The organism is Pseudomonas lalucatii (assembly GCF_018398425.1).
Taxonomy (GTDB): Bacteria; Pseudomonadota; Gammaproteobacteria; order Pseudomonadales; family Pseudomonadaceae; genus Aquipseudomonas; species Aquipseudomonas lalucatii.
In genome coordinates, this window is record NZ_JADPMV010000001.1 from 683,656 (window position 1) to 741,326 (window position 57,671).

General features: G+C 61.4%; 39 protein-coding genes and 1 pseudogene (1 of these 40 running past the window's edge). 5 read left to right on the top strand and 35 right to left on the bottom strand.

Features of this window, described 5'->3' with window-relative positions:
- The 33 genes and pseudogenes from I0D00_RS03020 to mtnA form a co-directional block, all read right to left on the bottom strand.
- Positions 1-356, bottom strand: the 5' portion of a protein-coding gene (locus tag I0D00_RS03020; protein ID WP_213638284.1) for a hypothetical protein. 73 nt of this gene lie to the left of the window's left edge; the window shows 356 of its 429 coding nt (coding positions 1-356); it begins with the start codon at positions 354-356; its stop codon lies off the left edge, out of view.
- Between the two features lie 104 nt (positions 357-460).
- Positions 461-1,624: an MFS transporter gene (locus tag I0D00_RS03025; protein ID WP_338050380.1), complete on the bottom strand. Its 1,164-nt coding sequence runs from the start codon at positions 1,622-1,624 to the stop codon at positions 461-463.
- Between the two features lie 101 nt (positions 1,625-1,725).
- The gene (locus I0D00_RS03030) at positions 1,726-2,535 is read right to left on the bottom strand and encodes an SDR family oxidoreductase (RefSeq protein WP_213638285.1); all 810 of its coding nucleotides are present in this window, start codon (positions 2,533-2,535) and stop codon (positions 1,726-1,728) included.
- Between the two features lie 148 nt (positions 2,536-2,683).
- Complete coding sequence (locus I0D00_RS03035; protein WP_213638286.1) at positions 2,684-3,052, bottom strand: DUF2784 domain-containing protein; 369 nt, start codon at positions 3,050-3,052, stop codon at positions 2,684-2,686.
- A 107-nt stretch (positions 3,053-3,159) separates the two neighbouring features.
- Positions 3,160-5,169 (bottom strand): polysaccharide biosynthesis protein, encoded by a 2,010-nt coding sequence (locus I0D00_RS03040; protein ID WP_213638287.1) that lies wholly within the window; start codon positions 5,167-5,169, stop codon positions 3,160-3,162.
- Positions 5,170-5,316: 147 nt separating this feature from the next.
- Positions 5,317-6,391 (bottom strand): annotated as a pseudogene (locus tag I0D00_RS03045) (MraY family glycosyltransferase).
- Positions 6,388-7,350 carry a UDP-glucose 4-epimerase family protein gene (locus I0D00_RS03050; RefSeq protein WP_213638288.1) on the bottom strand — a complete coding sequence of 321 codons (963 nt, stop codon included), beginning with the start codon at positions 7,348-7,350 and terminating at the stop codon, positions 6,388-6,390. The pseudogene I0D00_RS03045 and the gene I0D00_RS03050 overlap by 4 nt, the downstream one beginning before the upstream one ends.
- A 19-nt stretch (positions 7,351-7,369) precedes the next feature.
- The gene (wecB, locus tag I0D00_RS03055) at positions 7,370-8,497 is read right to left on the bottom strand and encodes a non-hydrolyzing UDP-N-acetylglucosamine 2-epimerase (protein WP_213638289.1); all 1,128 of its coding nucleotides are present in this window, start codon (positions 8,495-8,497) and stop codon (positions 7,370-7,372) included.
- Positions 8,490-9,500: a polysaccharide biosynthesis protein gene (locus I0D00_RS03060; protein WP_213638290.1), complete on the bottom strand. Its 1,011-nt coding sequence runs from the start codon at positions 9,498-9,500 to the stop codon at positions 8,490-8,492. The genes wecB and I0D00_RS03060 overlap by 8 nt, the downstream gene beginning before the upstream one ends.
- Before the next feature lie 30 nt (positions 9,501-9,530).
- Positions 9,531-10,388 (bottom strand): dTDP-4-dehydrorhamnose reductase family protein, encoded by an 858-nt coding sequence (locus tag I0D00_RS03065; RefSeq protein WP_213638291.1) that lies wholly within the window; start codon positions 10,386-10,388, stop codon positions 9,531-9,533.
- Positions 10,385-11,632 (bottom strand): glycosyltransferase family 4 protein, encoded by a 1,248-nt coding sequence (locus I0D00_RS03070; RefSeq protein ID WP_213638292.1) that lies wholly within the window; start codon positions 11,630-11,632, stop codon positions 10,385-10,387. The genes I0D00_RS03065 and I0D00_RS03070 overlap by 4 nt, the downstream gene beginning before the upstream one ends.
- Positions 11,633-11,647: 15 nt before the next feature.
- Positions 11,648-12,523 carry a glycosyltransferase family 2 protein gene (locus tag I0D00_RS03075; protein WP_213638293.1) on the bottom strand — a complete coding sequence of 292 codons (876 nt, stop codon included), beginning with the start codon at positions 12,521-12,523 and terminating at the stop codon, positions 11,648-11,650.
- Between the two features lies 1 nt (position 12,524).
- A complete protein-coding gene (locus I0D00_RS03080; protein ID WP_213638294.1) occupies positions 12,525-13,814 on the bottom strand; it encodes a hypothetical protein in 1,290 nt (429 codons plus the stop codon).
- A gap of 43 nt (positions 13,815-13,857) precedes the next feature.
- Positions 13,858-14,145 carry a hypothetical protein gene (locus I0D00_RS03085; protein WP_213638295.1) on the bottom strand — a complete coding sequence of 96 codons (288 nt, stop codon included), beginning with the start codon at positions 14,143-14,145 and terminating at the stop codon, positions 13,858-13,860.
- Positions 14,146-14,183: 38 nt separating this feature from the next.
- Positions 14,184-15,140 (bottom strand): oligosaccharide flippase family protein, encoded by a 957-nt coding sequence (locus tag I0D00_RS03090; protein ID WP_213638296.1) that lies wholly within the window; start codon positions 15,138-15,140, stop codon positions 14,184-14,186.
- On the bottom strand, positions 15,140-16,228 hold the full coding sequence (locus I0D00_RS03095) for a DegT/DnrJ/EryC1/StrS family aminotransferase (protein WP_213638297.1): 1,089 nt from the start codon (positions 16,226-16,228) through the stop codon (positions 15,140-15,142). Before I0D00_RS03095 ends, I0D00_RS03090 begins: the two co-directional genes overlap by 1 nt.
- Positions 16,229-16,813 (bottom strand): acyltransferase, encoded by a 585-nt coding sequence (gene wbpD, locus I0D00_RS03100; protein ID WP_213638298.1) that lies wholly within the window; start codon positions 16,811-16,813, stop codon positions 16,229-16,231.
- 64 nt (positions 16,814-16,877) lie between these two features.
- Positions 16,878-18,755, bottom strand: coding sequence for an acyltransferase family protein (locus I0D00_RS03105; protein ID WP_213638299.1), 1,878 nt, complete (start codon positions 18,753-18,755; stop codon positions 16,878-16,880).
- A gap of 127 nt (positions 18,756-18,882) precedes the next feature.
- Positions 18,883-19,821, bottom strand: coding sequence for a Gfo/Idh/MocA family oxidoreductase (wbpB, locus tag I0D00_RS03110; protein WP_213638300.1), 939 nt, complete (start codon positions 19,819-19,821; stop codon positions 18,883-18,885).
- 74 nt (positions 19,822-19,895) lie between these two features.
- Positions 19,896-21,200: a nucleotide sugar dehydrogenase gene (wbpA, locus tag I0D00_RS03115; RefSeq protein WP_213640203.1), complete on the bottom strand. Its 1,305-nt coding sequence runs from the start codon at positions 21,198-21,200 to the stop codon at positions 19,896-19,898.
- A gap of 55 nt (positions 21,201-21,255) precedes the next feature.
- Positions 21,256-22,794: an MBL fold metallo-hydrolase RNA specificity domain-containing protein gene (locus I0D00_RS03120; RefSeq protein WP_213638301.1), complete on the bottom strand. Its 1,539-nt coding sequence runs from the start codon at positions 22,792-22,794 to the stop codon at positions 21,256-21,258.
- Positions 22,795-23,010: 216 nt separating this feature from the next.
- Positions 23,011-24,315 carry a Wzz/FepE/Etk N-terminal domain-containing protein gene (locus I0D00_RS03125; RefSeq protein WP_213638302.1) on the bottom strand — a complete coding sequence of 435 codons (1,305 nt, stop codon included), beginning with the start codon at positions 24,313-24,315 and terminating at the stop codon, positions 23,011-23,013.
- Between the two features lie 312 nt (positions 24,316-24,627).
- Entirely contained in the window at positions 24,628-25,899 is a 1,272-nt protein-coding gene (locus I0D00_RS03130) for a Wzz/FepE/Etk N-terminal domain-containing protein (RefSeq protein ID WP_213638303.1), read from the bottom strand.
- Positions 25,900-26,317: 418 nt separating this feature from the next.
- Positions 26,318-37,426, bottom strand: a complete 11,109-nt coding sequence (locus tag I0D00_RS03135; RefSeq protein ID WP_213638304.1) for a peroxidase family protein — start codon at positions 37,424-37,426, stop codon at positions 26,318-26,320.
- Between the two features lie 871 nt (positions 37,427-38,297).
- A complete protein-coding gene (gene ihfB / locus I0D00_RS03140; RefSeq protein ID WP_003243558.1) occupies positions 38,298-38,582 on the bottom strand; it encodes an integration host factor subunit beta in 285 nt (94 codons plus the stop codon).
- Positions 38,583-38,875: 293 nt separating this feature from the next.
- Positions 38,876-40,558 carry a 30S ribosomal protein S1 gene (rpsA, locus tag I0D00_RS03145; RefSeq protein WP_213638305.1) on the bottom strand — a complete coding sequence of 561 codons (1,683 nt, stop codon included), beginning with the start codon at positions 40,556-40,558 and terminating at the stop codon, positions 38,876-38,878.
- Positions 40,559-40,707: 149 nt separating this feature from the next.
- On the bottom strand, positions 40,708-41,397 hold the full coding sequence (gene cmk / locus I0D00_RS03150) for a (d)CMP kinase (protein ID WP_213638306.1): 690 nt from the start codon (positions 41,395-41,397) through the stop codon (positions 40,708-40,710).
- Positions 41,394-43,652 carry a bifunctional prephenate dehydrogenase/3-phosphoshikimate 1-carboxyvinyltransferase gene (locus I0D00_RS03155; RefSeq protein ID WP_338050382.1) on the bottom strand — a complete coding sequence of 753 codons (2,259 nt, stop codon included), beginning with the start codon at positions 43,650-43,652 and terminating at the stop codon, positions 41,394-41,396. The genes cmk and I0D00_RS03155 overlap by 4 nt, the downstream gene beginning before the upstream one ends.
- Positions 43,649-44,758: a histidinol-phosphate transaminase gene (gene hisC, locus I0D00_RS03160; RefSeq protein ID WP_213638307.1), complete on the bottom strand. Its 1,110-nt coding sequence runs from the start codon at positions 44,756-44,758 to the stop codon at positions 43,649-43,651. The genes I0D00_RS03155 and hisC overlap by 4 nt, the downstream gene beginning before the upstream one ends.
- A 91-nt stretch (positions 44,759-44,849) precedes the next feature.
- Positions 44,850-45,944, bottom strand: a complete 1,095-nt coding sequence (gene pheA, locus I0D00_RS03165) for a prephenate dehydratase (protein ID WP_420850760.1) — start codon at positions 45,942-45,944, stop codon at positions 44,850-44,852.
- Complete coding sequence (serC, locus tag I0D00_RS03170; protein WP_213638308.1) at positions 45,944-47,029, bottom strand: 3-phosphoserine/phosphohydroxythreonine transaminase; 1,086 nt, start codon at positions 47,027-47,029, stop codon at positions 45,944-45,946. The genes pheA and serC overlap by 1 nt, the downstream gene beginning before the upstream one ends.
- A 93-nt stretch (positions 47,030-47,122) precedes the next feature.
- Entirely contained in the window at positions 47,123-49,885 is a 2,763-nt protein-coding gene (gene gyrA, locus I0D00_RS03175) for a DNA gyrase subunit A (RefSeq protein WP_213638309.1), read from the bottom strand.
- A gap of 245 nt (positions 49,886-50,130) precedes the next feature.
- Positions 50,131-51,207, bottom strand: a complete 1,077-nt coding sequence (gene mtnA / locus I0D00_RS03180; protein WP_213638310.1) for an S-methyl-5-thioribose-1-phosphate isomerase — start codon at positions 51,205-51,207, stop codon at positions 50,131-50,133.
- A gap of 202 nt (positions 51,208-51,409) precedes the next feature.
- Between mtnA and I0D00_RS03185 the strand changes: the two genes are divergently transcribed.
- Both I0D00_RS03185 and ubiG read left to right on the top strand, forming a co-directional pair.
- On the top strand, positions 51,410-52,732 hold the full coding sequence (locus I0D00_RS03185) for a TRZ/ATZ family hydrolase (protein WP_213638311.1): 1,323 nt from the start codon (positions 51,410-51,412) through the stop codon (positions 52,730-52,732).
- A gap of 119 nt (positions 52,733-52,851) precedes the next feature.
- Positions 52,852-53,550 (top strand): bifunctional 2-polyprenyl-6-hydroxyphenol methylase/3-demethylubiquinol 3-O-methyltransferase UbiG, encoded by a 699-nt coding sequence (ubiG, locus tag I0D00_RS03190; RefSeq protein WP_213638312.1) that lies wholly within the window; start codon positions 52,852-52,854, stop codon positions 53,548-53,550.
- A gap of 52 nt (positions 53,551-53,602) precedes the next feature.
- Here the strand turns inward: ubiG and I0D00_RS21645 are convergent, their stop codons facing one another.
- Complete coding sequence (locus I0D00_RS21645; RefSeq protein ID WP_255838042.1) at positions 53,603-53,728, bottom strand: hypothetical protein; 126 nt, start codon at positions 53,726-53,728, stop codon at positions 53,603-53,605.
- Positions 53,729-53,816: 88 nt separating this feature from the next.
- Here I0D00_RS21645 and mupP point away from each other — a divergent pair, with 88 nt between their 5' ends.
- The 3 genes from mupP to I0D00_RS03210 all read left to right on the top strand — a co-directional run bounded on the left by mupP (position 53,817) and on the right by I0D00_RS03210 (position 56,467).
- Positions 53,817-54,488, top strand: a complete 672-nt coding sequence (gene mupP, locus I0D00_RS03200) for an N-acetylmuramic acid 6-phosphate phosphatase MupP (RefSeq protein ID WP_213640206.1) — start codon at positions 53,817-53,819, stop codon at positions 54,486-54,488.
- Between the two features lie 87 nt (positions 54,489-54,575).
- Positions 54,576-55,316, top strand: a complete 741-nt coding sequence (locus I0D00_RS03205) for a YciK family oxidoreductase (RefSeq protein ID WP_213638313.1) — start codon at positions 54,576-54,578, stop codon at positions 55,314-55,316.
- A gap of 224 nt (positions 55,317-55,540) precedes the next feature.
- Positions 55,541-56,467, top strand: coding sequence for a GGDEF domain-containing protein (locus I0D00_RS03210; RefSeq protein ID WP_213638314.1), 927 nt, complete (start codon positions 55,541-55,543; stop codon positions 56,465-56,467).
- Positions 56,468-56,535: 68 nt separating this feature from the next.
- Here I0D00_RS03210 and rluB read toward each other — a convergent pair whose 3' ends face one another.
- The gene (rluB, locus tag I0D00_RS03215; RefSeq protein WP_213638315.1) at positions 56,536-57,654 is read right to left on the bottom strand and encodes a 23S rRNA pseudouridine(2605) synthase RluB; all 1,119 of its coding nucleotides are present in this window, start codon (positions 57,652-57,654) and stop codon (positions 56,536-56,538) included.
- Positions 57,655-57,671 lie beyond the last annotated feature (17 nt).

Sequence of the window (57,671 nt, forward strand, 5' to 3'; positions counted from 1 at the left end):
CCACTCTCCGACTCCCAGCGGAAGGTGTGGGTGCCGTTGAGCTCGGTGTCCAGATGCACCACTGCGCTGGCCCAGTACAGGCGCTTGAGCAGCGCCTCGAACTGCTCGACCCAGAGACTCCACTCGTATTCCACGGCCCGGTAGCTGGCGCCGAAGTGGATCACCTGGGTCTGGTACAGGTCATCGCCCGGCGGCTCGCAGCAGGCGAACATCTCGCGGCCGAGCAGCGACCAGGCGTCGGCGCTCGGCAGTTCGCCCAGCGCCTGCCGATTGAGCTCGCGCCGCAGGCGGCTCTGCTCCGCACTGTCCGCCGGCCAGTCGCGGATGCAGCCATAGACGATGGATTCTGACTCCACAGCGGTACTCCAGGAAATCGAGGCTGCCTTCTATCACAGCATCGGCGCGCAAGGAAGGAACTGCGGCGGAACTCCGCCGCTGCGGGCGCCACGGCCCAGACCGCTCAGTCGCGCCGGACGCCCTTGCCCAAGCGCCATGCCAGCAGCGACATCAGCGACGCCAGCCCGGTCAGCACGGCGAAGGCCGGCTGGTAGCTGCCGGCCAGGTCGCGGGCCAGACCGGTCAGGACAGGTGCCAGGGAGGCCATGCAATAACCGGCGCAGAGCATCATCGAGGTCCAGCGGCTGACCGCCAGCGGCGTATGCGCCTCGTACAGCGGCAGCACCAGGGACAGCGCGAAGGCCCCGCCCAGACTCAGGCCGATGACCACCGCCCAGAGTTCCGGCAGCAGCGTCGGCGCGAAGGTGATCATTGCCAGGCTGAGGCAGGCCAGCAGTCCGCAGGCCTGCAGCAGGCCATAGCGATGGCCGAAGCGCTGGGCCAACCAGGGAAACAGGAAGGAGCTGGGCAGCCCCGTCAGCATCGACAGGCTGAACAGGCCATTGCTGCGCAACAGGCTCAGGCCGGCCTCGTGGTAGCGGGCCACCACCCAGGTGGCCAGGGCGTAGAACAGGCCCGCCTGGATCGCGAAGAACGTGCTGATCAGCCAGGCGCGCGGCTGGTCCCAAGGCAGGCAGGCCCTGGCCTCCTCGCGATCGCTCGGCTCGCCCCGATTGGGCACGCACAGCCACGCCCCCATGGCCAGCAGCGCCGGCAGCGCCCAGAGCGCCAGGCCGTGGGTCCAGCGCTCGCCGAACCAGTGCGTGGCCGAGGCCGTCAGCACCGCCCCCGCCGCGCCGCCCACGGCCATGCCCAGGGAATACCAGGCCACCACCCGGCCCATCTGCTCGACGAAATAGCGCTTGATAAAGCCCGAAAGCAGCGGGCCGGCCACGGCGATCCCGGCGCCGAGCAGCACCGCGCTGGCGATCAGCACCGCGCTGGCATCGCCGCCGAGGCGCAGCAGCAGGGCGGCGGCGATAGCGCCCATGCACAGGGTAATGGTGCGTTCCAGGCCCAGCAGCACCGCCAAGCGCGGCGCGAGCGGCGCCAGCAGGCCCATGCACAGCACCGGCAATGCGGTGGTCAGGCTGATCAGGCCACGGCTCAGGGCGAGCTCGGCGGCGATCCGCTCGATCAGCGGCGCCAGCGAGGTGATGCCGGGCCGCAGATTGACCGCCGCCAGCAGCAGCGCCAGCAACAGGGCGGTTCCAGATAGGGCTTTCACGAGACGTCCTAGGCGCTGACGGAGCAGCGGACAAAGCCGGTTACCCTAACCGCGGACCCGCCCCACGGCAAGTCCGCGCCCGGCATAAGCTGACCGTTCGATCAGCCCTGCGCGGCCTTGGCGCGCATCCGTTCGGCCATGAGGGCCATCTCGTCGTAGAGCGCCTGCGGGTTCTGCCGCTTCAGCGCCCAGGCCATGCGCCCCTGCTCGTGGGGCAGGATCATGAACTCGCCCGCGGCGATCTGCCGGTAGATGTAGTCGGCGATATCCGCCGCACTGATCGGCGAGCTCTCCAGCAGCTTGCCGACCTGGGCCTTCATCGCCGGGGTGGGGCCGCGGAAGGAGTCCAGCAGGTTGGTCTGGAAGAACGACGGACAGACCACGTGCACCCCGACCTCCTGCGCCCGCAGCTCCGCCAGCAGGCTCTCCGACAGCGCCACCACGCCGGCCTTGGCGACGTTGTAGTTGCTCATGGCCGGCCCCTGCATCAGCGCCGCCATCGAGGCGATGTTGACGATCTTGCCCTTGCTGCGCTCGAGCAACGGCAGGAAGGCCTTGCACCCCTTGACCACGCCCATCAGGTTGATCGCGATCTGCCAGTCCCAGTCCTCCAGCGACAGCTCGCCGAAGAAGCCGCCGGACGCCACCCCGGCGTTGTTGACGATCACGTCGACGCCGCCGAACTGTTCCTCGCAGGCCTGGGCCAGGGCGGTCAGCTGGCTGTAGTCGCGCACATCGCACAAGCGGGTGAAGCCATCGCCCCCGGCCGCCCGCACCAGCTGCAGGGTCTCCGCCAGACCGGCCTCCCTGACGTCGGCCAGGGCCAGGCGCCAGCCCTCTCGGGCCCAACGCAGGGCGATCTCGCGCCCCAGACCCGAACCCGCGCCGGTAATCATCATGCGATTTTGCATACAGAGGCCGCCTTACGCTGCTGTGATAGATGCTCCGCAGTGTAGCGAAGGACATCCCCTGCCCCACTCACCATCAGGCTGCTGAATGAGCCAGGCAAACGCCCGGCAGGCCTGCCGGCGATCCGCTATCCCGACAGGCCGTCGCGGCCTATCGGCCGCCCCGTCTCCGCAGCAGCAGGTAGCCATAGATGGCTGCGTTGACCGCCAGCACCAGCCCCCCCAGCAGCAACTGGATAGCCGGCGTGAGCCCGGCCGGATAGACGATCGGCAGCAGGTAGTGTTCGACGAAGCCACCGCTGTAGCCGCGCTCACCGGCCGCACGGCGCAGGGCGTTCTCCAGCGGGGTCAACGGGCACTGCAACCGGAATAGCTCGACCACCGCGCCCCACAAGGCCGCCGGCAGGTGCAGCCAGGCCAGAGCGGGCCAGCGCAGCACCAGCAAGCCACCGAGCAGCACGAACAGGATGAACAGCAGATGCAGCACGAGCACGGCGTCGGCGGCGAAGCGGTCGAGCATGCTGGCAACCTCCGGCGGTACTGCCCCTTCATAGAGCCGCTATCACCCTACCTATAGCCCGGCTATGCCGGCACCCGTGATTGAGCCCCACGGTGCCAGCACCTTGCCTAGCGGGGCTTGCTGCGGCGCTTCAGGTGAATCCAGTCGACGATCTCGCCTTCCGGCGCATAGCCGCTCACGGTTTCGCGCAGCAGCTGGCGCACCCGATCATAGTCGTCCCGCTCCACGGCCCCCTGCAGCTCGGCCAGCACCTTCTTGAAGGTCTCCCAGGGCAGGTGCTCCTCGTTGGCGCGCATGATCATCGGATGATCGGTCGGGCTGACGTTGTCGCCAATCAGCAGCTCCTCGTAGAGCTTCTCGCCGGGACGCAGGCCGCTGAACTCGATGGCGATATCGCCATGGGGGCTCTTCTCAGACCGCACGCTGAGGCCGCTCAGGTGGATCATCTTCTCCGCCAGCTCGACGATCTTCACCGGCTGGCCCATATCCAGCACGAACACATCGCCGCCCTGGCCCATGGCACCGGCCTGGATGACCAGCTGGGCGGCCTCGGGAATGGTCATGAAGTAGCGGGTGATATTCGGGTGGGTCACGGTGACCGGACCACCCTGCCTGATCTGCTCATGGAAACGCGGAATCACCGAGCCGGAGGAACCCAGCACGTTGCCGAAGCGCACCATGGTGAAGCGGGTCTTGTTGACCCGGTGCACCGCCCCCTCATCGCCGAACAGCACCGGCGCCGACTCGGCGCTCAGGGCCTGCAACACCATCTCGGCCAGGCGCTTGGTACTGCCCATCACATTGGTCGGGCGCACCGCCTTGTCCGTGGAAATCAGCACGAAATGTTCGACCCCCGCCTTCACCGCCGCCTGCGCCGTATGCAGCGAGCCGAGCACGTTGTTCAGCACGCCCTCGGCGATGTTGTGCTCGACCATGGGCACATGCTTGTAGGCGGCGGCATGGTAGACGGTGTTGACGCCCCAGGTGCGCATCACGTCGACCAGCCTGACCGGATTACGGATGGAACCCAGGATGGGCACCAGACGCACCGGCAGCGACTCGCGCTGCAGGCGCTGCTCCAGCTCGCTATGGATGTTGTACAGGTTGAACTCGCTGTGCTCGAACAGGATCAGGGTGATAGGCCCGCTCGCCACGATCTGCCGACACAGCTCCGAACCGATCGAGCCGCCCGCGCCGGTAACCATCACCACCTGGCCGCGGATGCAACGCTCGAACAGTACCTGCTGCGGCGGCACGGCATCGCGCCCGAGCAGGTCGGCGATGTCCACCTCCTGCACGTCCTCGACCTTGACCCGGCCACTGGCCAGGTCCATGAAGCCGGGCACGCTGCGCACATGCAGGGGAAAGTCCTCGAGCAGCTCGAGAATTTCGCGGCGCCGGCCGCGGCTGGCCGAGGGGATCGCCAAGAGGATCTCGTCCGCACCGGTTTCATCGATCATCTGCTGGATATGCTTGGGGGTATAAACCCGCAAGCCGGCGATCACCCGATTGGCGATGTTGGAGTCGTCGTCGATGAACGCCACCGGACGCATGGCCCGGCCCATGCGCAGCGCCCCCACCAGCTGGTTGCCGGCCGCGCCGGCACCATACACCGCAACCTTCGGCAGACCGGTATCGCGCCCCTTGAGCCTGGTGGGCTGATCGGGCGAATACCAGTCGCCCATGAAGTACTGGCGCATCACCAGGCGCAAACCACCGATCAGCACCAGGCTCAGCCACCAGTAGTTGAACACCATGGAACGGGGAATGAGCTTGGGCGCGTCCTGGTGCCAATACACTGCGAGAGCCAGGAGCAGCGCCGACAGCGTGACCGCCTTGGCGATGGCCAGTAGCGCGTCATTGCCGAAGTAACGCATCACCGCCCGGTACATGCCGAAGCGCACGAACAAGGGAACGGCAATCAGCGGCGCCGCGGTAAACAGCCAGGCGTGACCGGCGAAGGGCTCGATATTCTTCGAGTCCCCCAGGCGCACGACAAAGGCGAGCCACAATGCGGCCCAGACCAGCAGCACATCCACCGCGACCTGAATCAGTCGCTTATGGCGTCGTGGCAAACAAACCAGACGGCCGCGTAGTTTTTCGGCAAGTCGTAACACAAAAAATCCTCACACTGCTTTCGCCATCACTGCATCGGGTGCAGCACAGGAGAAACTGACCTGTTGGAGCAGGCTCGATAGCAAGCCCTCTGTCCAGCTTGAGCCCGCAGATTACCGCAAGCGCAAAGCCAGGGGTCGCGCCCTGTATTACTCAAGCTCCCCAGCCTTGAACTTCACCGCCAGCCAGAGCAGAGGCGCATAGGCGATCAGCACGCCCGTCAAACCCTCCAGACCGCCCACTCCGACCCAAAGCGCGATGGGTAGCAACCAGAACAGATTGAGCCCCCCCACGACGAGAGTCACCGGCAGATGCCGGCCGAAGCGCCTGGATGCATATTGATAGGCGTGACTGCGATGGGCCTCATAGACCTTGTCGCCGCGCAGCAGGCGCCGCAGCAGGGTAAAGGTGGCATCGACGATGAATACCCCGAGCAGGATCAGCCAGCTCCACAACAACTGCGGCGCCACCCAGGCCGCCTGCAGGGACAAGATGCCCAGGGTGATACCGAGAAAGCCACTGCCCGCATCGCCCATGAAGATCCGCGCCGGCGGGAAGTTCCAAAACAAAAAGCCCGCCACCGCGGCCGCCAACAGCAGCACCACCAGCATTCCCGTAGGTTGGGCTGAGCTGGCGAAGCCCAACGCCTCGCCAACGCCGCCCGCGACAGGCTGGCCCGCCCCCGTGAAACCCAAGACCCCAAACAACAACGCACCGCCCAGGCACACACAAATTGCCTCGACACAGGCGATGCCGTCGATGCCATCCATGAAGTTGTAGAGGTTCAGCAACCACACCAGGTAGACCGCCGCCAGCGCATGCCCCAGCCACCCCAGGTCGAGGCTCATGCCGAACAGGTTCAGCGGCGGCAGCCCGCCCAACCAGAACAAGGCCCAGATGGCCCCGGCAAAGTGCCCCAATAACCGCCAGCGCGCGGGAATATGCCCATGGTCATCGAGAAAGCCGATCACGGCCACTCCCGCCCCGGCCCCCAACAGCGCCCACATTACGGCCCAAGGCAGCAGATTGGCCCAAGCCATGACCGGCAAAGCCGCCAGGAAGGCCAACACGATGGCCACCGCCGCCGCGCGGCGTCGGCACCGAGTGCGAACTGCGCGCGTTGGGGATGTCCATCAGGCTGCGGGCCAAGGCGTAACGCCGCAGCGCGCCGGTCATAACAAGCGAAACGCCGGCCACCGCCGGCAGCAACCACCAGATAGTCATTTGCTCTGCTGTTCCAGAAAATGCTTGGCCGTCTTGCGCAGCGCCTCATCGACGCTGACCGGCGGTGTCCAGTCCAATAACTCACGAGTCTTGCCGATATCGACCTGCAACGAGCCGCACAGCCGCTGGGACAGTGCCTGCCTACCCAGCACCGCCGCCCCCATCTCCAGCAGCCGACTCGGCACCGGCAACAAGCGCGCCGGCTTGCCCAAGGCAGTGGCCATCCTGCGCAACAACTCGGTAGTCGAAAGGTCCTCGCCATCGCTGACCAGGAATGTCTGGTTGGCCGCGGCGGGATGGTCGATGCAAGTCACGATCAGGTCGACCAGATTGTCCAGGGCCACCAGGCTGCGCCGGTTATGGATCGCGCCAAATGGCAGAGGCACACCCTTGTGCAGCCAGCGCATCATGTTGAGGAAGTTGGCTTTGACACCCGGCCCATAGACCAGCGTCGGCCGGATAATCACCACCTCCATCCCGGTTTCGGCCGCCAGGGTACGCAACCCCTGCTCGGCTTCCATCTTGGAGATGCCGTACGGATCAGCCGGCGCGGCCTGGGCGTCGGCAAGGTAAGGCACACCTACAGGCGTGCCCTCGCCGTTGACCTTGACCGAACTGATAAAGATAAAACGGCGCACACCCGCAGCCGCAGCCTGGCGAGCGAGGTTCAAGGTGCCCTCGACATTGACCTTGCGGAATTCGGCGAGCGGGTCGGACGACTGGTCATGCATGACATGAACGCGAGCGGCGCTGTGAATAACAGCATCTATCCCTTCCAGCGCTGTTCGCCAGTCGGTGTCGGGCTCGACCCCTGGAACCTGCAGGCTCGTAACAGCCTCTGGGAACCCCGATACCGGCCTACGCAGTGCAGCGACCAACTCCAGGCTAACCAGAGCCGACATCCTTTCCAGCAGTCCCCGGCCAACGAAACCGCTAGCGCCAGTCAACAAAACACGCATTGATATGCCTCGGGAGTACTCAGGCTTTCGACCAGACAGTACGGTTGATGTAATCGGTGTAACTGAGCACCACCCTGACCACCTGCTTGGATACCGGGCCGGCCTGGTAGTCCTTCACCACCGGGATTACGCGCCGGGCACGGTCATGCTGGCTGGTCACCACACGCACCGCATCCAACACAGGCTCCTTTCTCAGGCCGCTCATGATCAGCGTGCCCTCATCCATGCCCTCCGGCCGCTCATGGGCATTGCGGATGGTGATCGCCGGCAGGTTCAGCAACGAAGCTTCTTCGGTGATGGTGCCGCTATCGGATAGCACACAGAACGCCGACATCTGCAGCTTGATGTAATCCAGCAAACCGAACGGCTTGACGAAACGGATCAGCGGATGGTCCAACGACTCGCCCAGTGCCTCCAGGCGTTTCCGGGTACGGGGGTGCGTGGAGACGATGATCGGGTACTGGTACGTCTCGGCCAGCGCCCGCAGGGTCTCCAGCAGATCGCGCAAGTTCTCGGGTGTATCGACGTTCTCTTCCCGATGGGTACTGACGATGAAGAACTTACCCTCCTCCAGCCCTTCGCGCTGCAGCACATCGGAGGCCTGGATACGCGGCATGTAGTAATCCAGCACTTCCTCCATGTGCGAACCGGTCTTGATGATGGTTTCCGGGCGAATGCCCTCGGCGATCAAGTAACGGCGCGCATGTTCGGTCAGCACCATATTGATATCGCTCAGATGGTCGAGAACCTTGCGGTTCAACTCCTCCGGCACCCGCTGGTCGAAACAACGATTCCCCGCCTCCATGTGGAAAACAGGGATTTTCCGGCGCTTGGCGGCAATCACCGCCAGGCAGGTATTGGTGTCGCCGTACAGTAAGAGCGCATCGGGCTTTTCCAGTTCGAACACCTCGTCGGCCTTGGCGATCACTTCGGCGATGGTCTTCGCCGCCGTATCGCCGGCAGCTCCGAGGAAATGATCCGGCTTGCGAATATCCAGATCATCGAAAAACACCTGGTTCAATTCGAAGTCGTAATTCTGCCCCGAATGCACCAGCACATGCTGAACCTGCTTATCCAGTTCCGCGATCACGCGGCTCATCTTGATCAGCTCCGGGCGGGTGCCAACCAGCGTCATCACCTTAAGCATCGAGCTGCTCCTGAATGTAGTCCAGCTTGAGCAACACATCCTTGATGCCTTGGATGCTCAGGCGCTCGGTATTGTGCGAGGTGTAGTCGTCCAGTTCGGAAATATGCTGCTCGCCCTCGACGAAAAACTTCTTGTAGTTCAGGTCACGGTTATCCGCGGGAATTCGATAATAGCGGTCCATGTCCTCGGCCTTGGCCATTTCCTCGCGGGAAATCAGCGACTCATACAGCTTCTCGCCATGCCGAGTGCCGATCACCTTTACCGGGTTGTCGCGGGAAAACAGCTCTTTGAGCGCCAGGGCAAGGTCCGCCACCGTCGAGGCAGGGGCCTTCTGCACAAAGATGTCGCCCTGCTCGGCATGCTCGAAGGCATGCAGGACCAGATCCACCGAATCTTCCAGCGACATCAAGAAACGGGTCATGTTCGGATCGGTGACAGTCAGCGGCTCGCCGCTCTTGAGCTGGCTGATGAACAGCGGGATCACCGAGCCACGCGAAGCCATCACGTTACCGTAGCGGGTCGCACAGATGACCGGACCGGACTCTGGAATCATCCGAGACTTGGCGACCATGAGCTTTTCCGCCATGGCCTTGGAAATGCCCATGGCATTGATCGGGTAGACCGCCTTATCCGTGCTGAGCACCACCACACGCTTGACGCCGGTGGCAATCGCCGCATTCAGCACATTCTCCGTGCCGATGACATTGGTACGTACCGCTTCCATGGGGTAGAACTCGCAGGATGGCACCTGCTTCAGCGCAGCAGCATGAAAGATATAGTCAACACCAACCATGGCTTGCGAAATGCTGTCGTAATCGCGCACATCGCCGATATAGAACTTGACCTTGTCATTGGCCAGGGCAATGCGCATATCCTCCTGCTTCTTCTCGTCCCGGCTGAACACCCGGATTTCCTTGACATGGGTATCGAGGAAGCGCTTCAACACGGTATTACCGAAGGAACCGGTACCGCCGGTAATCATCAAGACTTTGTCATCAAACATAAACAGTCACCACACTCGAAAATATAAAAATTAACGCTGGTCACGCATCATTTTGACCAGCTCGGGCCAGGCCGGGGGTAGGTAACCAGTGGCCTGACGGAAACGAGAAGAGTCCAACGAGCGGTCGATACAGACCTGCTCGTCTGGAATGATCTGAATCTTGTGCCCATAGACCTCGGCCACCAGCCTGAGCAGCGACAACTTGTCGATCGGCTCGACTGATACATGATAGAGGCCGTGCAATTCAGGAGCCGGGACCACATAGTCCTTCATCACCCTAGCCAGTTCGACAGTGGGCAAGCCAGAAAATATAGCTTTTGCATAGCCCTTGACCGGACCACTTTGCGAAAGAAACCAGTCAATCAAAGAGAAGTGGGTGCCTAGCTCATGCCCGATAATGGAAGTACGCAGCGTAATCGCGTGCGGCACCTCATGAAGCTCGCCAATGAACTTCGACTTACCATAGAGATCTTCCGCATCCGAGAGGTCAGCCTCGGTATACATCCCCTTGCGGCCAGAGAACACGCAATCCGTGCTCACATGGATCAACCGAGCGCCCGCCAAGCCACAGAGCTTCGCCAATCGATGTGGCAGCATGGCGTTAATCGGCAAGGCCGAGAGCGGATCTTTGGCGTCGGCCAACTGCTTGATCAAACCGACGCAGTTGATGACGACATCTGGGCGGATACGCTCAAGCACACTAATTAGTGCATCTTGGTCAAGCACATCGATATTGCTAATCAACTGGGCATGAAGCTGCTCAGGAAAATGACGCCGCCCTCCGGCATTGCGCAATGTGCCCCATACTTGGTAGCTCTGGTCGTGGGAAAGCTGCCTAAAAACAGCACTCCCCAACATACCGGTCACGCCCAATACCAGAACATTCATTTCGACATCCCTCTTCCTTCGTTAATTCTATTTTCAAGGATTTCCACTAGACGCTGGCTCTGTCGCGCCATCTCAAAATTCGCCAGAAAATACTCTCGCCCCGACTGCCCGAGCTTTTCGCGTGCCTCCGGCGACATGTGGAATAGTCGCTCGATACAGTGAGCCAGTCCGACAGAATCTTCCGCAGCGCATGACAGACCAGCTCCCGCCTCCTCAATGACACGCGCCCCTTCACCATCGAGAGCTGCAATCACAGGACGGCCTGCGGCAAGATAGGCTTGAACCTTGCTGGGAATTGTATAAGCGAAAATTTCCTCCCGCTTGAGCGTCACCAGCAAGCCGGCTGCACGACTAAAAAACTGTGGCATTTCGGATGGAGGGAAGCGCCCCGCCAGGATCAAATTATCCAAGCCCCTCAGAGCCTTCTGCTCCTCAACCCACCCGACCATACTACCGCTACCCACCAGAACCAACTTACAGTCAGGTAGATGCCTTAATCTTTCCGCCGCCTGAACCAAGGTCTCGACAGACTGCGCAGTGCCAAGGTTACCAGCGAAAACCAGGCAAAAATTTTGCTCTAGCTGCGCCAACAACTCGGCAGGAACCTGAGTGCTGGTCGCTGGCTGCAGGGGCGAATCCTGGTGGGAATTGGGGTAGTAAACGATTTTATCTTCTCGCGCATAGCGCGCGACCGGGGCCCTAAATGCCCTTGACTGCACGAGCAACGTATCCGTGCACGCATAAATTCCGCGGACCAACCAGCCTACCAACCGCAACGCCATACGATTGCGAATGAACCCAGTTGCGCTCAAACTTTCAGGCCAGAGGTCCTGAATCCAGATGGCGAGATGTGACCCTAATCGCCATTTTAAATAAATAGCCGGAATTGCGGAGGTGACTGGCGACGGAGCAAAAACAAAAACTACATCAAACGAACGCCCTTGGACCGCCCGCGGGAAAAATACAAGCCCGTTCAGTACGAAAGAAAGATAGTTCAGCAATAAGTTTTTTGCACCTCCATTACCTCGCGGACGCAGAGGCACACGACTCACTAATGCACCAGATTCAAAAATCTCATCAATACATCCATGCTTTAAGTAGCCTTGAAAAATTTCACCTTCAGGGTAATTTGGCTTGCCCGTTAAAATGTGCACTCTGTGGCCCTGAGAAATCAAGACCCTGACCAAATCATTGATAATGAAAGACTCAGGCCAAAAATATTGACTAACTAGAAGAATATTCAACGACTCACACCCAACCTATCTTCCGGAAAAAAATTTGTAGAATTTTTCACGAAAAAAATAAAGAGATGCTTTTGAATGAAATAGCGCTTTAATTTTACTCATGAATGGAACACAAGGAACCAGCAGGATAAGGCTCGAAGCACCTAAATACCTGAGCACATGAACAGAAAACTCAAATAGTAATTTACGACGCTGTTCACCAGAAAGACTTTCGCCATGTTCCTCAATAAAATAAAAAGCTGCCTTTTGTCTTGCCCACATCTGAGAGTTCACCACATCAAAGCTGGCACCTCTTCGGTAGCTGTTTTCTGAATGAATTCTATAGAAGAGGCCGATAAGCGGAACTTGGAATTTAGCAACACGGGAAAACCTTGCATGCAAAACAAGCCAGCTATCCTCATTCGCAAGCATTGCAGGAATTGGAAACGCCAACCGTCCAAAAGCCTTGTTAAAGGCCATGCACCCACCTGACTCAAGACCCAAGCTTTTATTTTTCGGCAAAATCATGCCATCATATTTCTTGCTCTCAGAGAAAGACTGCAACTTACATAAACTGAGTGCAGGTTCAGAAACTGCCACCTGACGAAGTGGCGAAACTCTAGCCTCAACTACATCAGGAACAATACAGTCATCGCCAGCAATCAATATGAAGTAATCACCAGCGGCCTTTTCAAAAGCCAAACTAAAGGCAGCAGCCTTACCTATGCCAGCAGTCCTAAAGAGCTTTACAGATGAGTAGCCGAGGGACTCGACAACCTCAGGAGTCCCGTCATTAGATCCATCATCGACAACAATTACCTCAATGGGAGAAGAAGCAATACAAACTATAGAATCAAGTGCATCCTTGATATACCTTGCTTCATTTTTTACTGACATCAAAAAACTAATCACCTCAGCCCTCCCTCGTCATTTTTCTTGTAAACAAAAAAACAGATAGAACACACAAAAATAAACCCCCACTAAAAAACATAGACAACAAAGAAACACTTATTAAGCCAAAAGCGATTACTGGCAATGCGAAAACAAAAGGAGCCACCCCGCCTTTCACAACCCACCCAAACAAACACCCAACAACAAGAGAAAACAGAAACACCCCAGGAAATCCAAATCCGACATATGCCTCAGATATGTATGCTGCATTAGAGTTACCCTTTGACTCTTCGCCAGACCCAAACTGAAACCTGAAAACGTTACGCTCCAAATCAGCAAACTCAACCCCAAACAAGATAGAGAGATATCTGTTTACTGAGAAAAATAAATAGTCATCGTACACAACCCTCCAATAGTAAAAAGTATCGTAGATAGTCACAAAGGGTATCCAAAAGAACCTATTAAAAAGATAAGAATGCACCCCACCCTCATTCAAATCATAAAACAAAAATTGATAATCAGCCTGCTCTCTCAAAGAAACTTTTCTTAACACTGGCAACTTGTTGCATTCCTGACAGGAAGTTTTAATATATCCCACCTCATTTGGCGCATAGGCAGCATAGGAATGGTCACTTTCAAGACCATAACTGACTACCCCCCCTCCTCGACCAAAGGACACAATTGAAACAAAAGCCAGGAAAGCGATAGCAAATAGCAAAACCCTCCAGAAATCCTTCTTATAGCCGGAAACCCAAGTATAGAAAAGAACTGGCAAATAGCCCCAAAGCAATAGACTTTTTTCCATGGCTGAAACAGCAGTAAAAGTGAAAGCAATGAGAAAAAGGTAAAAAAACACTCGCCCTTTTATACAAAACAAGACAACCATAGCAAAAGGTATAAAACCTCTTGTTAAAATCGACCTTAAATAAGCAAAAACCTGCCACCCTCCCTCCTGCATTTTATGAAACTCCGCCCTCATGACCGAGGGGTTCCCGCCGTGCAAAACAAGTTCAAGAATAGGAACTCCACCATAAGAGTAATAAAGGGACAAGTAAGAAACAAAATATAATAAAACAAAAAATCTAAAAGTCACACCACCCCAACCCGATAAACACACCTCTCGCACACGAGAAACTTTAAAAGCCAAGAAGCCGCCAGCAAAATAAAACACAACCGACAATACGGAGACAAACAAAACCAACAGAGAAACATAATCCGAGTACTTAAAAGCGACATAAAATGACTGCGGAATAACAAATAGAAACATCATTAAAGGCAAGATCAAAAAAACCATCAGACGACTACCGACCATACAAACCTGCCCCTGAATAAATAAAAACAGACAGCACTATAAATCAATGCAATCCAGAGCCTAATTTTTTACGCATAACATCATAGTGCCGGATACACGACACAGATAAAAAAGCATTAATCACATATAAAAACAGCATTATCACACTATAAAAACCTAAAGAGCGTTCAACCTCCCAACCACATGAAGCCCCAAAAATCAAAGCCGCACTTGGCAATATCAGCCTGCAAAAATCCCATATTAGTTGCAAATCCTGCCTGCCGAGAACATTAAGCGTTTGACTAAGCGGCGCCACTACAAACTGGCCAAGAAAAAAAGGGGCCAGATACACAACAAACTCTGCCGCCTTAGACCATTCAGCACCGAAAATCAGGTCGACACCCCACCAAGGATCAGGGTAGCCAAGGCAACTACAGGTAGCCCAACGGCAATAAGGTTCCTGCATGAGCGCAGGTAAAAGCTCATCAAACGCTCCGGCTCAGACTCTTTGAGCCTCGGAAGTTCAGCAAGATATACGTTGGCAATCGCCATGCCCAAAAACGCCATGGGCGCACCCATGGCTCTTTGTGCCAAAGAGAAAAAGCCCGCAGAAGATGCACCGTAAAAATAGATCAGAATAAACGGCGTCAGATGCAGAGCACTGACATTCAAGACCCCCGCAGGGACCGAGAACAAAGGAAATCTTTTATGCCTAACAGCAAGAACTCTTAGCCGCCTCCAGGAAGGGCGTCGTATATCTCCAACAGCTCCCAACAATATCTTGAGCGCACCGACCGCCTGGCTCAGCACATAACCGAGCACCAGGGCAAGCCCGCCTACTCCCGCAAGCCCCATCCCTACTTGGGCTGTAGCTTGAAACAGACTACGATTCACATTGGCTTTTGCCAGCTCCCTGAAAGCCTTCTCTCTGACAGCCCAATAATTCGCAACTTGAAATGCACCGGCAAACATTATGCCTACTGGCAACAGCCAGATATAATCCCACTCCCCCCATAATGCAAATCCTGAGATTGATGCAACCACCAAAAATATAAACACCAGCAAACTAGTGACAAAAAGCAGCCCGAGACATAAAAAAACCAAAGTCCGAGCCTGTTTTATATTCCGCACCTGTGGCAGAGCAAATTCATATCGTAAAGAACTTACAGCCAATAGAATTGTCAGCGCTGAGGTAAAAGCAGCCAGCATCCCGAACTCTGCCGGAGAGAAGAGCCTGGTCAATACAGGTGTAACACCTACTGTTATGCCTTGGGCAATTGCCGCACCACCCGCAAGAAGCATAACGGATCTTAAAAATGTACTGGCTTTCAGCTTGGCAAATGACACTAGCCTTTACACCCACATGCTGTAGCGATGGCAGAAAGCTGTTGCTCCGACAGGTAAGGATGCATCGGCAAACTCACCACTTCGCCCGCGACCCGATCGCCCACAGGCAGAGCACTGCAAGCGTCTGCGACGGCGGGTTGTTTATTGAGTGGAATAGGGTAATGCACTGCCGTAGGCACGCCTGACTCTTTAAGCCTGGCTTGTAAGTGCTCACGCCCCACTACACGGATGGTATATTGGGCATAGACACTTGCGTTATGTGGCTCTATATAGGGAGTAGTAGTGACGCCCGCTTTATTCAACACCCGCCCATACGTATCAGCGACTTGCTGACGCAACACAATTTCTTCCGGAAAAATATCTAATTTAGGCAATAGAATGGCGGCTTGCAGCGTGTCCAAACGGCTGTTCACGCCGACGCGGATATGGTGATAGCGCCGATCCTGACCGTGGCGAGCAATCTGACGCAGTATTGTTGCCAGCTCGTCGTCATTGGTGAAAATCGCACCACCGTCGCCGTAACAACCTAACGGTTTGCTCGGGAAGAAGCTGGTGCAGGCAATAGTAGTCAGATTGCAGGAGCGCTTGCCCTTGTAGGTCGCCCCGAAGCTCTGCGCCGCATCCTCGATCACCGGAATGCCGAATTTGGCGGCAATAGCGTTAATGGCATCGAAGTCGGCACACTGACCATACAGCGACACCGGGATAATCGCCTTGGTACGCGGAGTGATGGCGGCTTCCAGCAGGTTCGGGTCGAGATTGTAGGTGCGCGGATCGATATCCACATACACTGGCTGCGCCCCCAACAGGGCCACTGTTTCAGCCGTGGCGATGTAAGTGAAGCCCGGGGTGATGACTTCGTCGCCGGGGCCGATCCCTAACGCCATCTGCGCGATCTGCAAGGCATCGGTACCGTTGGCGCAGGTAATGCAGTATTTGGCGCCGGTAAAGGAGGCGAGCTTTTCTTCCAGTTCGGCGACTTCCGGGCCGAGGATATATTGGCCATGAGCCAGGACACGCTGGATGCCTGCGTCGATCTTGTCCTTGATACGGGCCTGCTGGGTTTTCAGGTCGATGAATTCGATCATTTATTGCACGTCCACTTTGCTCAGAGTGTTGCCGTTCAAAACATAACGCGCATTGGTGTGCTGACAGGCAACCTCGCCCTCCCCCGTCACCGGCAATGCCAACTGCTCACCAAACTCGCTCATCCAGCCGATCTGGCGTGCCGGTACACCGACCATCAGGGCATAAGATGGCACGTCTTTGTTGATTACCGCACCAGCTCCGACGAAGGCGAACTCACCGATTGTCACGCCGCAGACGATGGTGCAATTGGCACCAAGGGTGGCACCTTTTTTCACCAGAGTGTCACGATACTGATCCTTTCTCTCAATCAGTGAGCGAGGGTTGTAAACGTTGGTGAAGACCATGCTCGGGCCGCAGAACACGCCTTCTTCAAGAGTGACGTTGTCGTATACCGAGACGTTGTTCTGCACCTTGCAGTTATCACCGATTACGACTTTGTTGCCGACAAAAACGTTTTGACCGAGGGACACACCCTTGCCAATACGAGCTCCGCCACAGACGTGAACAAAATGCCATACGCGCGAGCCGTCGCCTATTTGTGCACCGTCGTCGACGATGGCGCTGGTGTGCTGATAGTAGCTCATTAACATTCCTCTTTATACTTGCATGCCGCGAGAATGAAGGCACGCATGCGAATAGCGGCCTTAATCACCACCAACACTCAAAGCTTAAACTCTTTAAAAAACGGTACAACAAACTTTCCATAATGGCGCGCGCCCACCTCATTAAGGTGGTGATTATCCTGATAAAGCAAAATATCATTTCTAAATGGCGCGCTCGAAAAAAAGCACTGCTAGAAAAGTCTACGAAACTGACCGAAGGATACTTATCGGTAATTTTGGCAATCTTAGCATTAGCTTGTTGCCACTCATTATTACTTTCAACGGTCACTGGCAAGCCCAGCGAACCGAAGCGCTGTACCCGCAGCAGGTTCGATGCAAACATGGGGATCTGAGCCATAACCAACACGTTTTTCCCTTGGGCATTGGCACTACTCAGAAATTCATCAAACGCAGCCATAAAAGCCGCACTTTGTGTTTGATACTGCCACATTCCTGCAAGAATAATTGCATCAGAACTGTCAATAAAAGCTTTTGCGGCATCAATTTGGGCCAAACAAGCGGACTGCGCCCATTTAGGTAAACGCTCGACATCAAAGCCCACAATCGGCACACAACTACTTCCCGTAATGATACGCACGTTGAATTTATTAGCTGCACCTACGACATCGAAGAAGTGGTTTAACTGTGCGCCGTGACTATCACCCAGCAACAATGCGGGAGGTTTATCTCCACCGCCTCCCCGCACACAATTTCCTATGATTTTTCCGTGGCAGATTTCACTTTGGGATGCATAGCGTGTCAGTTCAGTCGGCACGGGGTCGACCACGTGAGAATTTACATGCCCAGATAAAAAAACCAGGGGAAATACACCTAAAGAAAGCATTGCAGCCTTTTTACCGCCAGCCGCAAGGGTTCTGACCTTTCTAAATGGCGTCTCAATCCAGCGAAATGACAACCAGGCAGTAGCAAATGTCATCAGAACAAACGCCATCAGCCATGGCAGTTCAAGCGAATAGTGCCCCACGTAATAGCGCATGATCGAGAGTACGGGCCAATGCCACAGGTACAGCGAATACGATAATCCGCCGATCCATACCAAGATGGTCAATGATAAAAAGCGACTCAATAGGTTATTTTTAGAGGCAATCAACAGCGCAGTCCCAACACAGGGTATCAAGGCTATTACCCCAGGAAATCCGTACGACTCTTTTATGAAGAACAGACTAGAAGCCAACAAGATAAATCCAGCCCAACCCATGAAACTGGAAAACCGTGATGACCACACTTCTCCAAGTCGAAGAGCAGCCACCATTGAGCCAATCAAGAATTCAGGCGCGCGAGCCAATAAAGAAAAATACATTTCTTGTTGCTGGCCTTTAACACGCAATACGCACTCTACATAAGCCGTAAGAATAACTATGAGCGTAGGTATCATTACCTTGACCCAGCGTAGCGGTAACCAAGCAAGCAAAAATGGCAGGATAAGATAAAACTGCATTTCGACAGCTAGCGACCACGTATGCAGCAAGGGAAGTTCATGTGCACTTGGTGAAAAATAGTCTCCAAACCCGGAAAAGTACTGGTTACTCGTAAAATATAAAGAGGACTCCAAGCTGTCCGTATAGAATTCAAAGTCCTTTGAGATGAACAAATAAGCCGCCAGTGTCGAAATAGCCGAAAGCATTACGTAGCAGGCTGGCAGGATGCGTTTTAACCGCCCCCAATAAAAGCCCAGCAAGTCGAACTTACGCGACTCCTTTCTGTCGAGAATAATGGAGGTGATTAAAAACCCTGAAATAACCAGGAAAACATCCACGCCAACAAAACCGCCGGGCAACCACTCCTTATTCATATGGAAAAGCATCACCGCCAAGACTGCGATAGCACGCAGTCCCTGTATGTCATGGCGAAGCCCTTTCTCAGCATAACCAGCTACGCCCGGCCGCTCAGCTGTTAAGGTCATTGGTCTAAATTCCATACTTGAGAGAGACCTACAATTTTTTAACGCCCCATCCGGGTACAATTAAAAGCTAACAACTGCACTGGCCTTCCCTGGCCCAGTACTTTGCCTATTACCCAAGCACCGATTTTTATTTGATGAACGGGTGACCTTCGCCGTTTTGCGCAGTGACAATAGTGGCAGAACGAATAGTATTCACCGTTTCCACACAATGGCGAGCATCTTCGATGCCGTAGCCGCGCCCAGCAAGAATTTCCTGGTAGCTGGTGGTGTGCAGATCGGTGAAACCTTCGGAAAACTCCATCTCCTCGCCGTTCACCGTAATCGAACGGTAGGTCGGCTTTTTACCTTTGACCGACTCAGGCAGGTCGTTGGCATCGATGGACAGGAACCAGCGTACGCGAGCTTTTTCGTATTCGAGATAACCCGCCGCTTTGTACTCGCTAGTAAAGTGCACAACGTTGCGTTGAAGCTTGCCAAAGATGAAATGGAGCATGTCGTAGAAATGCACACCGATATTGGTAGCCACGCCGAATGATTTACGTGGATCGCCTTTCCAGCTCTCCATGTACCACTTGCCGCGCGAGGTGATGTAAGTCAGCTCTACATCGTATTTGTGCTCGCTGGCTTCACGAGCCACTTTATCCTTGAGATCGAGGATTGCCTGGTGATGACGCAGTTGCAGGATGTTGTAAACGCGTTTGCCAGTTTCCTTTTCGACCAGAGCCAACTCATCGAGTATCTCCGGAGTGGGCACCAGCGGTTTTTCACAAATCACATCACATCCCAAACGCAAACCAGCTGCGATATGCGCATGGTGCAGATAGTTGGGTGAGCAGACAGCTACATAGTCCAGCGCAGTAGCTGGGTCGCGCTTCAACACCCAGGCATGCTCGATAAAGCGCTCGAATTCGGTAAAAAACTCGCTCTGCGGCGAGATGCTATCGATGATGCCGACAGAATCATTAATGTCGTAGGCGGACACCAGTTCGTTACCGGTGTCTTTGATGGCGCGCATATGGCGGGGAGCGATATAACCGGCGGCGCCGATCAGAGCGAACTTTTTCATAAATATCCTTTGTGAAGCACTACAACCCGGAATCCCTTGACAGGAATTACAAGGTATTCGTAAACAGCGAGTAATCAGGCTTTGATGATGTGAGCCTGCGGAGTACGATACTTACCACGGCTGTCGACAACCAGACGAGCGTGCTGCTTGATCAATTCGTAGTCAAACTTGTCGTGATCGGTGGCCAGTACCACGGCGTCGAAACCAGCCAAGTTTTCCGCCGTCAATGGTTCGCTCGACAGATTGAAGCGGTGCTCACGCATTTTCGGGAAGACAGGTACGTGAGGGTCGCTGTAAGCCACCACGCTGCCTTTTGCTTCAAGTAACTCCATGATCTCCACAGAAGGCGACTCGCGCATATCGTCCACATTTTTTTTGTAGGCGATGCCGAGCACCAGCACCCTGCTGCCTTTCAAGGCTTTGCCATTATCATTGAGGCCATCCATCAACTTGCTGACGACATACTCGGGCATTGCCTGATTGACTTCACCGGACAGTTCGATAAAACGCGTGTGCAGCCCATATTCACGGGCTTTCCAGGTCAGATAGAAGGGGTCGATAGGGATGCAATGGCCGCCCAAACCAGGGCCGGGATAGTAGGGGGTGAAACCGAACGGTTTGGTTGCAGCGGCATCCACCACCTCGAAGATATCGATGCCCATACGGTCGGCTACAACTTTCATTTCGTTGACCAGACCGATGTTCACTGCACGGTGGATATTCTCCAGCAGCTTGGTCATTTCCGCCGCCTTGGTGGAACTGACCGGCACGATCTTATCGATAGCATGCTCGTAGAGCGCAACACCAACCTCAAGGCAAGCCGGCGTATGACCACCGATCACTTTCGGGATGGTACGCGTTTCAAAGTCGGGGTTGCCCGGGTCTTCGCGCTCCGGGGAATAGACCAGAAAGATGCTCTCACCGACACGCAGGTCAGCTTCTTGTACGCGGGGGAGAAGCTCTTCTTCAGTAGTGCCCGGGTAGGTAGTGCTTTCCAGCGAGACCACTTGCCCTTCGCGCAGGTAAGGCTTGATGGCATCAGTGGTATTGATCACGAAGCTCATGTCCGGCTCGCGATATTTATTCAGCGGCGTCGGCACACAGAGGATGAGCGCATCGCACTCGCAGGCGCGCTGAAAATCGGCGGTCGCCTCAAAGCCACTCTGACGGGCACTGGCAATTTTTTCACTCGGAATGTGCTCGATATAGCTCTGACCGGCATTCAGCTTAGAGACTTTGCCTTCATCGATATCGATGCCCAGCACGCGGAAGCCAATGGCGTTGTAACGCAGCATCAGAGGAAGGCCTACATAGCCTAGGCCGACAATGCCAATGATGGCTTCTTTACTCTTGAATTTGGCGATGCTCGCCTGCTTCATGCCTGACATCAGGTAAAACTCCGGTTGGATTTTCGTCTCGATATTTATCGAGTCTTCAGCTTGGGATGGTTACCTTCAAAGGCAACCCTTTATTCGCATAGGTACCTTGAAGGCGCTTAGCCAGTATGCTTTTCGCGCCCGTCTCGCCATGCACAATCCGCACTTCTGACGGCCACTCACGCATCCGCGTAACAAAATTCACCAGGTCCTTCTGGTCCGCATGGGCCGAATAACCGCCTATGGTATGGATTTGAGCGCGAATGTCATAGCGTTGCCCGTCCAAATCTGCATCGCCGCCACGCGGGCCGTAGGCTTGGATGGCCCGGCCTGGGGTGCCTTGGGCCTGGTAGCCGACGAAGAGGACGTTGTGCCGCGGGTCGTGCAGCATGGATTTCAGGTAATTGACAATTCGACCGCTGCTGCACATTCCGTTCCCTGCGATGACGATGGCCGGACGAGCGGTTTCCGTCAGGTGACGGACCATCGCCAGGTGCGCCTGGTGGCTGTCGACGGTGAGCAGCTGCGCGAATTCCAGTGGGTTGCGGCCCTGTTTCACGCGCTGCAGCGCTTCGTTATCCCAGAAGGGCTTGAGGTCGCGGTAGACCTGGGTGAAGCGGCTGGCCAGGGGTGAGTCGAGGATGATAGGTAATCTGGGCCAGTCAGGGCCAGTCGTGTCGTGACTACTGGCTTCCCCCCTCACCCCAGCCCTCGGCTCGGGCATCCTGCTTCGCCCTACCTCCTGCATCCATGCAGTCGTCTCCCCGGAGGGGAGAGGGGGTTTGCGCGCTGCGCCCAGCTTCTTGCGGTGGATGATGCCTTCCAGTTCGTAGAGCAGTTCCTGGGTACGGCCGATGCTGAAGGCGGGGATCAATACTGTGCCGTTATCGGCCAGGGCTTGTTCGATGACGCTTTCCAGGCGCTGCCGGCGGCTGCGGCGGTCTTCGTGCAGGCGGTCGCCGTAGGTGCTTTCGATCACCACAATCTCGGCGCGGTACGGCGGCTTGGGTGCCGGCAGCAGGGGTGCATGGGGCGCGCCCAGGTCGCCGGAGAAGACGATGCGCTTTTTCTCGCCGGACTGGGGGTAGTGCAGGTCGATCTCCACATAGGCCGAGCCGAGGATATGTCCGGCGCGTTGCAGGCGGATGCGGCAGACCAGGCTTTGCGTGTCGTGCAGGGTGAACCAGGTCTTGTAGGGCAAGGCGATGATGCGCTGTTCGATCAGCTTGATGTAGCGCTCGACCTGCTTCTGGTCGCGGCTGAAGCCGAGCTTGAAGGCATCCTCCAGCACGATGGGCAGCAGCTTGGCGGAGGGTTCGCTGCAGAGGATCGGCCCCTTGAAACCGGCGGCCAGCAAGTAAGGGATGCGCCCCACGTGATCGATATGCACGTGGGTGGCGACCAGGGCCTTGATCGTGTCCAGGGGAAACTCGATGGCCAGGCGATCGGCGCCTGATTTGCCTTCGGGCGAGGTTTCCGCGCCTTGGAACAGGCCGCAATCGATCAGCAGGCTGTGCTCGGCGTCCATCAACAGTTGGTGACAGGAGCCAGTCACGCCGTCCTTGGCGCCATGATGGAGGATATCGGGGTAACCCATGGTGTCGATCCGTGTTAGTCCGTTAACGATGCCGGCGGGAGGAACGGTGCCGGGGCTATTCCTTAGCATATGGCCGCGTATTGGTCTCAATAGCGGGTATAACCTGCTTGTTTCTGCATCCCGCAACGCGTGTATTTGGGGGCCTTGGTGCGCACGGCGCACCCTACGAGGCACGGCTAATCGATTCGAGGGCGGCCCCCTCTACTGAGCGTCTTGTCAGGATGACAAGCTCGACTTATCGGAATGATGTCGCGAGGAACCCCGACGCAGGACGTTGCGCAGCAGGGCGATAAACAGCCCCAGCATGCCGCCGAGTACCACGCCCAATGCCAGGACCAGCGCCTTCTTGGGCTTTACGGGGCGCAGTGGATCCACGGCCACCTGATCGACAGACACCAGCTTGAGCTCGGCTACGTCGACGCTAAGGTTGCGCAAACGGGTGGCCTCCTCCCGCCAGATGGCCAGGTCCTTGAGGAACAGGTCTTCGTTTTCACGCTGATTGAGCACTTCAACCTGCCGGTTGTGCGCCAGCAGTTGCAGCTCCTTGGCGATCTGCGCGATGCGCGGCTCGGTGAAGTCGTCGGAGCGACGTTGCAGCAATGCATTGCGCTCCGCCTCCAAGGCATCGCTGCCCATGAAGTAGAGCGGTATCTGCTGGTTGTTGACCTCGGTGCGAATCACGCTGCCTTGCGCTACGCGGTCGCCCTCGCCAAGGGCGGAAGGAGTGGTGGGCTTGCCGATACCCAGGGCCTTGGCGATGCGAATGGACTCGTCCAGTTGGGTGATGCGGTTGTCGCGACGTGCCTTGAGCTGTTGGCGCAAGGCCTTGAGTTCGTCCTGTAGCTGCGCCCGCTTGAGGCTGTCGGCCTCGAGCAACTCGGCGATCCTGGCGTCCTTGCTCGCTTCATAATTGGCGCGGGCCGCGGCAATTTTCAATTCGAGTTGATTCAGGCGGTTCTGGATCACCGTTTGCAGATCGGCGGCGATCTTTCCGCGCTCCGCCTGGATGGCATGCTCGACCAGGCCATTGGCCAGGGCGACGCCGTTGACGTCCGCCGGGTAGGTCAGCTGGATGCCGACATAGGCGCTCAGGCTGTCGGTCTTTTTCGGGTCGGGCTGGAGCATCTTGAACGCCTCCCGGTTGAAACTTTCGAAGGTTTGCTCGAGGCTGCGATTGGGTTGACGCAAGGCCTCGAACAGCCCCGGGTTGGCGCGGAAGTATGCCAGGCGGCTGTCATAGGACTCCAGGGAGGCGCCAACGCGCTGCATGGCTTGCTCAGGCGTCAGCTCGTAAACACCGGTGCGATTCAAGGCATCCAGGTCTTTGATCGCCGCAGGACGCAACATGCTCTGCACCTGGTATTCAGGGGTGGCCAGGAAGGCATAGGCCGCTGCTAGCAGGCCGACCAGTAGAGTCACCAGGGCAATTAACAGCTTCTGTTCCCAGAGCGAATGAAATAACGCGGCCAGGTCGATTTCGTCGTTAAGGGGTGGTTGCACAACGGGGGAGATTGCGTTCACGGCCAAGATCCATCTTTCAAATGTGTGCCACGGATGCGCCAGGCGAGGACAACTGTTGTTGTCCTATCGAGCCACTCCAGCCATACACCGCGGGTTCCGGAGCAGCCGATAGTAAGGGCTTTTACCCATCCCACCAGCAGAGACTGGGCGGCATTGTGCCTGCGGCGCATGACATTACAAGTCTTGACAAACATTTGGCAGCCGCTGATAGACGGACGGGAACTTTGCGATACACCTCACAGTCTCCGCGCCTCGCATATTGACTCCCCACTCAGGGCGATGCGCTTACAGGCGCGCCTCCCCACATACGCCCTACGGTTTGTTGGCTTGCCTGGGGCGCAGCAGGTTGCGCAGCAACGCTACGAAAACGCCGAGCATCAGGCCGGCGACACCGCCCAGGCCAAGCACAAGCGCTTTCTTCGGCTTGACCGCAGAGAGCGGTTCGAGCGCCGGCTGGTCCACCCTCACCAACTGCAAGGCACCGGTATCGAACTTGATCCCCTTGAGCTGTGCCGCCTCCTGGCGCCATTCCGCCAGGTCCTTGAGGTACAGGTCTTCGTTCTTGCGCTGCTCGAGGATTTCCACCTGGCGGTTGTGGCTCAGCAGGGCGAGCTCCTTCTCGATCTCGGCGACCCGCGGTTCGCTGAAGTCGTCCGAGCTGCGTTCGCTCAGGGCCTGCCGCTCGGCCTTCAAGGCATCCACCCCCATGAAGTACAACGGAATGTCCCGGCTGTTGACCTCGGTACGCACCACCTGCCCCTGGCGCTGCGCGTCGGCCATGGCCGAAGGGGTGGTGGGTTTGCGGATACCCAGCGACTCGGCTATCTGCATGGCTTCGTCGAGACGCTTGATGCGGTTCTCCCGGCGCGTTTTCAGTTCGCCGCGCAGGGCCCGCAACTCATCCTGCAACTGCGCCTTGCGCAAGGCATCCTGCTCGAGCAGGTTGGCAATTCGTGCTTGCTTGCTCGCGTCATAGCTGGCCCGTGCTGCCTCGATCTTTTGCTCGAGGGCAAACAGGCGGTTGGCTATCAACACCTTCAGGTCGTTGGCGATGCGCTCCCGCTCCGTCTCCTGCACGGCGGCAACCAGCCCATTGACCACCGCGACGCCATCGACCCCCTTGGGGTAGCTCAGCGATATGCCGACGAATTCGCTCAGGCTATTGGGCTTCTTCGGGTCGACTTGCAGCATGGTGAACGCCGAGCGGTTGAACTCTTCGAAGACCTGCTCCAGCGAGCGCCCGGGCTCGACCAGCCCGGTAAACAGCTGTTGATTGTCACGGAAGAATTTGAGGCGACTCTCGTAGGAAGAGAGCCCTGCCCCCACACGGTTCAATGCATCGGCCGGGGTCAACTCATAGACGCGGGTGCCATTCAACTCATCGAGATCACCCCGATCCACCGGGCGCAGCACGCTCTGCACCTGATAGTGCGGCGTGGCCAGGAAGGCATAGGCAGCCGCCCCCAGGGTGGCCAGGCAGGCGAGCGCTAGAATCAGGTATTTCTGCTGGTACAGCGAACGAAGCAACTCGACCAGATCGATTTCATCGTTGCTGTAGCTGGTTTGCTGCGGTTGCTCAGGCATAGGTCGGCTAGGATCCGTCTAAACAATGGTCTATCGCATGGCATACGATCACATTTTAGGCCCATCCTTGAGCGGCCCCGCCCCTCTTGCGCGGGCAGTAGCAGGCGCATCCCTCGTACCCAGCGGGGTGTGACAGCCACCCGGCAGATTTGTTCATCGCCAGGCCGAGAATCCCGTATTAATTTTGCCAGGGTTGATCCACGCAGCCATCCGCTTGCACGAGTCTACCTGCTGTCTCAGCACTCCTTCTGTAAATAGAGCCTCACAGGCATGAACGTGGAGGACGTGCTTCGCACACCAACGGATACCAACAGTCCGCAGTACGGTGTGCGCGGCGCACCCTACAAAAAACGGTAGGGGCGACAAGTCACCCCTACCGCTGTTGTTGATACCTCGTTACGCTTTGCTGGCGACCTCCTTATACCGCCAGGGTGAAGTCTGCTTGGGTGATGGTGGTGGCATCGTTGATGCCCACCAGGCGGATGGAACCGCCACCGACCGACACCAGCGTGTCCGCACCAACATCGGCGATGGTCACGTTGGCGGCAAAGTTCGCCGCGGTCACGCCAAGTGCAGCGATATTGAGCAGGTCCTGGCCGTCGGCTGGGTTGGCGTCGAAGTCCAGGATACGGTCGTTTCCGAAGCCAGGTCCGAACACGAAGGTATCGTTGCCGAGACCGCCAGTGAGAATATCGTCGCCGGCTCCGCCGGTAATGGTGTCATTACCTGCGCCACCGGTGATCGTATTGGCCAACTCATTGCCTGTGCCGGTAAAGGCACCGACGCCGGAGAACACCAAATTCTCAAGATTGGCCCCCAGGGTGTAGCTCGAGTTCGTGGTATAGACCGAATCAATCCCCTCCCCAGCGAGTTCGATCACAACATCCAGGCCGATGACACCATAGTTGTCGTTACCCGCCCCACCGGCCATCGTGTCGTTGCCGAGACCGCCATTGAGGATGTCATTTCCAGCTCCGCCATTCAGGGTGTCGCTACCGTTGCCGCCATTGAGAATGTCATTTCCAGCTCCGCCGTTCAGGGTGTCGTTGCCGGCTCCACCTGTGATCGTATTGGCCAACTCATTGCCAGTACCGCTGAACGCGCCAACACCCGAGAACACCAGATTCTCGAAATTGGCCCCTAGGGTGTAACTCGAGTTCGTGGTGTAGACCGAATCAATCCCCTCCCCAGCAAGTTCGATCAAAACATCCAGGCCGATAACACCATAAGTGTCGTTACCAGCACCGCCAGCCATCGTGTCACTACCAGAGCTACCGTTAAGAATATCGTTCCCTGCCCCACCAATTAGGGTGTCGTCTCCGGCCAAACCGTTGAGGATGTCATTGCCTATGCCACCGATAATGGTGTTTGCCAAACCATTGCCGGTACCTGTGAAAGGACCGCTGCCGGTGTATGTCAGATTCTCGAGGTTGGCACCCAAGGTGTAACTGGCAAGAGTGGTACGAATCAAATCAGTACCTTCGCCAGCAAGCTCGGTCACGACATCCCCAAGCTCGGTGACTTCATAGGTATCGTTGCCCAGACCACCGACCATCGTATCGTTGCCGAGGCCGCCATTGAGGATGTCATTTCCAACTCCACCACTCAGGGTGTCGCTACCGTTGCCGCCATTGAGAATGTCATTTCCAGCTCCGCCGTTCAGGGTGTCGTTGCCGGCTCCACCCGTGATCGTATTGGCCAACTCATTGCCAGTACCGCTGAACGCGCCAACACCCGAGAACACCAGATTCTCGAAATTGGCCCCTAGGGTGTAACTCGAGTTCGTGGTGTAGACCGAATCAATCCCCTCCCCAGCAAGTTCGATCAAAACATCCAGACCGATAACACCATAAGTGTCGTTACCAGCACCGCCAGCCATCGTGTCACTACCAGAGCTACCGTTAAGAATATCGTTCCCTGCCCCACCAATTAGGGTGTCGTCTCCGGCCAAACCGTTGAGGATGTCATTGCCTATGCCACCGATAATGGTGTTTGCCAAACCATTGCCGGTACCTGTGAAAGGACCGCTGCCGGTGTATGTCAGATTCTCGAGGTTGGCACCCAAGGTGAAACTGGCAAGAGTGGTACGAATCAAATCAGTACCTTCGCCAGCAAGCTCGGTCACGACATCCCCAAGCTCGGTGACTTCATAGGTATCGTTGCCCAGACCACCGACCATCGTATCGTTGCCGAGGCCGCCATTGAGCACATCATCCCCCACACCTCCATCCAGCACATCATCCCCACCCAGCCCATTCAGGATGTCATTCCCACCCAGCCCCTGAATCTCATCGGCAACCGCCGTACCATTCAGCACATCGTCCCCCGCCGTGCCAACGATCACGCTTAGCACCGCCGCCGTCGCCAGCGAAGTTACGGTCTCCAGGGTGCCGAGGTCATCGGTATAGGTGACCTGAACGCGCAGTTGCTGCCCATGCTGCGCTAGGGTCGGGGTAAAGGTCGCCTGGGTGGCACCGGCGATGTTGTTGAACACCCCGCCAGTCCCCGCCTGCCACTGATACGCCAGCACCGGGTTGGCCGGGCCGTCCGGATCGGTGAAGGCGCGGGTGGCGGTCAGCAACTGGCCTACGTTCGGCGTGGTATCGCTGATCAGCATGGTGCCGACCGGCGCATCGTTGACCGATACCGCGGCTACCGGGTCGGTCACCGCCGAGAACACGGTCTCGAGCACGCCGTGAGCGTCCTGGTAGACCGCCTTGACGCGCAGGCTCAGCCCGGCCAGCTCAGCGGTGACCCGGAAGGTCTGCCCGGTGGCGCGGATATCGCCAAGCCCTGCTGCAACGATGATGTCCTCGAATACCCCGGTGCCGGTGAAGTCAGCCTGCCATTGATAGCTGACCGGCCCGCTGACGCGGCCCAGTCCCGGGTTGTCGGCGTCGGTCACGCCTTCGACCCCGGCCGCCAGCAGCGAGCCGACTTCCGGGCTGTTGTCGTTGATCGACGCCAGGCCCACCGGCTCGGCATTCAGGCCGGGCACCAGCACCACGGTCTCGTCGTTGAACTGCAGCCGCTCGATGTTGCGCAGCGTGTCGATGCCATCCGGGCCAATGATTCCGCCGATCAGCAGGTCTTCGCCCAAGTCCTCTACCGTGACGGTGCCATCGTCGTTCTCGGTGATGAGGTAGTTGGCCAGCGGTCCCGAGTACATGGCCGTGTCGAAGTTGAAGGCGCCATCGCCCGGGAGGATCTCGCGGACGATCTGCAGCTGGCCGGGGTTGATGGTGCCGGCGAACACCGCATCCAGCAGGGTCAGGCCGGCCGGCGTGCCGGCCAGGGCCCCGGACTTGTTCTGCAGAACGCCGGTCATGCTGTCGGCGCTGGCGATTTCGACGTTGCCGGCGTCACGCACGCTGATGCGTACGTTCAGCCACAGGTCGCCGTCGATCAGGTCGTCGCCGCCGTTGCCCTGGATGAGGTCGCTGCCGTTGCCGCCGAGGATGATGTTGCCGGCGCCGAACGAGGTCACGGTCGCCCCGAGCATTTGGTCGAGGAACGCTTGCAGGCCGTCGATGAGGGCGATGTTGGTCAGCACGCTGCCCCTGAAGCCGGAGGCGGCGATCATGCCCGCGTCGAAGTCGTCGCCCAGCAGGATATCGCTGTGGGCAGAGCCCGACAGGCCCTCCATCGATTCGAAGCGCGCCAGCACCGAGCCGGTCGACGGCGGCAGAATGGCCTCGTTGAAGGCCCGCAGGCGCATGTCGACATAGGCACCGGCCGGGTTGTCCTTGAACACCGCCCAGTCGAAGCCGGAGCCGCCGAGGTAGCGATCCGTCGGCCCGCCGTTGCCGACCATGATGTCGTCGCCGCCCTCGCCGCCCATGCGGTCGATGCTGTCGCCACCGATGAACACGTCGTTGCCGATGGTCGCATCCAGTCCGCGCACATCGAAGTTGTCGCCGGAGCTGCCGTCGGCCATGCCCAGCTCGAGCCAGTCGTCGCCTTCGTTACCGAACACGAACTCGTCGGCAATGTCGCCCAGGATGAAGTCGTTGCCCGGGCCGCCGAAGGATTCGTCGGCGTCCTCGCCGGTGACGATGAAGTCGTTGCCGAAGCCGCCGAGGATCAGGTCGATGCTGTTGCCGCCATGGATGGCGTCGTGGCCATCACCGCCCTGCATATTATCCTCGCCACCCTGGTCGGTCATGATGTCGTCGCCGGCGCCGCCGAAGATGATGTCGTTGCCGTCACCGCCCTCGAGGCGGTCGTTGCCTTCGTCACCGTGCAGGGTATCGTCGCCGATACTGGCGATCAGGATGTCGTTGCCGTTGGTGCCGCCGAGCACCACGTGCTCGTCACCGGTGTAGCGCAGGTAGTTGCTGTCGCCCCCAGGGGTCGCCGGGTTGTCGCGGATCACGTCTGGCCGCAGCAGCGCGCCGCTGTCCGGATCGGCCCTGCCGTCGGCACCGAGGCCGGTGAACTGCAGGCTCTGATCCACCTCGAGGATGAAGCCCGGGGTCGAGAACACGTCACCCGGCAGGTGCGTGGCATTGGTGTTGGCCATGATCATGCGGGCGAAGGAGTTGTTCTCCAGTTCGGTGAGGAAGTTCAGCCCCGCCGTGCGTTCCAGGTAGTAGAAGCGGTCGCCGTTCTGCAGCTTCTCCAGCTGGTTCTCGAACACGAAGTTGAAGGTCGAGCCGAGCATGCCGCCGAACGGCATCTGCCGCTCGGCCAGGCCGCCGACCCACAGGTCGATGTCGTCGACGCCGGTGGTAGTTACGTTTCTGATGTCATCAGCCGTGCCCAGGATTTGATCCGGGCCAGGCAGATTGATGTTGGCATAGGCGCCAGTGCTGTTGAGGAACGCCAGTCGATCGGCTGTAGCCTCAGCCGACTCGCCCACTACCCCGAATACTATATCCATGGCCGCTGCGCGCTTGTCGGCCAGCGTAGTGGCGCTGGTTATGCTCGCATGGGTGCCGTAGGCGGCGATGAAGTTCACCAGTGAGGACTGGTGGCGCATGTTCATCGCGAAGTCGACCCAGCTCGTATATGGCTTGAGCTGGCTGTCGCCGGTGTTCTCCCAGAAGTCGCGACGCGCCGCGTTGAGCGAGGGCACGCCGGTGTCGCGGGAGCGAGCGATGTTGATGGCCGGCAGGTCCAGCGGCAGGCCCAGCAGGTTGTTGCGCAGCGCCTCGGTGACGAAGTTGTCGATCTCGTTACCGGCCTGGCGGGTGACCCCGCGCACGATGGCGCCGGCCGCCTCTTCAGGGCTGAGCGTACCGCCCTGGTTGAACGCCAGCGGATTGAGGAAGGCCTCGATCAGCCCCAGCTCGCTGGAGACGTAGTTGGGGTCGAGGCGATCGACGGTCTCGAGCAGCATCGAGTGGCCGAAGCGGTACACGGCGTGGGCGAACTCGGCGACGATCGCCGGGTTGATATCGCCGTCGTAGCCCTGACCCTCGCCGAGGAACACGTCGACCTGCGGCTGGATCTTGCGGGCGAACTCCTCGAAGACCAGGTGCTGGTACTGCATCTCGGTGGAGAACTTCGCCACCTGGAACAGACGGTCGCCGTTCCACACCAGGGCGGCGATCTCGCCCGGCGTGGTCGGTAGCGTCACTATCGGGTTCAGCAACCAGTTGTTGATGAAGTCCACGTCGTTCGACGCCAGCACCACATCCTTAGAGTGCTGCACCATGCGGTTGTGCTCGGCGTGGAACACATGGTGCACTGCGCTCAGGGCGACGTTCTCGTTGACCCGGCCGTCGCCGGCCATGAAGTGCGCCTCGAGCAGCTCGTTGTCGTAGGTGGTGCCGATACCATCGTCGACCCCGGCAACGAGGTCGGCATCAGGGGCCAGCGCAACACCGAAGGCACTGAAGGGGTTGGCGCTGTGGGCGATGTCCACCAGGAACATATGCCCGGTGCGCAGCGCACCGACCGCCAGGGGACTGACCGGCGACAGCGGGTCGCCTTCCACCAGCTCATCGCCGGTGCCGGCGATGCCGTCCGGGCCCAGTTCGGTCACCAGCTGGGCGAAACCATTTTGGCCAGGAATGAACTTGCCGTAGGCATCGACCGCTACCAGCGGCACATTGAGCGCATCGTAGTCGCTGAGGTCGATGCCCAACAGGTCACGGGCCTGGGCCTTGACGTCGCCCCAGGTGGCCATGCCGCCGTTCACGCCGGTGATCAACTCCCCGGTCGCCACCGGCCGACCGCCGACCATCTCATAGGCGCGCAGGAACACCTGGTGCGCCGGATGCGAGGTGTAGGTCTGGTTCTGGTCGACGAAGGGCGAGGTCTGGTTGTTGTGGGTATGGATGTCGTCGGGCGTGCCCAACACATTGTCGGGCCCCGGCTGCACCGAGGTATTGGTGGCGCGGGTGAGCAGCATGAACTGCTGGGCCGGGTTGGTCAGCTCGTCGCCGGTACCGGCCATGCCATCCGGACCATGGGTGATCAACGGATCGTCCGGCTGCAGCGGCACGAACACGTTGCCATTGCCGCCCTTCTGCACCAGATCCAGGCCGTGGTCGAAGAACTGGCCGAAGAAGGTGAACCAGGCATTGAAGGGTGCCGACAGGCCCTCGTCCGGGGCGGTGTTGGGGATGGTCAGGGTCTGTCCGCGCGGGATCACCACGCCATCGAGGTCGAGGATGATCGGCGTGCCGTCGGCATTGAACTGCGGAATGCCCGACTCATCAACGGCCTGGGTGCCCAGCCCGGCATCGAGGAAGGCCTGCACCGCCGAGGGGTTGGTGATGGTCTGGTCGGCGATCAGGTTGCTGATGATGCGCGGATCGGAGTCGACCACATCGGTGGTCGAGGCATAGTTGGTGTTGGTCACGCCATTGAAGCCAGCGCCTTCATCTCCCTCGTTGCGGAACTGCTGCGGCAGCAGGAAGGGGAAGTTCTCGTCGGTGGCGCCGAAGCCGCTTTGGCCCTGCACCAGGTTGTTGAGCGAGCCGTCGACCGTGCGCATGCCGAACGGCACCCGCGAGTTGGGCAGCAGCGACAGCAGGTCTTCACCGGCGGCATGCCGCTCCGAGATGAAGATCTGCTCGAGCATGAACTGCAGGTCCGAGCGGATCAGGTGCAAGCCGCCGCCGGGGCTGACCGTTGCCGACTCGGCCGGCAACACGGCAGGCGTCGGGAAGACGCCCGCGGCCACCGGGGCCGTGCCTGTAGAGAAGACCAACTCCAGGGTGCCGTTGTCATCCTGATAGACGGCCTTGACCCGCAGCGCCAGGCCTTCCAGGTCCGGCGTCACGCGGAAGGTGTTGCCAAGCTGGGTCGCCGGGTTGCCGCCGCCCAGGGCGACGATGTCCTCGAAGATGCCGTCACCGAAGGTGTCGACCTGCCAGATGTAGCTGATCGGCCGGCCATTGAGGGTGCCGCCGGCATTGTCCTGGTCGGTGATGCCGGCCACCGATGCGGTCAGTAGCTGGCCGACCTGCACCGTACCGCTGACCTGGATGTTACCCAGCGGCGAGAAGTTGCCGAATTGCTGGGTGCCGGCGACCTGCTCGACGAAGTTGCCGGTGGCGTCGTCGCGCACCAGGGCGATATCGTTGAACTGCAGGCGTTCGATGCCGCGCAACCGGTCGACGCCATCGCCGTCGATGAAGGTATCCGTCACGGTGAAGATGTCGTCGGCGAAGTCGGCCGTGCCTCTGGTGTCACGGCTGATCAGGTAGTCCGGCACGCCGAGAGTGGAGAAGTTGCCGGTGAACACCGCCGTATCGAAGCTCTCCGGCTTGAGCAGGATCTCGCGCACGATCACCAGTTGGCCCGGGTTGTAGGTGCCGTTGAGCATCAGCGGGATCATCGGCTTCATGCTGTCGAAACTGGCGATCTCCGCCCCGGTACCGTCGAGGTTCTCGCGTACGCTGATGCGCACGTTGAAGGTGCGCTCGCCGTCGATCAGGTCGTCGCCGCCGCGGCCCTCGATGATGTCGCTGCCGCCGCCGCCGAGGATGATGTTGCCGGCACCGAAGGAGGTGGTCGGCACGCCGAGCATCTCGTTGAGGAAGGCCTGCAGGCCGCTGATCCGGGCGATGCCGTCGGCGGTGAGGGTGCTGTTCTGCGGGCCCTCGACATTGATGGTGGTCGCGTCGGCGTGGTCGCCGCGCAGGATGTCACCGTGATCGGAACCGAACAGGCCCTCGACCTGGACGAAGCGATCGAGGATGCCCTGGTTGGAGGCCGCCACCGGCGGCTCGATCAGGTCATTGACCAGCATGTCGACGCTCACGCCGAAGCGCGAGAACTTGTAGCCGACCCAGTCGAAGCCGCCGCCGCCACCGAAGTGATCCTCGCCCTCGGAGCCGATCATGATGTCGTCGCCGCCCTCGCCGTCGACCTCGTCGAAGCCGCCGCCGGTGATGAACACGTCATGGCCGAGAATGGTGCTGGCCTCCAGCGGGTCGAAGTTGTCGCCGCCGGCGCCATCGGAGGTGCCCAGCTCGATCCAGTCGTCGCCTTCGTTGCCGAAGGCCGGTCCATTCAACGGTGCGCCATAGATGAAGTCGTCACCGGGCCCCCCGAAGGTCTCCGAGACGTCCTCGCCGGTGATGATGAAGTCCTTGCCATGACCGCCGAGAATCAGGTTCTCGCCGTTGCCGCCCTGGATCACGTCGTTGCCGTCGTTCCCCTTGAGCACGTCGTCACCGCCCATGTCGGTGATGATGTCGTCACCGTCGCCGCCCTCGATGACGTCATTGCCATCGCCGCCTTCCAGGCGGTCGTTGCCGGCGTCGCCCCACAGGGTGTCGTCGCCGATGCTGGAGATGATCACATCATCGCCATCGGTGCCACCCAGGACCACATGGTCGCCACCGGTGTAGCGCAAGTAGTTGAGGTCAGGCCCTTCCGTACCGGGATCGTCACGCATCACCAGGGGAATCAGCGGGTTATCACCGACCGGATCGGCCCGCCCATCGAGCCCGAGACCGGTGAACTGCCGGCTCGGGTCGACCTCGAGGATGAAGCCCGGGGTGGAGAAGATATCCGCCGGCAGGTGGATGACATCGGTGTGGCGCATCACCAGCTTGGCGAAGGAGTTGTCCTCCATCTCGGTGAGGAAGTTCAGGCCCGCCAGCCGCCCCAGGTAATAGAAGCGGTCGCCGCTCTGCAGTGCCTCCAACTGGGTCTCGAAAACGAAGTTGAAGGTCGAGCCGAGCAGACCGCCGAAGGGCATCTGCTTCTCGGCCAGGCCACCGATCCAGAAGTCGATGGCATCGACCCCGGTGATGGTCACACCATCCGGGCCGCTGGCCCAATCGCCGGTGCTGTTGAGGAAGTCGAGGCGATCGCCCGCGACCACGCCATCGCCGTTTTCGTCGACGCCGAAGACCAACTCCATGGCGGCCGCACGCTTGTCCGCCAGGGTCGTGGCATTGACGATTGAAGAGTGAGTGCCGTAGGCGGCGATGAAGTTGATCAGCGACAGTTCATGCTTGAGGTTGCCCAGCAGGTCGACCCAGCTGGTATAGGGCTTGAGCTGGCTGTCGGCGGTCATCTCGTAGAAGGAACGGCGCGCCGCGTTCAAAGACGGCACACCGGTATCGCGACCACGGGCGATGTTGATGGCCGGCAGGTCCAGCGGCAGGCCCAGCAGATTGTTGCGTAGCGCCCCGGTGACGAACTCGTCGATCTCGTTGCCCGCCTGGCGGGTCAAGCCGCGCGCCAGGGCCCCCGCGGCCTGTTCGGCGGTGACGGTGACGCCACCGAGCTGGTTGAACGCCAGGGGGTTGAGGAAGGCCTCGATCAAGCCCATGTCACTGGAGACAAAACTAGAATCCAGGCGGTTGACGGTCTCGGTCAGCATCGAGTGGCCGAAACGGTAAACCGTGTGGGCGAACTCGGCGACTATGCTCGGATCGAGGGTGACGTTGAAGCCATCCGGCGCCAGAAACACATCGACCTGCGGCTGGACCTTGCGGGCGAATTCCTCGAACACCAGGTGCTGGTACTGCATCTCCGTGCCGAACTTGGCGGCCTGGAACAGCCGCTCGCCGTTCCACACCAGGGCGTCGATCGCCGGCTGGGTGGTGGGCGCCACGGCCACCGGGGTCAACAGCCACTGATTGAGGAAGGCCACATCGCCGGCCAGCGCCGCATCGATGACCACCTGCTTGGTGAGCTCGACCAGGCGGTTGTGCTCGGAGTGGAACACGTGGTGAACGGCCGTCAGGCCGATATTCTCGTTGACCCGGCCGTCGCCGGCCATGAAGTGTGCATCGAGCAGTTCATTGTCGTAGGTGCCAGGCTCCGACAGGCCGACTGCGCCGTCGGAATCGGCCGCAAGCATGGCGCCACTCTGACTATCGATCGGGTTGGCGGTATGGGCGATGTCGACCAGGAAGGCTTGGCCGGTCAACACCGCGCCCGCCAGGCTGATCGGGGCGGCCGGATTACCTTCCATGAGGAAGTCATCGGCGGTGCCCGGGATTCCGTCCGGCCCTAACATCACGACCTGCGGGAAGCCGTTGGGTCCCGGGATGAACTTGCCGTAGGCATCGGTGGCCAGCAACGGAATATTGGTCACGTTGTCGTCGGTGAGGTCGATACCCAGCAGCGCGCGGGCCTGGGCCTTGACCACGGCCCAGGTGGCCATGCCGCCGAGCTCCACGTCGTTGCCGTTGCCGAACACACCATCGACCAGGTCGCGATTGGTGATCAGCCGGCCGCTCGAGACCGGCTTGCCATCGGCATTCAACTCATAGGCGCGCAGGAACACCTGATGCGACGGGTGGGAGCTGTAGGTCTGGTTCTGGTCGACGAACGGCGAGGTCTGGTTGAGGTGCTCGTGCACGTCGTCGGCGGTGCCGAGGATGCCATCCGGGCCGGGTAGGTTGGTCGCCCGCGTCAGCACCATGAACTGCTGGCCAGGGTTGGTCAGCTCGTCGCCAGTGCCGGCGATGCCATCCGGACCATGGGTGATCAGCGGATCGTCCGGCTGCAGTGGAATGAACACCAGCCCGCTGCCGCCCTTCTGCACCAGGTCGAGGCCGTGGTCGAAGAACTGGCCGAAGAAGGTGAACCAGCTGTTGAAGGGGGCGGACAGGCCTTCATCCGGCGCGGTATTGGGGATGAACAGCGATTGACCGGCGGGAATCGCATTGCCGTCGAGATCCAGCAATGTGCCGACGGGGAAGGCTATGCCGCCCGCGTCTTGTTGGCTGCCGTCGGCCAGGACACCCATGCCCGCGTCGACGAACGCCTGCACCGCAGCCGGATTGGTAATGGTCTGGTCGACGATCAGGTTGGAGATCGTGCGCGGTTGCGAGTCGATCACCATGCCACTGGTTTGGGTGTAGGAGGTTCCGCCCTCGGCCGGGCGGAACACCGGGTCGAGCAGTCGTGGGAACGTATTGTCGGCCGCACCGAACTCGGTCTGCCCTGTGAGCAGGTTGTTGAAGGAACCATCGACGGTTCGCAGGCCGAAGGGCACCAGGGTATTGGGCAGCAAGGACAGAAGGTCTTCCCCGTTCGCGTTGGCTTCGGCGATCAGGATCTGCTGCAGAATGAACTCCAGGTCGGATTTGATGAAGTTGGCCATTTCTGTTTCCTCGATGCTCATCGCTGAGCGGCTGAGCGCTGACGTTTAGCGCTCAGCGCGCAAAAAACAGGAAGCCACGTGCATGCAAGACCGTCGCAAAGGCGTGGCTAAGCGTTGCAGTACTTAACGGTTGGAATGCTGGGGATAAGGCCGAACGCTGCCGCAACCGACTGCCTTGGCGAATCAGTACCGACCAGAGTTGGAATCGTCCCGTCGACGCCTAGACAAGTGTCAGGCGCTGAGCCTCAGGCATGAGGCGGTCCACGTAGCAGTGGATCGAAGTAGTGCCCTAGCGGAGACAGCATCATTGTGATTCTGCTCATCGTGATTCTCATCGTTGGCGGCTGACATAAGCCTCCGTGCCCTCTCCTGCACGAAATGCCTCGTCAGCAATCACACTCGATTTGACTAAAGTCTCGCCGCCAAGACTTGTCAAGATATCGTCGAGCAATAACTTACGGACGGATATCTAAAATATCTTATTGATACTATTGGAAATACTCAGTAAATCCGGACTACCAATAACCGTCTGTCAGTGAATTCATGTCGCGTTAGCATGACTCCGCGCATCTGATCTATACCTCTCAAGGGTCGACGTTCGGGACGTCCAGCAGAGAGAACGGGTTTGCGGGCCAACCGGCCAAGGCGACCCCTAAGACGAGCAGCGAAGGTGTCGGTATCGATGCGGAAATGCTCATGGCTTGGCCTCAGTGGACCCTGAGCGCCGCAGAGAGCATGGCGGTGGAACACGGAGCGGGGATCGTCGTGTGCCGCAAGGCACGGCAGCGACGCGCCCCTCGGCGCGCCGGGAACACCCGTCGCGCAAAAGGGGCAAGAGAAGGGTTGGAAGCAATCGCTTCCGAGAAGGGTGCTACTCGTCCTCGTTTACCCGGTCACGCAGCTCTTTGCCGGGCTTGAAATGCGGGACGAACTTGCCATCCAGGCGCACCGACTGGCCGGTCTTGGGGTTACGACCGACTCGTGGCGCCCGGTAATGCAAGGAGAAACTGCCGAAGCCGCGGATCTCGATACGGTCGCCAGTGGCCAGTGCCTGGGACATTTGCTCCAGCATAGTCTTGATCGCCAGCTCGACATCCTTGGAGGACAACTGCCCCTGGTGGGTGACAATTCTTTCGATCAACTCCGACTTGGTCATGGTTTTCCCTTCTTTTTCAAGCGGCTAGACCACTCTATAGAATGGTTTTAGCATGCTGGTCAGCATTTGAACAGCCCAAAAAACAAGGTGTTAGCTGCCGAACCAGGCTTCCCACGCCCGGCCCAAGGGCTGCGAATGATGCGCAGCCCCTGGTGCATCCCGGGTGAGAGTGAGCGCGGATCGTGCCGAGCGGGTCGCAGCCCCCTCGAAAGAACTGCCCCGCCCCTAGCCGGATAAAAACGCGGGCACAAAAAAGGGCGACCGAAGTCGCCCTTTTTTTGGATTACCCGAACTTAGTTCTGGTTTTCCATCTGCGCACGAATCAGATCACCGATGGTGGTCGGACCGGAAGTCTCGACTTCCTGCTTGCTACGCATTTCCTTGATCGCTTCCTTCTCGTCCTCGACATCCTTGGACTTGATGGACAGGCTGATCACGCGGCTCTTGCGGTCAACGCTGATGATCTTGGCTTCGACTTCTTCGCCTTCCTTCAGCACGTTGCGCGCGTCTTCAACGCGGTCACGGCTGATTTCGGAGGCCTTCAGCGTCGCTTCGATATCGTTGCCCAGATCGATGATGGCGCCCTTGGCGTCAACTTCTTTCACGGTGCCACGGACGATGGTGCCCTTGTCGTTGATCGACACGTAGTTGGAGAACGGATCGTCTTCCAGCTGCTTGATGCCCAGGGAGATGCGCTCGCGCTCCGGATCGACGGAGAGGATGACGGTTTCCAGCTCGTCGCCCTTCTTGAAACGACGTACGGCTTCTTCGCCCACTTCGTTCCAGGAGATGTCGGACAGGTGAACCAGGCCGTCGATGCCGCCGTCCAGACCAATGAAGATACCGAAATCGGTGATCGACTTGATGGTGCCGGAGATCTTGTCACCCTTGTTGAACTGGCTGGAGAAGTCTTCCCACGGGTTGGTCTTGCACTGCTTGATACCCAGGGAGATACGACGACGCTCTTCGTCGATGTCCAGAACCATGACTTCCACTTCGTCGCCAACCTGAACGACTTTCGACGGGTGGATGTTCTTGTTGGTCCAGTCCATTTCGGAGACGTGTACCAGGCCTTCAACGCCTTCTTCCAGCTCAGCGAAGCAGCCGTAGTCGGTCAGGTTGGTCACGCGCGCCATGACGCGGGTGCTCTCCGGGTAACGGGCCTTGATGGCAACCCATGGGTCTTCGCCCAGCTGCTTCAGGCCGAGGGATACGCGGTTACGCTCGCGATCGTACTTCAGGACCTTGACGTCGATCTCGTCGCCAACGTTGACGATCTCCGACGGGTGCTTGATGCGCTTCCAGGCCATGTCGGTGATGTGCAGCAGGCCGTCGACGCCACCCAGGTCCACGAACGCGCCGTAGTCGGTGAGGTTCTTGACGATACCCTTGACCTGCTGGCCTTCCTGCAGGGACTCCAGCAGAGCCTCGCGCTCGGCGCTGTTCTCGGCTTCCAGCACGCTGCGGCGGGAAACGACAACGTTGTTGCGCTTCTGGTCCAGCTTGATGACCTTGAACTCGAGCTCTTTGCCTTCCAGGTGGGTGGTATCACGCACCGGACGTACATCGACCAAGGAACCTGGCAGGAACGCACGGATGCCGTTAACGTCGACAGTGAAGCCGCCCTTAACCTTACCGTTGATAACGCCCTTGACCACTTCCTCGGCGGCGAAAGCTGCTTCCAGAACGATCCAGCACTCGGCGCGCTTGGCTTTTTCGCGGGACAGCTTGGTTTCACCGAAGCCATCTTCAACCGCGTCCAGCGCAACGTGGACTTCGTCACCGACCTTGATGGTCAGCTCGCCTTGTTCGTTGAAGAACTGCTCGAGCGGGATGACGCCCTCGGACTTCAGGCCGGCATGCACGGTGACCCAGTCACCGTCGATGTCGACCACGATGCCGGTGATGATGGCACCCGGCTGCATGTCGAGGGATTTCAGGCTTTCTTCAAATAGTTCTGCGAAGCTTTCGCTCATGTTGATTCCTGTTGATTCAGGGCAGGGAATCCGCCCAATCCACACTCCAGACAATGTGGGTTCGTTCATGTAAAAAGAGGCCTGCGGGACTAGGACTGGTCTCCCGCATGCCTCCTTGTCGAGCCCTCCGGCCTAAGCCGTGACCCTTTTCACCCGGCGAGGTCGCGATCGGCGACTTCGCGCAGAATGCGTTCAAGCACCTGCTCGATCGAGAGTTCGGTGGAATCCAACTGGATGGCATCGGCGGCCGGCTTGAGCGGCGCCACTGCCCGTTGGGTGTCACGCTCGTCGCGTGCACGAATCTCGTCGAGAAGACTCGCGAGATTAACATCATCGCCCTTGGCCTTCAACTGCAAGTAGCGGCGGCGCGCGCGCTCCTCGGCGCTGGCGGTGAGGAATATCTTCAGCGGCGCGTCAGGAAACACCACCGTACCCATGTCGCGACCGTCGGCCACCAGCCCGGGCAGCTCCTGGAACGCCCGCTGGCGCTGCAGCAGCGCCTCGCGCACGGCCGGCAGCGACGCCACCTGCGAGGCCCCCGCACCGATCTGCTCGTTGCGGATCAGGTCGGTGACGTCCTCGCCCTCGAGAATGATGCGCTGCCCCTGATCGTCGGTGGCCGCATTGAACTGCACGTCCAGATGGGCGGCGAGCACCTTCATCGCCTCCTCATTGGTCAGGTCGACGCCATGGTTGCCCGCGGCGAAGGCCAGCAAGCGATACAGGGCGCCGGAGTCCAGCAGGCTCCAGCCCAGCTGCCGGGCCAGCAGGCCGGCGACGGTGCCCTTGCCCGAGCCGCTGGGCCCGTCGATCGCGATTACCGGTGCCACGGCGCTCATGACTTGCCCTCCTCGGCGACGCGGATACCCACCTGCGCGGCGAGCGCGAGGAAGTTCGGGAAGGAGGTCGCGACATTGGCGCAGTCATGGATGCGGATCGGCGCGCCGGCACGCAGCGAGGCCACGCTGAAGGACATGGCGATGCGGTGGTCGCCGTGGCTGTAGACCTCGCCCCCGCCGATCGCGCCGCCGTCGATGACGATGCCGTCCGGCGTCGGCTCCGCCTTGACCCCCAGCGCCTGCAGGCCGTCGGCCATCACCTGGATACGGTCGGACTCCTTGACCCGCAGCTCCTCGGCGCCACGCAGCACGGTGCGGCCCTCGGCGCAGGACGCGGCGACGAACAGCACGGGAAACTCGTCGATGGCCAGCGGCACCAGGTCTTCCGGGATGTCGATGCCCTTGAGCCTGGCCGAACGCACGCGGATGTCGGCCACCGGCTCGCCGCCGACCTCGCGCTGGTTCTCCAGGCTGATATCGCCACCCATCAGCTTGAGGATGTCGATCACCCCGGTGCGGGTCGGGTTGATGCCGACGTGCTCCAGGACCAGCTCGGAATCCTCGGCGATGCTGCCGGCCACCAGGAAGAAGGCCGCCGAGGAGATATCCGCCGGCACCTCGATGCGGGTGGCCACCAGCTTGTGCCCGGACTCGACTGTCGCGCTGCTGCCCTCGACCGTCACCGGGTAGCCGAAGCCCTGCAGCATGCGCTCGGTGTGATCGCGGGTCGGCGCCGGCTCGATCACCGTGGTGGAGTTCGCCGCGTAGAGTCCGGCGAGCAGCAGGCAGGACTTCACCTGGGCGCTGGCCATGGGCATCTGGTAGGTCATGCCACCCAGGCGGCGACCGCCGCGGATGGTCATGGGCGGGCGCCCCTCGGCGGCGGTCTCGATCTCCGCGCCCATCTCGCGCAACGGCTTGGCCACGCGGTTCATCGGCCGCTTGGACAGCGAGGCGTCGCCGGTCAGGGTGGTGTCGAAGGGCTGCGCGGCGAGCAGACCGGCGAGCAGGCGCATGGAGGTGCCGGAATTGCCCAGGTAGATGGGCCCCGGCGGCGCCTGCAGGCCGTGCAGGCCGACACCGTGGATGGTCACGCGGCCGTGATGCGGCCCTTCGATCACCACGCCCATGTCACGGAAGGCCTGCAGGGTCGCCAGGGCATCTTCGCCCTCGAGAAAGCCCTCCACCTCGGTGGTGCCTTCGGCCAGGGAGCCGAGCATGATCGAGCGGTGGGAGATGGATTTGTCGCCGGGAACGCGAATCCGTCCGGACAGTTTGCCACCGGGGTTAGCCAGGAAAATCAGATCGTTCGAGTGCATAGCGTCCACATAGGCCCTGCGGGCCAGAATTTTGCTGAAATGCTCGCGGGCCACCCGGGCGCGGGTGAACACGCCCAGCAGTTGATGCCCGTCCCCAGCGTCGACCGCGTCGCGCAAGGCGTCGAGGTCGTCGCGAAATACGTCGAGGGTGCGCAGCACGGCCTCGCGGTTGGCGAGGAAGATGTCGTGCCACATCACCGGGTCGCTGCCGGCGATCCGCGTGAAATCGCGGAAGCCGCCGGCGGCATAACGGAAGATTTCTAGATTCTCGCTGCGCTTGGCCAGGGAGTCGACCAGACCGAAGGCCAGCAGGTGCGGCAGGTGACTGGTGGCGGCGAGGACCTGGTCATGGTGCTCGACCTGCATATGCTCGACGTCCGCGCCCAGCTCGCGCCAGAGGCGATCCACCAGGCCCAGCGCCTGCGGCTCGGTCTCGGCCAGCGGCGTGAGTATCACCTTGTGGCGGCGGAACAGCTCGCCGTTGGCCGCCTCGACCCCGCTCTGCTCGGAGCCGGCGATCGGATGACCCGGCACGAAGCGCGCCGGCAGTCCCTCGAAGACCCGTCGCGCGGCGCGCACCACGCTGCCCTTGGCGCTGCCGACGTCGGTGAGCACGGCGTCGCCGAGGTCGAGTTCGGCCAGCTGGCCGAGCAGTTTCTCCATGGCGAGAATGGGCACCGCCAACTGGATCACCTCGGCCCCCGCGCAGGCGGCCGCCAGGCTCTCCTCGCAGCGGTCGACCACGCCCAGCTCGACGGCCAGGCGCCGCGACTCCGGATCCAGATCGACGCCCACCACCTCGCGGCACAGGCCCCGCTCGCGCAGCCCCTTGGCGAAGGAGCCGCCGATCAGGCCGAGGCCGACCACCACCAGGCGGCCGATCACCGGGGTCGCCGCAGGAGCCCGGATAACGGCGCCAGCCTTGACCTCGCTCACGCGTCGAGCACCTTGGCCAGGGCCGCCAGGAAGCGGGCGTTCTCCTCCGCAGTGCCAATCGACACCCGCAGATGATGGGGCATGCCGTAGCCCGCCACAGGGCGAACGATCACCCCTTCACGCAGCAGAGCCTGATTGAGCGCCGCGGTATCGCGGGCAAAATCCACCGCGATGAAATTGCCGCGCGAGGGGATCCAGGACAACCCCAGGCCGCGCAAGCCCTCTTCCAGCTGGACCATGCCGGCATCGTTGGCCCGGCGACTGCGCGCCAGGTACTCGTCATCCTCGAGGGCCGCGCAGGCCGCGGCCAGCGCCAGGCTGTTGACATTGAACGGCTGGCGCACGCGATTGAGCACGTCGGCGACCTGCGCCGAGCTGATGGCATAGCCGACCCGCAACGCAGCCAGGCCATAGGCCTTGGAAAAGGTGCGCGAGACCAGCAGATTCGGGAAGCGGGCCAGGTAGTCGAGGCCGTCGGGCAGCTCGTCGCCCTGGGCGTACTCGATATAGGCCTCGTCCAACACCACCAGCACGTCTTCCGGCACCCGCGCGAGAAAATCGCTCAACGCCTGCGGGCCGAACCAGGTGCCGGTGGGATTGTTCGGGTTGGCGACGAACACCACCCGGGTCTCCCCGTCGATGGCCGCGAGCATGGCCTGCAGATCGTGACCGAAGTCCTTGGCCGGCACCACCCTGCCCTGGGCGCCCACCGCCTGGGTGGCGATCGGGTAGACGGCGAAGGCGTACTGGCTGAACACCGCATTCTGGCCCGGTCCCAGGTAGGCGCGGGCGACCAGGTCGAGCACGTCGTTGGAGCCGTTGCCCAGGGTAACCTGAGCGGCCTGCACGCCGTAGCGGGCGGCCAGCCGGCGCTTGAGCTCGAAGCCATTGCCGTCGGGATAGCGGGTCAGCTCGGCCAGCTCGCCACGGATGGCCGCCAGCGCCTTGGGGCTGGGGCCCAGGGGGTTCTCGTTGCTGGCCAGCTTGACGATGCCGGCCGGATCGAGATCCAGCTCGCGGGCCAGTTCGTCTACCGGCTTGCCCGGCACATAGGGCGACAGCTTCTGTACGCCTGGCTGGGCCAGGGCGAGGAAATCACAACTCATTGCATGCCTCTTGTCGGTCCGCCCGCACGGGTTGCGCGCCACGGTGGAGTCGCCAGCGGCCCGGGCCTGGACCCGGGTCGAGCGACGGCGACTACAACACCGCCTTGGGGTAGGAGCCGAGCACCTTCAGCGCCACGGCCTCCTGGTTGATCTTCTCCAGCACGTCCTTGATCAGCGGGTCGCGGTGATGGCCGACGAAGTCGATGAAGAACACGTAGGTCCACTTGCCGCTGCGCGACGGCCGGGTCTCGATGCGGGTCAGGTCGATGCCGTTGTTGTGGAACGGCACCAGCAGCTCGTGCAGTGCGCCCGGCTTGTTGCGCATGGAGACGATGACCGAGGTCTTGTCGTCGCCGGTCGGCGGCACTTCCTGGCTGCCGATGATCAAGAACCGCGTGGAATTGTCCGGACGGTCCTCGATCTTCTCCGCCAACTTGGTCAGGCCATAGAGGCTGGCCGCCATGTCGCCGGCGATCGCCGCCGAGTTCCACTCGCTCTTCACCCGCTTGGCCGCATCGGCATTGCTCGACACGGCGACGCGCTCGACGTTCGGGTAGTGCGCATCCAGCCACTTGCGGCACTGGGCCAGGGACTGGGCATGGGAGTAGATGCGGGTGATCTTGTCGGTCTTGGTGGTCTCGCCCACCAGCAGGTGGTGATGGATGCGCAGCTCGACCTCGCCGCAGATCACCATGTCGTGCTCGAGGAAGCTGTCCAGGGTGTGGTTGATCGCCCCCTCGGTGGAGTTTTCCACCGGCACCACGCCGAAGTTGACTGCGCCGGCGGCCACCTCGCGGAACACCTCGTCGATCGCCGCCATCGGCACGCTGATCACCGCGTGGCCGAAGTGCTTCATGGCCGCCGCCTGGGAGAAGGTGCCCTCGGGGCCGAGGTAGGCGACCTTGAGCGGGTTCTCCAGGGCCAGGCAGGAGGACATGATCTCGCGGAACAGCCGCGCCATCTCCTCGTTGTCCAGCGGGCCCTTGTTGCGCTCCATGATGCGCTTGAGCACCTGGGCCTCGCGCTCGGGGCGGTAGAACACCGGCTTCTCGCCTTCGGGCAGGGCCTTCATCTTGACCCGCGCCACCTCTTCGGCGCAGCGCGCGCGATCGCTGATCAGCTCGAGGATCTTCTCGTCGAGACTGTCGATGCGCAGGCGCAGGGCCTGCAGTTCCTGCTCGGACATCAGCCGCGCTCCTTCTCGAACTCTGCCATATAGGCCACCAGCGCCTGCACCGCGTCGAGCCCCACGGCGTTATAGATGGAGGCGCGCATGCCACCGACCGAGCGATGGCCCTTGAGATTGAGCAGGCCGCGGGCCTCGGCGCCCACCAGGAAGGGCTGGTCCAGGCGCTCGTCGGCCAGGCGGAACGGCACGTTCATCCAGGAACGGGCGTTCGTGGCGATCGGGTTGCTGTACAGCTCGCTGGCGTCGATGGCGCCGTAGAGCAGGTCCTTCTTGGCACGATTGCGCTGCTCCATGGCCTCGACGCCGCCCTGCTCCTTGAGCCACTCGAAGACCAGGCCGGACAGGTACCAGGAGAAGGTCGCCGGGGTGTTGTACATCGAGCCGTTGTCGGCGGCGACCTGGTAGTTGAGCATGGTCGGACAGGCGCTGCGGGCACGGCCGAGCAGGTCCTCGCGCACTATCACCACCACCAGGCCGCTGGGGCCGATGTTCTTCTGCGCCCCGGCGTAGATCAGGCCGAACCTCGACACGTCGATCTCACGCGAGAGGATATCCGAGGACATGTCCGCCACCAGCGGCACCTCGCCGACCTCGGGAATCCAGTCGAACTCCAGGCCGCCGATGGTCTCGTTCGGTGTGTAGTGCAGGTAGGCGGCGTCTTTCGACAGCTGCCACTCGTTCTGCCCGGGGATAGCGAAGTAGTCGTAGCCCTTGGCGCTGGCGGCGACCTTGATGTTGCCGAAGCGCCGCGCCTCCTCGATGGCCTTCTTCGACCAGATGCCGGTGTCGATGTAGTCGGCCACGCCGTCTTCCGGCAGCAGGTTCAGGGGGATCTCGGCGAACTGCTGGCTGGCGCCGCCCTGGAGGAACAACACCCTGTAGTTCGAGGGAATGGCGAGCAGGTCGCGCAGGTCCTGCTCGGCCTTGGCGGCTATGCCCATGTACTCGTCGCTGCGATGGCTCATCTCCATCACCGACAGGCCCTTGCCCTGCCAGTCGAGGAGCTCGGCCTGGGCGCGTTGCAGTACAGCTTCGGGAAGCGCGGCCGGGCCGGCGCAAAAGTTAAAGGCTCGCTTGCTCACATCCACTCTCGCTCAAATGTTGGGCGCACAGGCCGCGTTGGCCAGCCGCCGAATCCTAAGCCGTGACGGGCGGGGCAGCCCCGCCCAGGCACCTCACTCCTCGCCGAGCGGACGCTCGTCGGCACCACCCTCGACTGCTTCGACTGCCTCGGCCGCCATCGCCGCCATGGTCTCGTCGTCGTCCAGCTCCTCGTCCTCTTCCGCGGACGGCTCCTGCACGCGCTCCAGCCCCACCAGCTTCTCGTCCCTGGCCAGCTTGATCAGGGTCACGCCCTGGGTGTTACGGCCCAGGCTGGAGACCTCGCTGACGCGGGTGCGCACCAGGGTGCCCAGGTCGGAAATCAGCATGATCTCTTCGCCGTCGAGCACCTGCACCGCACCGACCAGCTTGCCGTTGCGCTCGTTGCTGACCATGGCGATCACGCCCTGACCACCACGCCCGCGGCGCGGGAACTCGACCATCTCGGTGCGCTTGCCGTAGCCACGCTCGGAGGCCGTGAGAATCTGCGCGCCCGGCTCGGGAATCAGCATGGAGATGATCTGCTGGCCTTCCGCCAGGCGCATGCCGCGCACGCCGCGGGCGGTGCGACCCATGGTGCGCACGTGTTTTTCCTTGAAGCGAATGACCTTGCCGCCGTCGGAGAACATCATCACCTCGCGGGCGCCGTCGGTCACCGCGGCGGCGATCAGGGTGTCGTCCTCGTCCAGCTTGAGGGCGATCAGGCCGGTGCTGCGCGGCCGGCTGAACTGCACCAGCGGGGTCTTCTTCACCGTGCCCTTGGCGGTGGCCATGAAGATGTAGGCACCGGTCGGCTCGTCCTGCTCGTCATCGGCCGCTTCGGCGTCGGCATCCTCGAGCGCTTCGGCCTCGACCACCTCGCCCTCCAGCGACTCATCCAGCTCGTCCTCGCCGCTGGCGCCCTGCTGCAGGGCTTCAAGGTCGATCTGCAGCATCGCGGTGATCCACTCGCCCTCGTCCAGCGGCAGCAGATTGACCAGCGGCCGGCCACGGGCGGCACGGGAGGCCTCGGGAATCTCGTAGGTCTTCAGCCAGTACACCTTGCCCTTGCTGGAGAACAGCAACAGGGTGGCATGGCTGTTGGCGACCAGCAGGTGCTCGATATAGTCCTCGTCCTTGATCCCGGTCGCCGACTTGCCCTTGCCGCCGCGGCGCTGGGCCTGGTAGGCGGCCAGCGGTTGCGACTTGGCATAACCACCGTGGGAGATGGTGACGACCCGCTCTTCTTCGGTGATCAGGTCGGCCAGGGTCAGGTCCAGGCGGGTGTCGAGAATCTCGGTGCGGCGGGCGTCGCCGAACTCGGCCTTGACCGCCTGCAGCTCCTCGCGGATGACCTCCATCAGGCGCACCGCGTCGGTGAGGATGCGGATCAGCTCGCCGATCTGGGTGAGGATCTCCTGGTATTCGGCCAGCAGCTTCTCGTGCTCCAGGCCGGTCAGGCGATGCAGGCGCAGGTCGAGAATGGCCTGGGCCTGCTCCGGCGAAAGGAAGTACTTGCCGTCGCGCAGGCCGTACTGCGGGTCCAGGTCCTCGGGGCGGCAGGCATCGGCGCCGGCGCGCTCGACCATGGCCTCCACCGCGGCGGACTCCCAGGCCGTGGAGATCAGCGCCTCCTTGGCCTCGGCCGGAGTCGGCGAGGCCTTGATCAGGGCGATCACCGGGTCGATGTTGGACAGCGCCACCGCCTGGCCTTCGAGGATGTGGCCGCGCTCGCGGGCCTTGCGCAGCTCGAACACGGTGCGCCGGGTCACCACCTCGCGGCGGTGCAGGATGAAGGCCTCGAGCATGTCCTTGAGGTTGAGCACCTTCGGCTGGCCGTCGATCAGCGCCACCACGTTGATGCCGAACACGCTCTGCATCTGGGTCTGGGCATAGAGGTTGTTGAGGATCACCTCCGGCACCTCGCCACGGCGCAACTCGATGACGATGCGCATGCCGTCCTTGTCCGACTCGTCGCGCAACTCGGTGATGCCCTCGAGCTTCTTCTCCTTGACCAGCTCGGCGATCTTCTCGATCAGCCGCGCCTTGTTCAGCTGGTAGGGCAGCTCGGTGACGACGATCTGCTGGCGGCCGCCCACCTTGTCGATATCCTCGACCTCGGCGCGGGCGCGGATGTAGATGCGCCCGCGACCGGTGCGGTAGGCCTCTATGATGCCGGCACGGCCATTGATGATCGCCGCGGTCGGGAAGTCCGGGCCGGGGATGTACTGCATCAGCTCATCGACCGTCAGCTCGCCGTTGTCGATCAGCGCCAGGCAGCCGTCGATGACCTCGCCCAGGTTGTGCGGCGGGATGTTGGTCGCCATGCCCACGGCGATACCGCTGGAACCGTTGACCAGCAGGTTGGGGATCTTGGTCGGCATGACCGCGGGAATCTGCTCGGTGCCGTCGTAGTTCGGCACCCAGTCCACGGTTTCCTTGTGCAGGTCGGCCAGCAGCTCGTGGGCCAGCTTGGTCATGCGCACTTCGGTGTAACGCATGGCCGCGGCGTTGTCGCCGTCCACCGAGCCGAAGTTGCCCTGGCCGTCGACCAGCAGGTAACGCAGGGAGAAGGGCTGCGCCATGCGCACGATGGTGTCGTACACCGCCGTATCGCCGTGGGGGTGGTACTTACCGATCACGTCACCGACCACACGGGCCGACTTCTTGTACGGCTTGTTCCAGTCGTTGCCCAGCTCACTCATTGCGAAGAGCACGCGACGGTGCACGGGCTTCAAGCCATCGCGCGCGTCCGGCAGAGCCCGCCCGACGATCACGCTCATCGCGTAATCGAGGTAGGACTGCTGCAGTTCGTCTTCGATATTGACCGGGAGGATTTCTTTGGCCAGTTCGCCCATGAGTAGCCTGGTTCCTTTTTCTGGTGAAACTCCGCCCCGTTCATCCTGAACCAGGCGAAGCTTGCCGCCGTGGCCCTAGGCCAGCAACGACTCACGACAAATCAATGAGTTATGCCATGTATCTGCGCAGTTCGGGCGGCCGCGACGGACGCCCCTGAAAACCGCCGGAGTGTACCACAGTCGCCGCCCCGCACCTATCCCCGAGCACCCGCCGAAACGGCCTGGAGCGACGCCCGCGAAACCGTTCAATGCAGGCGCTTGCGGCACATCAGCTGAGCCATCTTTGCCGCGTCCGGGCGCTCCACCACGCCCTTCTCGGTGACGATGAAGTCGATCAGGTCGGCCGGGGTCACGTCGAATACCGGATTGACCGCGGCGACACCTGCCGCCACCGGACGCCCGCCCACCTCCAGCAGCTCGCGACCGTCGCGCTCCTCGATGGGAATGTCGTCGCCGCTCTCCAGAGCCATGTCGATGGTCGAGCTGGGCGCCACCACCATGAAGCGCACGCCGTGGTGCATGGCATTGACCGCCAGCTGGTAGGTGCCGATCTTGTTGGCCACGTCGCCGTTGGCGGTGATGCGGTCGGCCCCGACTATGACCCAGGTGATGCCCTTGGTCTTCATCAGATGGGCGGCCGCCGAGTCGGCGTTCAGGCTCACCGGCACCCCCTCGTTGGCCAGCTCCCAGGCGGTCAGGCGCGAGCCCTGCAGCCAGGGCCGGGTCTCGTCGGCATAGACCCGCTCGACCAGGCCATCGAGATGGGCGGCGCGGATCACCCCCAAGGCGGTGCCGAAGCCACCGGTGGCCAGGGCCCCGGTATTGCAGTGGGTCAACAGGTTCTGCAGATTGCCCTGATGCTTGCGAATCAGCTCGACGCCGAGCTGGGCCATGGTCAGGTTGGCCTCGCGGTCGCTCTGGTGAATGCCGAGCGCCTCGGCCTCCAGCGCCAGCAGCGGATCCTCCTCCACCTTCAGACGCTCCAGTCGCTCGCGCATGCGATTGAGCGCCCAGAACAGATTGACCGCGGTCGGCCGCGAGTCGGCCAGCACCTGGAAATCCTCTTCCAGCGCTGCCTTCCAGTCGCCCCCCGCCGCCAGCCGCGCCCGGGCGCCCAACACCAGGCCGTAGGCGGCGCTGATGCCGATGGCCGGCGCGCCGCGCACCACCATCGCCCGAATCGCCTCGGCCACCTCGGCAGCCGTGGTATAGGCGTGCCAGACCTCCTCGAGCGGCAGCACACGCTGATCGAGCAGATGCAGCGCGCCGTCGCGCCACTCGATAGCCTTGACCTTCTCGGCCGCCAGCAATTGCTCGCGCATGACCCACCTCGCAGTCCCAACGAAAAAGCCGATCATTATACGCACATGCGCGACGCCCCCAAGCCCGGGTCGACGCGGAGCGTCACGACCCACCCAAGCCCAGTCCCAGCACCTAGGAGCGCAGCGACGTCCGGGTTTCGGCTTCAAGCCTGCGGCATTCCCCTATAAACTCGCCCCCTTTCAGTTCGCCGGAAGCCCGCCCATGTCCGCTGCCCCCCTCGACCTTCTCCTGCTCCCCACCTGGCTGGTGCCGGTGGAACCGGCCGGCGTGGTGCTGCACGATCACGGCCTGGGCATCCGCGACGGCCGCATCGCCCTGCTCGCCCCCCGCGCCGAGGCGCTCAAGCACCCCGCCCTGGAAGTCCGCGAGCTGCCGGGCCGGCTGCTGACGCCGGGCCTGGTCAACGCCCACGGCCATGCCGCCATGACCCTGTTCCGCGGCCTGGCCGACGACCTGCCGCTGATGACCTGGCTGCAGCAGCATATCTGGCCCGCCGAGGCCAAGTGGGTGGACGAGGACTTCATCCGCGACGGCACCGAACTGGCCATCGCCGAACAGCTCAAGGGCGGCATCACCTGCTTCTCCGACATGTATTTCTTTCCCGCGGCCGCCAGCGAACTGGTACACAAGAGCGGTATCCGCGCGCAGATCACCGTCCCGGTGCTGGACTTCCCCATCCCCGGCGCCCGCGATGCCGACGAGGCCCTGCGCAAGGGCCTGGAGCTGTTCGACGACCTCAAGCATCACCCGCGCCTGACGGTGGCCTTCGGCCCCCACGCCCCCTACACGGTCAGCGACGACAAGCTGGAGAACATCCGCATGCTCGCCGAGGAGCTGGATGCCGGCATCCACATGCACGTACAGGAAACCGCCTTCGAGGTGCAGCAGAGCCTCGAACAGCACGGCGTACGCCCCCTGGCGCGCCTGGCGCGCCTCGGCCTGCTCGGCCCGCGTTTCCAGGCCGTGCACATGACCCAGGTCGACGACGACGACCTGGCCCTGCTGGCGGACAGCAACAGCAGCGTGATCCACTGCCCCGAGTCCAACCTCAAGCTGGCCAGCGGCTTCTGCCCGGTGGAGCGGCTCTGGCAGGCCGGCATCAACGTCGCCATCGGCACCGACGGCGCGGCCAGCAACAACGACCTGGACCTGCTCGGCGAGACCCGCACCGCGGCCCTGCTGGCCAAGGCCGTGGCCGGCTCGGCCACGGCCCTGGATGCCCACCGTGCCCTGCGCATGGCCACCCTCAACGGCGCCCGCGCCCTCGGCCTGGAGGCGCAGATCGGCTCGCTGGAGATCGGCAAGAGCGCCGACCTGACGGCCTTCGACCTCTCCGGCCTGGCCCAGCAGCCGGTCTACGACCCGGTCTCGCAACTGATCTACGCCAGCGGCCGCAGCTGCGTCGAGCACCTCTGGGTGGCCGGCAAGCCGCTGCTCGAGAGCGGCCGCCTGACCCGCCTGGACGAACAGCGGATCACCGCCAACGCCCGCGCCTGGGGCGCCCGAATAGCCGGCCAGGCCTAGGCACTGCGACAAACTGACATATATTGATCCACCCGCGAGCACGCACCGCACGCGACGAAACTGGCACCATAAGCGTCCGAGCCCGAGCCTCCGGCTTGCCGCTTCACCCAGGGAACCCCATGAGCAACGTCGATCACGCCGAAATCGCCAAATTCGAAGCCCTCGCCCACCGCTGGTGGGATCGCGAGAGCGAGTTCAAACCGCTGCACGACATCAACCCGCTGCGGGTCAACTGGATCGACGAGCGCGTCGGCCTGGCCGGCAAGCGCGTGCTCGACGTCGGCTGCGGCGGCGGCATCCTCAGCGAGGCCATGGCCCAGCGCGGGGCGAGCGTCACCGGCATCGACATGGGCGAGGCACCGCTGGCCGTGGCCCGACTGCACCAGCTGGAGTCCGGCGTATCGGTGGACTACCGGCAGATCACCGCCGAGGCCATCGCCGCAGAAATGCCCGAGCAGTTCGACGTGGTCACCTGCCTGGAGATGCTCGAACACGTGCCGGACCCGGCCTCGGTGATCCGCGCCTGCCACGCCCTGGTCAAGCCCGGCGGCCAGGTGTTCTTCTCCACCATCAACCGCAACCCCAAGGCCTACCTGTTCGCGGTGATCGGCGCCGAGTACCTGCTGCGCCTGCTGCCACGCGGCACCCACGACTTCAAGAAGTTCATCCGCCCTTCCGAGCTGGGCGCCTGGAGCCGCGCCGCCGGCCTCGAGGTCAAGGACATCGTCGGCCTGACCTACAACCCGCTGACCAAGCACTACAAGCTGGAAGCCGACGTCGACGTCAACTACATGATCCAGACCCTGAAGGAGGGCTAGGGCGTGCCATTGGTTATTTCCCTGCTGCGTTGCTGCCAGAAAACCGGCCAGGCTAGGCGCTGGCCGCAGGCAATGGTTGTTCCATTGCCAAGGACAGCAACAACGCATGGCCGATTTTCTGACGCAACCCATAGGGCCGGGTCTGTTTTGGCGCGATGCGGCGTTTCTCGCCGCTCATTTGGAACAACCAAACTTCACGGCTCGTGCCTTGCCTCGCGCCAAAACAGACTCCGGCGCAGCGAGGGAAATAGCCGATGACACGCCCAGTGCGCCTGCGCGCGGTTCTTTTCGACATGGACGGCACCCTGCTCGACAGCGCGCCGGACTTTATCGCCATCTGCCAGGCGATGCGCGCCGAGCGCGGCCTGGCGCCCATCGCCGACAAGCTGATTCGCGACCAGATCTCCGGGGGCGCCCGCGCCATGGTCGCCGCCAGCTTCGCCCTGCCCGCCGAGGCCGAGCAGTTCGAGGCCTTGCGCCTGGAGTTCCTCGAGCGCTACCAGCAGCACTGCGCCGTGCTCACCCGCCCGTTCGACGGCATCGAGCAGCTGCTCGCCGACATCGAGCGGGCCAAGCTGACCTGGGGCGTGGTCACCAACAAACCGCTGCGCTATGCCGAGCCGATCATGCAGCAGCTGGGCCTGGCCGAACGCTCGGCGCTGCTGATCTGCCCGGACCATGTGAGCCGCAGCAAGCCCGACCCGGAACCCATGACCCTGGCCTGCAGCCGCCTGGGCCTGGAGCCGGCCAGCGTGCTGTTCGTCGGCGACGACCTGCGCGACATCGAGTCGGGCCGCGCCGCCGGCACCCGCACCGCCGCGGTGACCTACGGCTACATCCACCCCGAAGACAACCCGCGCAACTGGGGCGCCGACGTGGTGGTCGACCACCCGCTGGAATTGCGCGCCGTGCTCGACCGGGCGCTGTGCTCCTGCTGAGGCGCCACCGCTCTCATCGACGCGCGGCAGCAGCCCGGGCCAACCACTAAACTCAGCCAACCCCACGCATAAACGAGGCGCTTCCCCATGTTCGACTACTCCGCCCGTCCCGACCTGCTCAAGGATCGCGTGATTCTGGTCACCGGCGCCGGTCGCGGGATCGGCGCCGCCGCCGCCCAGACCTTCGCCGCCCATGGCGCCACCGTGCTGCTGCTGGGCAAGACCGAAGAACACCTGAGCCGGGTCTACGACCGCATAGAGGCGGCCGGCCAGCCGCAGCCGGCGGTGATCCCCTTCAACCTGGAAACCGCCCTGCCGCACCAGTACGACGAACTGGCGGCGATGATCGAGCGCGAGTTCGGCAAGCTCGACGGCCTGCTGCACAACGCCTCGATCATCGGCCCGCGCACGCCGCTGGAACAGCTCTCCGGCGACAACTTCATGCGCGTGATGCAGGTCAACGTCAACGCCACCTTCATGCTCACCAGCACCCTGCTGCCGCTGCTCAAGCTCGCCCCGGACGCCTCGGTGGTGTTCACCTCCAGCAGCGTCGGCCGCAAGGGTCGCGCCTACTGGGGCGCCTACGCGGTGTCCAAGTTCGCCACCGAGGGCCTGATGCAGGTGCTGGCCGACGAACTCGACGGCGTCGCCAGCGTGCGCGCCAACAGCGTCAACCCGGGCGCGACCCGCACCGACATGCGCGCCCAGGCCTATCCGGGCGAGAACCCGGCAAACAACCCGGCCCCCGAGGCGATCATGCCGGTGTACCTGTACCTGATGGGCCCCGACAGCAATGGCGTCAACGGCCAGGCCTTCGACGCCCAGTAGGAACTGGCATTGGCGCCGGACGGCAATAAATTGACGCGTCGCCGCATGCCGGCAAGGGATTGCCGGCATGCAGTCATGTCAAACGGCCACTAGCGGCAAAGTGCCTTTGCGCTAAATGCGTAAGCGACTGACTTAAAAGGGTTTTTTGGCCACTCTCAAGCCTTGGCACGATATTCGCTGCTACCCCTCTGTCCACGCACTGAAGCGCCAGAGGTTTTGCGTTTATGGGTCCCTCAAGCCAGACCAACACCATAGATTTCGATGCGGCCAAGCTGAAGCGCCTGGGCTTCTCCAATCAGCATCCCCGCCCCCTGCGCCGCACCAGCCTGGTCCAGCTGCGCCAGCAGCTCGCCCTGCAGCTGCAGACCAGCCTGGACGCCGAACGCGTGCTCTCGCTGTTCTTCGCCGCCGTGCAGCGCCTGGTGCCGCTGGACGCCTTGAGCTACCAGCAGCCGATCAGCGACCTGCGCCTGGAACTGGGCGAACGCGCCAGCCACTCCGCCGCCTACCGCCTCAGCCATGACGGCGAATACCTCGGCGAACTGGTGTTCCGTCGCCGGCTGCGCTTCAGCGAGGAGGAGCTGGCCCAGCTCGAGTCGTTGCTGGCCAGCCTGCTGTTTCCCCTGCGCAACGCCCTGCTCTATCGCGCCGCCATCCAGGATGCCCTGCGCGACCCGCTGACCGGCGCCGGCAACCGCGTCGCCATGGACCAGACCCTGGCCCGCGAGGTCGAACTGGCGCGACGCAACCTGCTGCCGCTGTCCGTGCTGATGCTCGACCTCGATCACTTCAAGCAGGTCAACGACAGGCACGGCCACAGCGTCGGCGACGAAGTCCTCAAGGCCGTCGCCAATACCCTGAAGAACCAGCTGCGCAACGTCGACATGGTGTTCCGCTACGGCGGCGAGGAATTTCTCGTGCTGCTGTCCGGCACCCCTCGGGAGGCCGCCGGCATGATCGGCGAGCGCCTGCGCCATGCCGTGCTGGAATTGCAGTGCCTGGCCCAGGGCCACCCCATCGAGCTGTCGATCAGTCTCGGCTGCGCCACCCTGCTGCCGGGCGAGGCGGCGGAGAGCCTGCTGCGCCGCGCCGACAGTGCGCTCTATGTGGCCAAGCGCAAGGGCCGCAACCGCCTGACCATGGCCGGCTGACAAGGCCTGGACGCAAAAAAGGGGCTCGAAGAGCCCCTTTTTTCTGCACCTGGTACCGCACCGGCCCCTTACTGCGGTTTGCGGCTACCGCGACCCGAGCCTGGACGCTGGCCTTCACCGGCCGACGGGCCGCGCCGCTTGACGGGCGCGCCCGCAGGCTTGCGCGCCGGACGGTCGGCCAGTTCGACGCCCGGACGCTCCTGGCGAGGCTTGCCCGGACGCTTCTTGTGCGTGTCCTGGGGGCGCTCGGCCACCGGCGTGCCCCGCCCGGATCGGCTCGACTCGCCCTCGGCCGGACCACCGTGGGCCGGACGCAGGGTGCGCGGCGGGCGCTCGCCACGCCCCACCGGCTTGGCCGACTTGCGCTGCAGGCGATCGAGCTTGTCGCGCACCTTCTCCTTCATCTGCGGCAGGGCCTGGGGCTTGAGGCCGACTTCCTCGCTGAGAATGTCCACCTCGCGCTGGCTCATTTCCCGCCAGCGTCCCATGGTCAGGTCGGAGGTCAGGAACACCGGGCCGAAGCGCACCCGCTTCAGGCGACTGACCACCAGCCCCTGGGATTCCCACAGGCGGCGCACCTCGCGGTTGCGCCCTTCCATGACCACGCAGTGATACCAGTGGTTGAAGCCCTCGCCGCCCGGCGCTTCCTTGATGTCGGTGAACTTGGCCGGGCCGTCCTCGAGCATCACCCCGGCCTTGAGGCGCTCGATCATCTCCTCGTCGACCTCGCCGCGCACGCGCACGGCATACTCGCGGTCCATCTGGTAGGAGGGGTGCATCAGCCGATTGGCCAGCTCGCCATCGGTGGTGAACATCAGCAGGCCGGTGGTGTTGATGTCGAGGCGGCCGATATTGATCCAGCGTCCGTCCTTCGGCCGCGGCAGGCGGTCGAACACGGTCGGCCGGCCCTCGGGATCGTCGCGGGTGCAGATCTCGCCATCCGGCTTGTTGTAGATCAGCACGCGACGCACGCTTTCCGCGGCCTCTTCGCGCTTGATCAGCCGGCCATCGACGGCGATGGCGTCATGCAGGTCGACCCGCGCGCCGAGGCTGGCGGTGGCGCCATTGACCTTGACCCGGCCCTGGTCGATCCAGGCCTCGATTTCCCGGCGCGAGGCCAGGCCCATGCGGGCCAGGACCTTCTGCAGCTTCTCGCCAGCGGGGCTACGTTGTTCGGATTCACTCATCTGGGCACCTCCCGGTG

What these genes read in the sequence shown, in the direction of transcription:
- I0D00_RS03030 (WP_213638285.1), bottom strand. Translation starts at nt 2,535, where the DNA reads ATGCAAAATCGCATGATGATTACCGGCGCGGGTTCGGGTCTGGGGCGC.
- I0D00_RS03035 (WP_213638286.1), bottom strand. Translation starts at nt 3,052, where the DNA reads ATGCTCGACCGCTTCGCCGCCGACGCCGTGCTCGTGCTGCATCTGCTG.
- I0D00_RS03050 (WP_213638288.1), bottom strand. Translation starts at nt 7,350, where the DNA reads ATGCGTGTTTTGTTGACTGGCGCTAGCGGTTTCGTTGGCCGGGGACTG.
- wecB (WP_213638289.1), bottom strand. Translation starts at nt 8,497, where the DNA reads ATGCTTAAGGTGATGACGCTGGTTGGCACCCGCCCGGAGCTGATCAAG.
- I0D00_RS03060 (WP_213638290.1), bottom strand. Translation starts at nt 9,500, where the DNA reads ATGTTTGATGACAAAGTCTTGATGATTACCGGCGGTACCGGTTCCTTC.
- I0D00_RS03065 (WP_213638291.1), bottom strand. Translation starts at nt 10,388, where the DNA reads ATGAATGTTCTGGTATTGGGCGTGACCGGTATGTTGGGGAGTGCTGTT.
- I0D00_RS03080 (WP_213638294.1), bottom strand. Translation starts at nt 13,814, where the DNA reads ATGGTCGGTAGTCGTCTGATGGTTTTTTTGATCTTGCCTTTAATGATG.
- I0D00_RS03095 (WP_213638297.1), bottom strand. Translation starts at nt 16,228, where the DNA reads ATGATCGAATTCATCGACCTGAAAACCCAGCAGGCCCGTATCAAGGAC.
- wbpD (WP_213638298.1), bottom strand. Translation starts at nt 16,813, where the DNA reads ATGAGCTACTATCAGCACACCAGCGCCATCGTCGACGACGGTGCACAA.
- I0D00_RS03105 (WP_213638299.1), bottom strand. Translation starts at nt 18,755, where the DNA reads ATGACCTTAACAGCTGAGCGGCCGGGCGTAGCTGGTTATGCTGAGAAA.
- wbpB (WP_213638300.1), bottom strand. Translation starts at nt 19,821, where the DNA reads ATGAAAAAGTTCGCTCTGATCGGCGCCGCCGGTTATATCGCTCCCCGC.
- wbpA (WP_213640203.1), bottom strand. Translation starts at nt 21,200, where the DNA reads ATGAAGCAGGCGAGCATCGCCAAATTCAAGAGTAAAGAAGCCATCATT.
- I0D00_RS03120 (WP_213638301.1), bottom strand. Translation starts at nt 22,794, where the DNA reads ATGGGTTACCCCGATATCCTCCATCATGGCGCCAAGGACGGCGTGACT.
- I0D00_RS03130 (WP_213638303.1), bottom strand. Translation starts at nt 25,899, where the DNA reads ATGCCTGAGCAACCGCAGCAAACCAGCTACAGCAACGATGAAATCGAT.
- I0D00_RS03135 (WP_213638304.1), bottom strand. Translation starts at nt 37,426, where the DNA reads ATGGCCAACTTCATCAAATCCGACCTGGAGTTCATTCTGCAGCAGATC.
- ihfB (WP_003243558.1), bottom strand. Translation starts at nt 38,582, where the DNA reads ATGACCAAGTCGGAGTTGATCGAAAGAATTGTCACCCACCAGGGGCAG.
- rpsA (WP_213638305.1), bottom strand. Translation starts at nt 40,558, where the DNA reads ATGAGCGAAAGCTTCGCAGAACTATTTGAAGAAAGCCTGAAATCCCTC.
- cmk (WP_213638306.1), bottom strand. Translation starts at nt 41,397, where the DNA reads ATGAGCGCCGTGGCACCGGTAATCGCGATCGACGGGCCCAGCGGCTCG.
- hisC (WP_213638307.1), bottom strand. Translation starts at nt 44,758, where the DNA reads ATGAGTTGTGATTTCCTCGCCCTGGCCCAGCCAGGCGTACAGAAGCTG.
- pheA (WP_420850760.1), bottom strand. Translation starts at nt 45,944, where the DNA reads ATGTCCGAGCAGGAACTGCAGGCCCTGCGCCTGCGCATCGACAGTCTC.
- gyrA (WP_213638309.1), bottom strand. Translation starts at nt 49,885, where the DNA reads ATGGGCGAACTGGCCAAAGAAATCCTCCCGGTCAATATCGAAGACGAA.
- mtnA (WP_213638310.1), bottom strand. Translation starts at nt 51,207, where the DNA reads ATGCGCGAGCAATTGCTGGCGGCCGAGAAGGTCAAGGCTATCGAGTGG.
- I0D00_RS03185 (WP_213638311.1), top strand. Translation starts at nt 51,410, where the DNA reads ATGTCCGCTGCCCCCCTCGACCTTCTCCTGCTCCCCACCTGGCTGGTG.
- ubiG (WP_213638312.1), top strand. Translation starts at nt 52,852, where the DNA reads ATGAGCAACGTCGATCACGCCGAAATCGCCAAATTCGAAGCCCTCGCC.
- I0D00_RS21645 (WP_255838042.1), bottom strand. Translation starts at nt 53,728, where the DNA reads ATGAGCGGCGAGAAACGCCGCATCGCGCCAAAACAGACCCGGCCCTAT.
- I0D00_RS03205 (WP_213638313.1), top strand. Translation starts at nt 54,576, where the DNA reads ATGTTCGACTACTCCGCCCGTCCCGACCTGCTCAAGGATCGCGTGATT.
- I0D00_RS03210 (WP_213638314.1), top strand. Translation starts at nt 55,541, where the DNA reads ATGGGTCCCTCAAGCCAGACCAACACCATAGATTTCGATGCGGCCAAG.
- rluB (WP_213638315.1), bottom strand. Translation starts at nt 57,654, where the DNA reads ATGAGTGAATCCGAACAACGTAGCCCCGCTGGCGAGAAGCTGCAGAAG.